50 protein-coding genes (2 of these 50 running past the window's edge) are annotated in these 57671 nt (G+C 38.0%); 33 read left to right on the top strand and 17 right to left on the bottom strand.

Annotation, left to right across the window (positions count from 1 at the left end):
* The 10 genes from nadD to lipA form a co-directional block, all read left to right on the top strand.
* Window positions 1-699 carry the 3' portion of a nicotinate (nicotinamide) nucleotide adenylyltransferase gene (nadD, locus tag ACSLUO_RS07070; protein WP_448247442.1) on the top strand. It extends 18 nt beyond the left edge of the window, so only the last 699 of its 717 coding nucleotides appear in the window; its start codon lies beyond the left edge, outside the window; the stop codon is at window positions 697-699.
* Between the two features lie 78 nt (window positions 700-777).
* A complete protein-coding gene (rsfS, locus tag ACSLUO_RS07065) occupies window positions 778-1098 on the top strand; it encodes a ribosome silencing factor (RefSeq protein WP_448247440.1) in 321 nt (106 codons plus the stop codon).
* Between the two features lie 7 nt (window positions 1099-1105).
* The gene (gene rlmH / locus ACSLUO_RS07060) at window positions 1106-1576 is read left to right on the top strand and encodes a 23S rRNA (pseudouridine(1915)-N(3))-methyltransferase RlmH (RefSeq protein WP_448247438.1); all 471 of its coding nucleotides are present in this window, start codon (window positions 1106-1108) and stop codon (window positions 1574-1576) included.
* A gap of 1 nt (window position 1577) precedes the next feature.
* Complete coding sequence (gene mrdA, locus ACSLUO_RS07055; RefSeq protein ID WP_448247436.1) at window positions 1578-3686, top strand: penicillin-binding protein 2; 2109 nt, start codon at window positions 1578-1580, stop codon at window positions 3684-3686.
* Entirely contained in the window at window positions 3686-4801 is a 1116-nt protein-coding gene (gene rodA, locus ACSLUO_RS07050) for a rod shape-determining protein RodA (protein WP_448247434.1), read from the top strand. The genes mrdA and rodA overlap by 1 nt, the downstream gene beginning before the upstream one ends.
* A gap of 82 nt (window positions 4802-4883) precedes the next feature.
* Complete coding sequence (locus ACSLUO_RS07045; RefSeq protein WP_448247432.1) at window positions 4884-5780, top strand: septal ring lytic transglycosylase RlpA family protein; 897 nt, start codon at window positions 4884-4886, stop codon at window positions 5778-5780.
* 76 nt (window positions 5781-5856) lie between these two features.
* Window positions 5857-7038 carry a serine hydrolase gene (locus ACSLUO_RS07040; protein WP_448247430.1) on the top strand — a complete coding sequence of 394 codons (1182 nt, stop codon included), beginning with the start codon at window positions 5857-5859 and terminating at the stop codon, window positions 7036-7038.
* Window positions 7039-7261: 223 nt separating this feature from the next.
* Entirely contained in the window at window positions 7262-7525 is a 264-nt protein-coding gene (gene ybeD / locus ACSLUO_RS07035; RefSeq protein WP_448247428.1) for a DUF493 family protein YbeD, read from the top strand.
* A gap of 100 nt (window positions 7526-7625) precedes the next feature.
* Window positions 7626-8285, top strand: coding sequence for a lipoyl(octanoyl) transferase LipB (gene lipB, locus ACSLUO_RS07030; RefSeq protein ID WP_448247426.1), 660 nt, complete (start codon window positions 7626-7628; stop codon window positions 8283-8285).
* On the top strand, window positions 8275-9243 hold the full coding sequence (lipA, locus tag ACSLUO_RS07025; RefSeq protein WP_448247424.1) for a lipoyl synthase: 969 nt from the start codon (window positions 8275-8277) through the stop codon (window positions 9241-9243). Before lipB ends, lipA begins: the two co-directional genes overlap by 11 nt.
* Window positions 9244-9378: 135 nt before the next feature.
* Here the strand turns inward: lipA and ACSLUO_RS07020 are convergent, their stop codons facing one another.
* From ACSLUO_RS07020 to prmB, 4 genes are all read right to left on the bottom strand, one after another.
* Complete coding sequence (locus ACSLUO_RS07020) at window positions 9379-10116, bottom strand: sulfotransferase family protein (protein WP_448247422.1); 738 nt, start codon at window positions 10114-10116, stop codon at window positions 9379-9381.
* A gap of 86 nt (window positions 10117-10202) precedes the next feature.
* The gene (locus ACSLUO_RS07015) at window positions 10203-11345 is read right to left on the bottom strand and encodes an MFS transporter (protein WP_448247420.1); all 1143 of its coding nucleotides are present in this window, start codon (window positions 11343-11345) and stop codon (window positions 10203-10205) included.
* A 150-nt stretch (window positions 11346-11495) separates the two neighbouring features.
* Window positions 11496-12581, bottom strand: coding sequence for a chorismate synthase (gene aroC / locus ACSLUO_RS07010; protein ID WP_448247418.1), 1086 nt, complete (start codon window positions 12579-12581; stop codon window positions 11496-11498).
* A 12-nt stretch (window positions 12582-12593) separates the two neighbouring features.
* Window positions 12594-13535, bottom strand: a complete 942-nt coding sequence (gene prmB / locus ACSLUO_RS07005) for a 50S ribosomal protein L3 N(5)-glutamine methyltransferase (RefSeq protein ID WP_448247416.1) — start codon at window positions 13533-13535, stop codon at window positions 12594-12596.
* A 182-nt stretch (window positions 13536-13717) separates the two neighbouring features.
* Between prmB and smrB the strand changes: the two genes are divergently transcribed.
* Window positions 13718-14257, top strand: a complete 540-nt coding sequence (smrB, locus tag ACSLUO_RS07000) for an endonuclease SmrB (protein ID WP_448247414.1) — start codon at window positions 13718-13720, stop codon at window positions 14255-14257.
* A gap of 108 nt (window positions 14258-14365) precedes the next feature.
* Here smrB and sixA read toward each other — a convergent pair whose 3' ends face one another.
* Window positions 14366-14842, bottom strand: coding sequence for a phosphohistidine phosphatase SixA (gene sixA / locus ACSLUO_RS06995; protein ID WP_448247412.1), 477 nt, complete (start codon window positions 14840-14842; stop codon window positions 14366-14368).
* Window positions 14843-15100: 258 nt separating this feature from the next.
* Here sixA and ACSLUO_RS06990 point away from each other — a divergent pair, with 258 nt between their 5' ends.
* From ACSLUO_RS06990 to ACSLUO_RS06975, 4 genes are all read left to right on the top strand, one after another.
* On the top strand, window positions 15101-15244 hold the full coding sequence (locus ACSLUO_RS06990; protein WP_448247410.1) for a hypothetical protein: 144 nt from the start codon (window positions 15101-15103) through the stop codon (window positions 15242-15244).
* Between the two features lie 143 nt (window positions 15245-15387).
* Window positions 15388-18156 (top strand): insulinase family protein, encoded by a 2769-nt coding sequence (locus tag ACSLUO_RS06985; protein ID WP_448247408.1) that lies wholly within the window; start codon window positions 15388-15390, stop codon window positions 18154-18156.
* Window positions 18157-18371: 215 nt separating this feature from the next.
* Window positions 18372-22808: an EAL domain-containing protein gene (locus ACSLUO_RS06980; protein ID WP_448247407.1), complete on the top strand. Its 4437-nt coding sequence runs from the start codon at window positions 18372-18374 to the stop codon at window positions 22806-22808.
* Between the two features lie 272 nt (window positions 22809-23080).
* Entirely contained in the window at window positions 23081-23356 is a 276-nt protein-coding gene (locus ACSLUO_RS06975) for a hypothetical protein (RefSeq protein WP_448247406.1), read from the top strand.
* A gap of 733 nt (window positions 23357-24089) precedes the next feature.
* On the opposite strand, the gene fadJ is transcribed toward ACSLUO_RS06975, so the two are convergent.
* Complete coding sequence (fadJ, locus tag ACSLUO_RS06970; RefSeq protein ID WP_448247404.1) at window positions 24090-26249, bottom strand: fatty acid oxidation complex subunit alpha FadJ; 2160 nt, start codon at window positions 26247-26249, stop codon at window positions 24090-24092.
* Window positions 26249-27556: an acetyl-CoA C-acyltransferase FadI gene (fadI, locus tag ACSLUO_RS06965; protein ID WP_448247402.1), complete on the bottom strand. Its 1308-nt coding sequence runs from the start codon at window positions 27554-27556 to the stop codon at window positions 26249-26251. The genes fadJ and fadI overlap by 1 nt, the downstream gene beginning before the upstream one ends.
* Window positions 27557-27762: 206 nt before the next feature.
* Here fadI and ACSLUO_RS06960 point away from each other — a divergent pair, with 206 nt between their 5' ends.
* From ACSLUO_RS06960 to ACSLUO_RS06920, 9 genes are all read left to right on the top strand, one after another.
* A complete protein-coding gene (locus ACSLUO_RS06960; RefSeq protein WP_448247400.1) occupies window positions 27763-28719 on the top strand; it encodes an AAA family ATPase in 957 nt (318 codons plus the stop codon).
* Between the two features lie 11 nt (window positions 28720-28730).
* Window positions 28731-29729: a DUF58 domain-containing protein gene (locus ACSLUO_RS06955; RefSeq protein WP_448247398.1), complete on the top strand. Its 999-nt coding sequence runs from the start codon at window positions 28731-28733 to the stop codon at window positions 29727-29729.
* A complete protein-coding gene (locus ACSLUO_RS06950) occupies window positions 29717-30208 on the top strand; it encodes a DUF4381 domain-containing protein (protein ID WP_448247396.1) in 492 nt (163 codons plus the stop codon). Before ACSLUO_RS06955 ends, ACSLUO_RS06950 begins: the two co-directional genes overlap by 13 nt.
* Complete coding sequence (locus tag ACSLUO_RS06945; protein WP_448247395.1) at window positions 30205-31206, top strand: vWA domain-containing protein; 1002 nt, start codon at window positions 30205-30207, stop codon at window positions 31204-31206. Before ACSLUO_RS06950 ends, ACSLUO_RS06945 begins: the two co-directional genes overlap by 4 nt.
* A complete protein-coding gene (locus ACSLUO_RS06940; RefSeq protein WP_448247393.1) occupies window positions 31199-33139 on the top strand; it encodes a vWA domain-containing protein in 1941 nt (646 codons plus the stop codon). The genes ACSLUO_RS06945 and ACSLUO_RS06940 overlap by 8 nt, the downstream gene beginning before the upstream one ends.
* Entirely contained in the window at window positions 33133-34803 is a 1671-nt protein-coding gene (locus ACSLUO_RS06935) for a BatD family protein (protein WP_448247391.1), read from the top strand. Before ACSLUO_RS06940 ends, ACSLUO_RS06935 begins: the two co-directional genes overlap by 7 nt.
* Window positions 34804-34917: 114 nt before the next feature.
* Complete coding sequence (locus ACSLUO_RS06930; protein ID WP_448247390.1) at window positions 34918-35487, top strand: sigma-70 family RNA polymerase sigma factor; 570 nt, start codon at window positions 34918-34920, stop codon at window positions 35485-35487.
* Window positions 35480-36193 carry a DUF3379 family protein gene (locus ACSLUO_RS06925; protein WP_448247388.1) on the top strand — a complete coding sequence of 238 codons (714 nt, stop codon included), beginning with the start codon at window positions 35480-35482 and terminating at the stop codon, window positions 36191-36193. The genes ACSLUO_RS06930 and ACSLUO_RS06925 overlap by 8 nt, the downstream gene beginning before the upstream one ends.
* A gap of 273 nt (window positions 36194-36466) precedes the next feature.
* Window positions 36467-37684 (top strand): EAL and HDOD domain-containing protein, encoded by a 1218-nt coding sequence (locus tag ACSLUO_RS06920; protein WP_448247386.1) that lies wholly within the window; start codon window positions 36467-36469, stop codon window positions 37682-37684.
* Window positions 37685-37777: 93 nt separating this feature from the next.
* Here the strand turns inward: ACSLUO_RS06920 and ACSLUO_RS06915 are convergent, their stop codons facing one another.
* From ACSLUO_RS06915 to ACSLUO_RS06890, 6 genes are all read right to left on the bottom strand, one after another.
* Complete coding sequence (locus ACSLUO_RS06915) at window positions 37778-39043, bottom strand: inorganic phosphate transporter (protein WP_448247385.1); 1266 nt, start codon at window positions 39041-39043, stop codon at window positions 37778-37780.
* Window positions 39044-39055: 12 nt separating this feature from the next.
* Complete coding sequence (locus tag ACSLUO_RS06910; protein ID WP_448247383.1) at window positions 39056-39733, bottom strand: TIGR00153 family protein; 678 nt, start codon at window positions 39731-39733, stop codon at window positions 39056-39058.
* A 191-nt stretch (window positions 39734-39924) separates the two neighbouring features.
* Complete coding sequence (phoU, locus tag ACSLUO_RS06905; RefSeq protein WP_448247381.1) at window positions 39925-40623, bottom strand: phosphate signaling complex protein PhoU; 699 nt, start codon at window positions 40621-40623, stop codon at window positions 39925-39927.
* Between the two features lie 29 nt (window positions 40624-40652).
* Window positions 40653-41477, bottom strand: a complete 825-nt coding sequence (gene pstB, locus ACSLUO_RS06900; protein WP_448247379.1) for a phosphate ABC transporter ATP-binding protein PstB — start codon at window positions 41475-41477, stop codon at window positions 40653-40655.
* A gap of 148 nt (window positions 41478-41625) precedes the next feature.
* A complete protein-coding gene (gene pstA, locus ACSLUO_RS06895; protein ID WP_448247530.1) occupies window positions 41626-43266 on the bottom strand; it encodes a phosphate ABC transporter permease PstA in 1641 nt (546 codons plus the stop codon).
* A 9-nt stretch (window positions 43267-43275) separates the two neighbouring features.
* Window positions 43276-45498, bottom strand: coding sequence for an ABC transporter permease subunit (locus tag ACSLUO_RS06890; RefSeq protein WP_448247378.1), 2223 nt, complete (start codon window positions 45496-45498; stop codon window positions 43276-43278).
* A gap of 204 nt (window positions 45499-45702) precedes the next feature.
* On the opposite strand from ACSLUO_RS06890, the gene ACSLUO_RS06885 reads away from it, so the two are divergent.
* The gene (locus ACSLUO_RS06885) at window positions 45703-46224 is read left to right on the top strand and encodes a DUF6942 family protein (protein WP_448247376.1); all 522 of its coding nucleotides are present in this window, start codon (window positions 45703-45705) and stop codon (window positions 46222-46224) included.
* A gap of 67 nt (window positions 46225-46291) precedes the next feature.
* Here the strand turns inward: ACSLUO_RS06885 and ACSLUO_RS06880 are convergent, their stop codons facing one another.
* Both ACSLUO_RS06880 and ACSLUO_RS06875 read right to left on the bottom strand, forming a co-directional pair.
* Window positions 46292-47095 (bottom strand): EAL domain-containing protein, encoded by an 804-nt coding sequence (locus tag ACSLUO_RS06880; protein WP_448247374.1) that lies wholly within the window; start codon window positions 47093-47095, stop codon window positions 46292-46294.
* Between the two features lie 86 nt (window positions 47096-47181).
* On the bottom strand, window positions 47182-49374 hold the full coding sequence (locus tag ACSLUO_RS06875; protein ID WP_448247372.1) for a GNAT family N-acetyltransferase: 2193 nt from the start codon (window positions 49372-49374) through the stop codon (window positions 47182-47184).
* 181 nt (window positions 49375-49555) lie between these two features.
* Here ACSLUO_RS06875 and napE point away from each other — a divergent pair, with 181 nt between their 5' ends.
* From napE to pdxH, 8 genes are all read left to right on the top strand, one after another.
* Complete coding sequence (gene napE / locus ACSLUO_RS06870; protein ID WP_448247370.1) at window positions 49556-49723, top strand: periplasmic nitrate reductase, NapE protein; 168 nt, start codon at window positions 49556-49558, stop codon at window positions 49721-49723.
* Window positions 49724-49725: 2 nt separating this feature from the next.
* Window positions 49726-50238 (top strand): ferredoxin-type protein NapF, encoded by a 513-nt coding sequence (gene napF / locus ACSLUO_RS06865; RefSeq protein ID WP_448247368.1) that lies wholly within the window; start codon window positions 49726-49728, stop codon window positions 50236-50238.
* Window positions 50225-50500, top strand: coding sequence for a chaperone NapD (locus ACSLUO_RS06860; RefSeq protein ID WP_448247366.1), 276 nt, complete (start codon window positions 50225-50227; stop codon window positions 50498-50500). Before napF ends, ACSLUO_RS06860 begins: the two co-directional genes overlap by 14 nt.
* Window positions 50497-52995, top strand: a complete 2499-nt coding sequence (napA, locus tag ACSLUO_RS06855; RefSeq protein WP_448247364.1) for a nitrate reductase catalytic subunit NapA — start codon at window positions 50497-50499, stop codon at window positions 52993-52995. The genes ACSLUO_RS06860 and napA overlap by 4 nt, the downstream gene beginning before the upstream one ends.
* A gap of 21 nt (window positions 52996-53016) precedes the next feature.
* Entirely contained in the window at window positions 53017-53475 is a 459-nt protein-coding gene (locus ACSLUO_RS06850) for a nitrate reductase cytochrome c-type subunit (RefSeq protein WP_448247528.1), read from the top strand.
* 9 nt (window positions 53476-53484) lie between these two features.
* A complete protein-coding gene (locus ACSLUO_RS06845) occupies window positions 53485-54075 on the top strand; it encodes a cytochrome c3 family protein (protein WP_448247362.1) in 591 nt (196 codons plus the stop codon).
* 152 nt (window positions 54076-54227) lie between these two features.
* Window positions 54228-54410, top strand: a complete 183-nt coding sequence (locus ACSLUO_RS06840) for a PA3496 family putative envelope integrity protein (RefSeq protein ID WP_448247360.1) — start codon at window positions 54228-54230, stop codon at window positions 54408-54410.
* A 174-nt stretch (window positions 54411-54584) separates the two neighbouring features.
* Window positions 54585-55238 carry a pyridoxamine 5'-phosphate oxidase gene (pdxH, locus tag ACSLUO_RS06835; RefSeq protein WP_448247359.1) on the top strand — a complete coding sequence of 218 codons (654 nt, stop codon included), beginning with the start codon at window positions 54585-54587 and terminating at the stop codon, window positions 55236-55238.
* A gap of 611 nt (window positions 55239-55849) precedes the next feature.
* Here pdxH and ACSLUO_RS06830 read toward each other — a convergent pair.
* Window positions 55850-56989: a sodium ion-translocating decarboxylase subunit beta gene (locus tag ACSLUO_RS06830; protein ID WP_448247357.1), complete on the bottom strand. Its 1140-nt coding sequence runs from the start codon at window positions 56987-56989 to the stop codon at window positions 55850-55852.
* A gap of 8 nt (window positions 56990-56997) precedes the next feature.
* Window positions 56998-57671, bottom strand: the 3' portion of a protein-coding gene (gene oadA / locus ACSLUO_RS06825; RefSeq protein ID WP_448247355.1) for a sodium-extruding oxaloacetate decarboxylase subunit alpha. 1105 nt of this gene lie beyond the right edge of the window; 674 of the gene's 1779 nt are visible here — the last part of the coding sequence; the start codon falls outside the window, past its right edge; the stop codon is at window positions 56998-57000.

The following is a 57671-nucleotide window of genomic DNA, read 5'->3' as shown; positions in this document are numbered from 1 at the left end:
CAAATAAATAACAACGCCGGTAAACAAACAAAAAAAATCGGTTTGTTTGGTGGTAGTTTTGACCCCATTCACCTTGGCCATATTTTCCCTATCCAACATGCGGCTGAGTTACTCGGTTTGAACCAAGTTCATATTATTCCAGCGAATGTATCACCGCTAAAAAGCAGTCCTTATTCAAACAATGAGCATCGTGCAGCTATGGTGAAGTTAGTTTGCCAAGACTACCCAATATTTACCTTTGACGGCAGAGAGCTAACTCGGGGTAATGCCTCTTATACCTTTGATACCTTGATAGAAATTCATCATGAATATCAAGCGCAAAACACGCCAGTAGCCTTATATTTTTTTATCGGCATGGACTCACTAATAGACTTAACCTTATGGCATCGTTGGCAAGATATCCTCAGTTTAGCTAACATCGTAGTATCACCACGCCCAGGTTACCAATTAACGTCAATACCTGAAGAGCTCAAATCCTATTTAATATTCGTTGGCGACCAGCCAAAAGCAAAAGTAGATCTTGCCTCGTTATCCTCGCCGGATCACCTCAGTAATGCCGGTAATATCTTGATCATGCCTGAAAAGTTAAGTGATATATCGTCTACCGAAATACGGACTTTATTGACAGAGCCTGGGGCGATAAAAAATAAATTACCCGAAAAAGTCTATCAGTATATTTTACAGCACCAACTTTATTAATTTTACTCGCGCAAGAATGTTACCTGTATCAAATAAAAATGCTAATATGTCGAAAAATCTCTTGTTAGGACAAATAAATTGCAAACTGAAGCGTTAACCGCATTTGTAACTGAAAAAATTGAAGACATGAAAGGCCGTGATATTACGGTTTTAGACATCACTAAAAAAGCAAGTTTTGCTTCAAAGATGATCGTTTGCTCAGGTAACTCAAACCGTCATGTAAAATCTATCGCACAAAATGTTGCTATGGAATGCCGAGCTGAAGGCGTTAACCCTTTAGGTATTGAAGGTAATGATGTTGGTGAATGGTCATTAGTTGATCTTGGCGACGTTATTGTTCATATCATGACAGATAGCACTCGCGATACTTACCAATTAGAGCAACTTTGGGAAGAATAAGCCCGTAATGCACCTTACTTTATATGCTGTTGGCAATAAAATGCCAGCTTGGGTTAGCCAAGGTTTTAATGAATACAGTCGCCGTTTTCCACGTGACATGTCATTTAATCTTGTGGAAATACCGCCAGGAAAACGCGGCAAAAATGCAGATATTGCCCGTATTTTAGATAAAGAAGGTGAATTAACTTTAGCTGCTATTCCTAAAGGTAATCGCATCGTTACCCTAGAAGTAGAAGGTAAACCTTGGACAACACCACAACTCGCTAATAACTTGTCTAAATGGCAGTTAGATGGTCGTGATGTTGCTCTGTTAGTTGGCGGACCAGAAGGTTTAGCGCCTGCTTGTATTGCCGCTTCTGAACAAAAATGGTCATTATCTCCCTTAACTTTACCACACCCTATGGTGCGTATTATTGTCGCTGAAAGCTTATACCGCGCTTGGAGCATCAATAATAATCACCCATACCATCGTGAGTAACATGGTTAAAAACAAACGCGTCACCATTAGAAATCATTCGGCGGAAGCTAATTTATTTATTCGTCGTTCTGTGATCGCGTTTGCTGGTATTGTAATAATGGTGTTAGTACTGTTTAATAACATTTACGATTTACAAGTAGATGCATATGAAAAGTATCAAACCCGCTCAAACGATAATCGTATAAAACTGTTACCCGTAGCGCCAAACCGCGGTCTAATTTATGATCGCAATGGTGTACTATTAGCCGATAACAAACCAGTCTATTCTTTAGAAATTATTCCTGAGCAAGTTGACAATATTGACGACACTATTGTGACATTAAGCGCCTTGCTTGATATTAGTGAAGAAAAACAAAAAAAATTCTTTAAAGCCCTGCGTAGCCATCGTCGTTTTAAGCCGATTGAACTCCTTTCCCGATTAAGTGAACAACAAGTTGCTTTATTTTCGGTAAATCAGCATAAATTTCAAGGCGTTTTTGTTGAAGCAAGATTAAAACGCTATTACCCTTTTGCTGAATTAACTACGCATTCTTTAGGTTATGTTGGCCGTATTAATCAACGTGACGAAATCCGATTAGAAGAACAAAATAAATCCGATAACTACAAAGCAACAAGGGATATAGGCAAACTCGGACTGGAAAAATACTATGAGAGCATTTTGCATGGCGACATTGGCCATCAAGAAGTAGAAATAAATAACCAAGGTCGTATCATTCGTACCTTAAGCTTTACTCCGCCAACCCCCGGTAAAGATCTCAAACTAAGCCTAGACATTGAGTTACAAATGGTAGCTAAACGCGCTTTAATTGGCCAGCGTGGCGCTATTGTGGCACTAGACCCCCGTGATGGTGGCGTTATTGCCATGTATTCCAACCCCAGTTACGACGGCAACCTATTTGTGCATGGTATAAGCACTAAAAACTATCGTAAATTAACTGGCTCAAAAGATTTACCTTTAATTAATCGCGCGGTACAAGGCTATCCGCCAGCTTCAACTATCAAACCTTTTATTGCTTTAACAGGCCTAGAAGCAAATATCATTACTCCTGATAGTAAAATTTGGGATCCTGGTTGGTATCAAATTGATAATGTAGAAAAAAAATATCGAGATTGGAAAAGATGGGGACATGGCTGGGTCGATTTAAGCCGTTCTTTAGAGCAATCTTGTAATATTTATTATTATGATCTTGCTTACAAATTAGGCATTGATCGTATTTCCAATATGATGGAAAAGTTTGGCTTTGGTGATTACACCGGTATTGATATTCATGAAGAAAGTGACGGTATTTTACCTAGCGCCGCATGGAAACGCGCCAATAAAAATAAGCCTTGGTATGCCGGTGAAACAATTTCTGTTGGTATTGGACAAAGTTTTTGGTTAGTAACGCCATTACAGTTAGCACAAGCCACGTCGATATTAGTCAATAGAGGCAAAATTAAAGCGCCGCATTTCGTAGCAAGTATTAATGAAAGCCAAGCCGTAAAAACACCACAACCCAATGAGCAATTATTATTAGCGGCAGATAATGCCACCGACGAAGCTAGCGCGAACATAAATGAAGAAAGCGCAGACGACATCACCGATGACAGCAATCATGAAACGCAACCGCCAATCGTTTTAAATAATCCTAAAAACTGGCAACATGTTCTTGATGGCTTACATAATACGGTGCAAAGATTTGGCGCTACAGCACATAATGCTTTTAAAGGTAGCCATTATGATGCGGCTGGTAAAACCGGCTCTGCACAAGTAGCGAGTCTAGGCGAAAATGAAAAATATGACGCGGCAACAACACAAGAAAACCAACGTGATAATGCCATGTTTATTGCTTTTGCTCCGTTTGACAACCCTGAAATTGTGGTTGCCGTTGCCATGGAGAACGTTGCTAAAGGTGGTGGCGCTACCAACGCGGCTCCTGTTGCTCGTCAAATAATGGATCAATATTTTGGTCAACGATTTGCTGAACATGAAATTACCAGCTTTATGCTTGCCTCACATTCGGCACTAGAGCACGCTGAGCATGATCATAACTTGCACCACCTTTCTACATTAGAGCATGAAAGTATTTCTCCACGGGTCAATACCTTATCTAGCCAAGGCACAAACTAATGTTTTCACAAGATCACGACAGCCCCAAAAAACAAACCTTGCTACAAAAACTTCATATCGATTTACCATTATTGTTAGGACTGATCACTTTAATGATTTTAGGCTTATTTGTTGTTTATAGTGCTGGAGGCCAAGAAACTGCCTTAGTGATCCGACAAATTACCCGTTTAGGCATTGCCCTTTTAGTGATGTTTGCCGTTGCCCAAGTTCCCCCTAGCGTTTATGAAAAATGGGCGGTACCGGTATTTATTGTCGGCATTTTATTATTGGTTGCGGTTTTACTTTTTGGCCATATTGGCAAAGGCGCACAACGTTGGTTAGATTTAGGCTTTATGAAGTTTCAACCATCAGAAATAATGAAATTGATCGTTCCTATAATGATCGCTTGGTATATTAGCCAAAACAATTTACCGGCTAAAATTAAAGATATTGTTGTTGCCTTTATTTTAGTATTAATTCCTACCTTATTAATTGCCAAACAACCTGATTTAGGGACGTCATTGTTAATCGCTAGTTCAGGGTTATTTGTAATTTTTCTTGCCGGTGCTAGCTGGAAGTTAATTACCGTTTGTGGTGGTTTAGCTGGCTTATTTGCGCCTATCCATTGGTATTTTTTTATGCAAGATTACCAAAAACAACGCGTCTTAACTTTTTTAAATCCAGAAGCAGATCCTTTAGGTAGCGGCTACCATATTATTCAATCAAAAATCGCGATTGGTTCAGGCGGCATTACAGGCAAAGGCTGGTTACAAGGCACTCAATCACAGCTAGAATTTTTACCGGAACGCCATACCGACTTTATTTTTTCTGTGTTTAGTGAAGAATTTGGTTTGATCGGCGTGTTGTTATTACTACTGGTTTATTTAGCAATAGTCATGCGCGGCTTATGGATAGCAGTTAATGCTCAGCAAGCCTTTACTAAGTTATTAGCCGGTAGCTTAACCCTAACTTTTTTTGTTTATGTTTTTGTGAATATTGGTATGGTTTCCGGTATCTTACCTGTTGTTGGTGTACCACTGCCCCTCGTCAGTTATGGTGGCACATCAATGGTGACATTAATGGCGGGGTTTGGCATATTAATGGCGATCAGTACCCGAAAACGTTTCATTGCTTAATTTATCAATTAACCTGAAGGTTAGCTGGCTCAACAATGCGCATTATCAAAATAAGTACATCAAATAGGTAAATTATCCTCTTATGTCTGTTATCAAATTTTCTTTCAAAAATATTCTCTGTTGTTTTAGTTTATTAGTGCTATTAGGGGCTTGTGCGCCAACAGGTCGATACCAGCAGCATAAAGATTCCGTGCCAAGCAGAACACCAAGTGAGGCAGAATTAAAAGACGCTATCCCTCGAGCCGAAGCGTTAAGCCGAGGTGGTAATAAACATTATACTGTCCGCGGTAAAAACTATTTGGTATTGCCAAACGCAATAAAATTCAAAGAAAAAGGTATTGCCTCATTTTACGGCGAAAAATTTCATGGTCATTTAACCTCCAATGGTGAAATTTATAATATGTACGCCATGACCGCCGCCCATAAAAATTTGCCCTTACCTACTTATGTAAAAGTTAAAAATTTAGAAAATAATCGTACTGCAATTGTTCGCGTTAATGACCGAGGCCCTTTCCACCCTGGTAGGATCATCGACTTATCTTATAGCGCCGCTTATAAATTAGGCATAACAGGCACTGCCCAAGTTGAAATAGAAGCGATCACCGATTTTACACCGCCCGTTGAAGACCCTACCCCTGCGGTGGTTATTACTACACCAATAACACCGGTAACGCCTTTGAGTACCACACATCAACCAGCAGAATTTACCGAACCAACACCAGTACAAGCACAAGTAAACAAAGCGATTAAACAACCTTATATTCAAGTATTTGCAACACAAAACCCAACCATGGCAAAAAGTTTAATTGCCTCATTAACTCACAAATACAAAACCCCTGTCATATCGCAACCTAGCAATGGCTTGTACCGAATTATTATGGGGCCATTTAAAAACCCAAGTGAGCGTTTTTTAATGTTGCAGCAATTAAAAGGCGCTGGCTACGAAAATGCATTTGGTAAAGAAATGTTTCAGCCATAGCCAAGTAATTTAAAAATGATATACTGTCGATGAACATTTTTCTCATCCACTAATAATCAGAATTTAAAGGAACGTTATGCCTTTTAAAACGGCTAAACATCGTAGCAAACTCATTTCAATTATTGGCGCAGTCACCTTTGGTGTATCTTCTATTACGCATGCTTTTATTATGCCCGCGCCACCTAGTATCAATGCTAAAGGTCATATATTAATTGACTATCATACCGGTAAAGTGATTTCGGAAGAAAATGCCGACATGCAATTGGCACCGGCTAGTTTAACCAAAATGATGACAAGTTATATTATCGGCACTGAAATCGCCTCAGGTAATATTAGTACAACGGATAAAGTTGCCATCAGCAAAAATGCTTGGGCGACGGGTAATCCAGTTTTTAAAGGCTCATCATTAATGTTTTTAGAAGTGGGAACAGAAGTTTCTGTTTCTGATCTCAACCAAGGCATTATTGTAGCATCAGGTAATGATGCTTGTGTGGCGATGGCAGAACACATTGCCGGCAGTGAGAGTGCTTTTGCTGATATGATGAATGCGCATGCTCAACAGTTAGGTATGAGCAGTAGCTATTTTGAAAATAGCCATGGTTTAGACAGTACTGAACACGTTACAACTCCACGTGACATGGCCACTTTAGGTGTAGCGCTCATTCGTGATGTGCCTGAAGAATATGTACTTTATAAGAAAAAGTCTTTCACCTTCAACAACATTAAACAACATAACCGCAATAGCTTATTGTGGGATAAAAGCATGAATGTTGATGGCATAAAAACCGGCCATACTTCACAAGCCGGTTATAGCTTAGTTACCTCCGCCACTAAAGACGGTATGCGCTTAGTCAGTGTAGTTATGGGCACTGAAAGTGAACGAGCACGTAAAGTAGAAAGTAAAAAATTACTTAACTATGGCTTCCGCTTTTTTGAAACGTTCACCCCGTATAAAGCTGGTGAAAAGTTTGCCACCAACCGCGTTTGGATGGGTGATGTGAAAGAAGTGGATTTAGGGATTTTAACCGATACACCGATCACCATTCCTCGTGGCCAACGTAAAAATTTAAAAGCGAACTTTGAGTTAGATCGTCAGCTAGAAGCACCACTTGCGAAAGGTACAGTGGTTGGTAAAGTATTTTTACAGCTTGATGGCGAAGATATTGCCCAATATCCGTTAGTCACGTTAGCAGAAGTTAATGAAGGTGGTATGTTTAGTCGTTTAGTTGATTATGTCAAACTGCAATTTGCTAACTAATTAATACCTTTCTATTTCTTAAAAAAACCTCCACTAGGAGGTTTTTTTAACTCTGATGTTCATCCTACCTACTAGTTATCACAATGATTTCTAACATAGATGATCTTAATTATCCCCTCGATTAAATTTAATGTTAAAATGTCAGTCATTAGCTGTATTGCCGCTGATATTTTTAGCAAAGGCAATTCACACAAAAGTAACAACGATGTTGAGTGAGATAAAAATGCAAACTAAGTTTGATGAGTTATTAGACTTTCCTACAGTACTAAACTTTAAAGTAATGGGTGTTGCTTGTGATGAGTTACCCGATCTCATTATTGCTGAATTGCAAAAGCATACGCCAGCAGATTACACATTCAAAATAAAGCCAAGCTCAAAAGGCAACTATCATTCTGTTTCTATTCCTGTTCGAGTGACCAGTAAAGAACATATAGAGATGATATACAAAACGGTAAACGCTATCGAGCAAGTTCGCTACGTTTTATAACTGAGGATAGATAACCGGATAGGTTGTCTGAAAAAGCGTGTCAGTAGCTACCTATAACGTCACGCGCATTAACTTTAGATAAAAGTAAACGAGTACCACTTTGCAGCAACCACTCATTATAAGACAACTTGCTAACCAAGAATACACGGCCATTTGGCAAGCCATGAAAGACTTTACCGATGCACGTGATGATTCGGTAACTGATGAATTATGGCTAGTTGAGCATTTTCCCGTATTCACGCAAGGACAAGCAGGTAAAGCTGAGCATTTATTAATGCCTGGCGATATACCGGTGGTAAAATCTGATCGTGGTGGCCAAATTACGTATCATGGCCCAGGGCAACAAGTGATCTATTTTTTGATCAACCTACGTCGTCGAAAAATGGGTATTCGTCAATTAGTCAGTTTAATTGAAAATGGTATTATTGCCTCACTTGCCGATTATGGTATTGATGCACAAGCAAAACCCGAAGCACCGGGTGTTTATGTTGACGGAAAAAAAATTGCGTCATTAGGTTTACGCGTTCGTAAAGGCTGTTCTTTTCATGGCCTAGCACTGAATGTAAATATGAATTTAGCCCCCTTTTTACGTATTAACCCATGTGGTTATGCCGGTTTAGAAATGGCTCAGACTGCTGATATTAACGGTCCACAAACGGTTAATGAAGCAGGTCAATCTTTAATAAAACACTTAAGCCAATTGCTAAACGCAAGTGAGCTAAGCTTTAAAACAGGTTTGGAAACAGAATATGACAGTTAAAACAACACGTGTTGAACCCGGTACAAAATTACGCGACGCCGATAAAATGGCCCATATTCCGATCAAAGTTGTCCCGTCTGAGCGCGAAACCATGTTACGTAAACCGGATTGGTTACGTATTAAATTACCACGCACGACTGACAAAATAGATCATATCAAGGCCTCTTTAAGAAAACATGGTTTGCATTCAGTATGTGAAGAAGCATCATGCCCTAACCTTTCAGAGTGTTTTAACCACGGTACCGCTACCTTTATGATTTTAGGTGATATTTGTACTCGTCGTTGCCCATTTTGTGATGTTGGCCATGGTCGTCCATTAGCTGCAGATAAAGAAGAACCAAAAAAACTCGCCTTAACATTAAAAGACATGGCACTAAAATATGTGGTTATTACTTCGGTAGATCGTGATGATTTACGTGATGGTGGCGCTAGTCAATTTGCAGAATGTATTAAAGAAATTGAAATACACTCACCACATACCAAAATCGAAATATTAGTGCCTGACTTCCGTGGTCGTATGGATAAAGCGCTTGAGATCTTAAACGCACACCCGCCACATGTGTTTAACCACAACATGGAAACCGCGCCACGCTTATATACCAAAGCGCGTCCAGGTGCTAACTATCAGTGGTCATTAGATTTATTGAAAAAATTTGGTGAAGCCAATCCAACAGTGCCAACTAAATCAGGTTTAATGGTAGGTTTAGGTGAAACCAACGAAGAAATTTTACAAGTAATGCAAGACTTACGTGATCATGGCGTTACCATGTTAACCATTGGTCAATACTTACAGCCAAGTAAGCACCATTTACCTGTAGAGCGTTATGTTCACCCTGATGATTTCGATATGTTCCAACGCGAAGCAATGAAAATGGGCTTTGATCACGCAGCTTGTGGGCCATTGGTTCGTTCAAGTTATCATGCTGATAAACAAGCAGCAGGTGAAGAAGTTAAATAACTTTTACGCTAGCATTAAAAGCCAAAGCTCCTTTATTAAGGCTTTGGCTTTTTTCGATGATAAAAAATCGCTAACTATTATCCGCCCTGCTATAACATCGACAAAGACAAAAAAGGTAAGATCTTACCTCTAAAACTAATTGTTCATGGTTGCTAAACTGAGTTGGCGTTTTTCTTGATGTTGACTGACGGTTTCAAATTCATAGCCAAATAAGGCTATATCTTTTGCGTATAGTTTAGCAACTATCTGTTTTAACTCTTCATCATAGTATTCACTATAATGCTTATTCACACGTTTATTTATCCGAAATAAGTGTCGAAAGCGACGTGTCCATAAACGCCGAAAACTATAAGATGAATTTTTATGAGGCAAACTCGAATCGTCAATAGCTAACTGTTGGCAAACATATGAAAAATCTTTTTGTAAATGTTCAAAACGACCAATAAAGTCAACTAACTGGTGACCATTATCATCAAATAAATAATCTGCTTGCGGCATAACATGGCGATATTTGTCACAAAACAGTTTGGTTTCAGGCCAAGCTGAAAGCACAAATTCTTTCAACGACATTTTTTTGTCGATTTTTTTATGCAAATACTCCGAAACTAGCCTTTCCCAAGGGTTACGAACAAAAGCAAAGCTAAAATAGTTTTGATATTGAGCGTTAGCTAAGTGCCCACATTCAACATATTCTGCCGCCATCATATGATCTAAGCGCTCAGGACCTCGTTGAGGATCTGAATTTTTCATTAAATATAATTGCGCTTTTTCTTGCTTGCTCAATTGATGAAGATTTAAAAAAAATTGCTCAATACTTTGTCCTGCTGTTTTAGGAACATGGACAAAAACACACTTAAATTGATGAGAAATCATGAACATTACATAATTAAATTAACGTAATATCACCCTAACCTAGCCTTATGAAGGTTAATTGACAGTTTTATCTCAAGTTCATGACATTATTTTTTTGACGGCAACATTAAAGCAAATCCTGTCGCAAATAGAGCAGCAAATGCGGCTATATTATAAGCCAGTTGAGCCCCAAGCCCTTCAGCCCAAAAAACACCCGCAACATAAGCTCCTAATGCACCGCCAATACCATAAACGCCAGCAATATATATGGCCTGACCACGATTTTGTTGATTACGATTAAAGTGACTTTGTAAATATTGCAGAGATGCACTGTGATACATGCCAAAGCTAAAAGCATGAAAACACTGAGTAAAAGCTAATAACCAAACACTATCAGCAAAATGACCGGTTAAATACCAACGTATTGCTGATAATAGCAAGCTTGCCACCAATAACGTTTTTACTGAAAAATGTTTAAATAAGGTACCAAGAATTAAAAAGATAGCGATCTCGGCAAAAATACCTATACCCATCAATAAGCCAACAGCATAACTTGGGTAATTTAAATCACGTAAATAAAGTGCAAAAAACGAATAATAAGGGCCAAAACTAATTTGTAATAATAAACCCGCTAAAAAAAACCAAATGAAGGTTTTAGTCAATAATTTATCAAAAATTGAGCCGGTATTTTGCAACGCCTGTTTGGTCATTCTTGGTTGCTTTAACAATAAGCTAGAACCCCACAGACATCCTAGAATGATGAAACCTAACCAAGTAAACGCTTCAGGTGAATAAGCATCAATAACTTCACCAGCAACCACTGATGTAAAGAAAAAGCCTAAGCTGCCCCATAAGCGAATACGCGCATAAATTTTAGGGCTACGTTTAATTGCAAGATTCGTCATTACTTCAAGCTGCGGTAATATCGCCGTCCAAAATAAACTAAACATGGCTAACGCAAATGCTATTGGCCAATAACCTTGTGCCCAAAATAACAAACAAAAACAAGCAAAGGCTAAAAAAGCCCCTAAGCGAATAACAAATAATTGTTTACCGGTTTTATCGGCAAACATTGCCCAACAGGTTGGTCCCAGAATACGGGTGGCAGTATAAATCGCGAGTAATTCACCAATCGCTAATGAACTAAATCCACGGTAATTTAAAAATAAAGCAAGAAATGGTATCGCTAAACCATGTACACCAAAATACCAAAAATAAGTAGTTGCAGATTTAACGAATAATGGTGACATTGGTTTTTTAACCTAATAACTTGACTTAACAATACAAATACGAAAAAACGAGTGCATAATGATAAAGCTGACTTTATCGCTATTAACACTCGCTTCTTTAAATAGACTAATGCTCTAGCCTCTAGCCTCTAGCCTCTAGCCTCTAGAACATTATATTTTAGGGGTTTCACAGAACACATCAGCATTTTGCGCACGATTACGCATGAAGTGATCCATTAAGGTTAATGCCAGCATAGCTTCTGCAATTGGCACGGCACGAATACCAACACAAGGATCATGGCGCCCTTTAGTAATAAGGTCGGTTGACTCACCTTGCTTGTTAATAGTTTTACCACTAACACCAATACTTGAAGTAGGTTTTAACGCAATATGGGCAACAATATCTTGCCCTGATGAAATACCGCCTAAAACACCACCGGCACTATTTTTTGCAAAACCATTAGGCGTTAATTCATCACGATGCTCTGAGCCTTTTTGGTTAACTACAGCAAAACCATCACCAATTTCTACACCTTTAACGGCATTAATCCCCATTAAGGCATGAGCAATGTCCGCATCTAAGCGATCAAAAATTGGCTCACCTAAACCAACCGGTACATTTTCAGCAACCACGGTTAATTTAGCGCCAATAGAGTCTTTTTCACGAATAATGCCACGTAAAGTTTCATCTAAGGCATCAAGCATACTCGCATCAGGGAAAAAGAAAGGATTAGTTTCAACAACATCCCAATCATAAGTTTGGGCTTTAACATCAGCAATTTGTGTTACACAACCACGTACCACAATACCTAATTTTTCTTTTAAAAACTTTTTCGCAATAGCACCAGCAGCAACTCGCATAGCGGTTTCACGTGCTGATGAACGACCACCGCCACGATAGTCACGCACGCCGTACTTTTGCCAATAAGTGTAATCAGCATGGCCTGGACGAAAACTTTCCGAAATATTGCCGTAATCTTTTGAACGCTGATCTTTATTTTTGATCACTAAGCCGATCGGTGTGCCTGTGGTTTTTCCTTCGAAAACGCCTGACATTATGGTCACTTCATCATCTTCACGACGCGCCGTGGTATAACGATTTTGCCCTGGTTTACGGCGATCTAAATCAATTTGAAGATCTTCTTCTGTAAGCGATAAACCTGGAGGACAGCCATCAATAATAGCACCTAGGCCTAAACCGTGACTTTCACCATATGTGGTTACTGTAAATAATTTTCCAAAGGTATTTCCTGACATTGTTCTTACAACCTATGCTACAACTCGCTGATTAAATATGGTTTGATATTCTTCTAATTGTGCCTTTGTTAATACAAACACACCATGACCACCACGTTCAAATGTCAGCCATGTAAATGGAATTTCGGGGTAAACTGCTTCGACATGTACCTGAGAGTTGCCCACTTCGCAAACAAGTATACCATTATCATTAAGATGGGTGGCACTTTGCGCTAAAATTTTTCGCGTTATATCCAAACCATCACTGCCGCTACCTAAGCCCATTTCAGGCTCATGTAAATATTCTTGCGGTAAACTATCAACATCTTCTTGGTCAACATACGGTGGATTGGTCACGATCAGATCATATTGTTGCCCTTCTACCCCAGAAAAAATATCGGACTGGATCGGGAAAACCCGCTCTAACATACCGTGGTTTTCAATATTTATTTGGGCAACATTAAGCGCATCTAACGACAGATCAATCGCGTCAATTTCCGCTTCAGGAAAATAGTGGGCACAAGCTAAAGCAATACAACCACTGCCCGTACATAAATCTAAAATACGGTTAACTGATCGCTGTTCATCAAACATAGGGGAAAAACGTTGTTCAATATATTCACCAATTGGTGAGCGTGGCACTAATACCCGTTCATCAACATAAAAAGGTAAACCGGCAAACTTGGCAAAATTAGTGATATAGGCCGCAGGTACCCCTTGTTCAATACGCGCAGTAAAAATAGCTAAAACATCATCTTTTTCTTCATCAGTTAAACGACACTGCTTGGCATCGTCATACATTTCATCAGGCAAAGCCAACGCGAACATCACTAATACTATGGCCTCATGCCACGCATTGTTAGTGCCATGACCAAAAAACAATTCGGCTTGGTTAAATTGGCTGGCACCATAACGGACAAAATCAGCAACGGTAAATAACTGTTGTTTGATTAACGTATTATCTGGCTTAGACACACAATTCCCCTGCAATAAAAAATGAACAAATGTATAACGCTAGCTAAATGATACTGAATTACAGATACGGACAAGCGATAATAAAGGGGTATTTTACGTGACTATCAGCTTCAATTGTACTTTTATCTTTCATCTCTACTTTTTATATTCCCTTGGTCTTTCCAGATTGATAAACTCTGCAAATGAAATTTAAAAACCAGCTTACTGAGCAAGAAAAACTGCTATTTCAAGATGCTATAGGCAAAGTAAAACCTATGGTACAAGATAAAATATCGCCAAGTAAAAAAACCAGTCCGCAGAAAAAGTTTCAGCTCAAAGACAAAGTACACAAGCAATTAGCCGAATTTCATTTTTCGGATGAATTTGAGCCTCACTTAAATCAACAAGGGCCAGTAAAGTATGTTCGAGAAGATGTTGATAGTTTTGAAGCTAAAAATTTACGCCGTGGCCAATATACCCCTGATTTGATTTTAGATTTGCATGGTTTAGATCAACATCAAGCCAAAAAAGAAATTGCCGCTTTATTATATGCCTGCCAAAAAGAACATGCCCAATGTTTATGTATTGTGCATGGTATAGGTTCGCGGATATTAAAAAATAAAGTGCCACATTGGCTGGTACAACATCCTGATGTGATGGCATTTCATCAAGCACCACTAGAGTGGGGAGGCGATGGCGCCTTGTTAGTGTTAATGGAATTAAAGGATAAATTTATTCGCTAATTGGATTAGAAAATAACACGCTCAAAATCGGCTTTAGTTCGGTTTAAGTTAGGTTTTAGTTCGGTTTAAATTAGGTTTTAGTTAAGCGAAAGTTAGACAAGTAATAAACTAAATATCACAAACATTAAACGGACATAACATTTCAATAAAATCGCCTTTCATTGCACCGCTATGATAATCAACTTTCGCAATAGCACCCGTTTGAAATATCGGCATATAACCACCCACTGTTAATTCTGCTAACAAATAACTGATTAACGGCATATGTGAAACAATTAAAATATTCTGGTAGGCTTTTTCGGCTAACAAGCCATCTAAATAATCATGTACTTGTTCAGCGGAACCGGTTGGAGTCACTAAGTCGCAAGCTTGTGATGTTAGTGTTAAATTTAATGTTTGAATAATAAGATCGGCTGTTTGCTGAGCGCGCACATAAGGACTCACGATGATTAAATCGAAAGCGACATCGTTAATTAACTGCGAAATATCTAAAACTTCAGATACACCATATTCAGTTAGCTCACGTTCAGCATCAGATAATCCCTGATGTTGAGCTTCACCATGACGCATAATAAAGAACTGCATAACTAACCCCCGCACATCTTTTTGCGGATACTTCTATAATAAAAGCTATAGTAATAGAAACGATTCACAATGAATACCAATACTGACCGAAAAAACAAAGAAAATTATTCTCGTAATATGACTTACTCTCAATTAGCATAGTAGAGATAACTAAATTTTTTAACTAAACTGCTAACTTAATTAAAAATAATCACTCGGGTCTGTTGATCTTTGTTTATATTTTCAGCAATAGGCTATTTTTAGTGATAGCAAAGCAGAATGAAGGTTGTTTGCTTATTCCAAATGCGTGAATTCCAAATGAGTGAAATTCTAATGCTGCTAGCGCAAAAAATAGCCATTGCACTGAGGGCTGAGGCTAAAATCGCTTTACTCGGCGTTAAAATTATTGGTTTAGATGACTAAACGACATAATTTCAGCCTTGATTAAAACGATTTTATCTCTCAGCTGAATTATTAAACAAAGATGAACAGACCCTAATAAACAGGTAATACCTTGTCTCAATATTGTCTTTTAATATCAAGATAACGATTACTAGGAGCTCCTTTTGATCCAAAGTTCTAATGACAGTAAATGTTATCGTTCAATCACACTTAATAATGGCTTAAAAGTATTATTGATTGAAAATACTAACAGTACTAAATCAGCAGCGGCATTAGCTGTGAATGCTGGCCATTTTAGTGATCCAAAAGAGCGACAAGGCTTAGCTCACTTTTTAGAGCATATGTTATTTTTGGGCACCGAAAAATACCCTGATGGCAGTGAATATCAAAAGTTTATCAGCCAGTATGGCGGTAACCATAATGCCTGGACAGCCACCGAACACACCTGTTTTTTCTTCGATATTCATCATCAATATTTTCCGGAAGCATTAGCCAGATTCAGTGATTTTTTTATTTCGCCACTCTTATCAGAAGAATTTGTCTACAAAGAGCGTCAAAATATTGATGCCGAATTTAAATTAAAACTCAAGGACGATATTCGCCGTCTTTATGATGTTCACAAAGAAACTATTAACCCAAACCACCCTTTTTCTCAATTTTCGGTTGGTAATTTAGAAACGCTTGCAGATCGCGGCAATGTCAGTATCCGCCAAGAACTAGCAGATTTTTTTGAACATTATTATTGTGCAGAGTATATGACCTTGGCCATTGAAGGGCCACAAACCTTAGATGAACTTGCCCAATTAGCAGAACAATATTTTTCTCCGATAAAACAAGCAAAACAAAGCCTTGATGTTTTTCAGCAACCTCTCTATTTACCTGAACATCAAAAAATACTGATTCAAGTGTGTCCGGTAAAAAATGACCGTCAGCTAATTGTTAGCTTTGCCATGCCAAGTATTGATCATTTATATCGTGATAAACCGGAATCTATCTTGGCTTATTTATTAGGACATGAAGGCCCTGGCAGTATTTTGTCCTATTTAAAAAGTCACCAGTGGGCTTTTCGATTAACGGCAGGTTCTGGTATTAATGGCTCAAACTTTAAAGATTTTAACATCAGCATTGCGCTGACAGAGCAAGGTGAGCAACATATCGATGATATCGTTTCAGCTATTTTCAGCTATCTTGCCTTGTTAAAAAGTGCACCTATTGCTGAGCATTATTTTACTGAAAAAAAATCCATTGCCATGATTTCATTTGATTACCAAGAAAAAATGAAACCATTAGATTCGGTCAGCCAATACGTTATCAACATGCAGCATTACCCTCAAGAGCATTATATTTTTGGGGATTATATGATGGAGTCATTTAATCAAGACGACATTAGCCAGTTGTTAAGCTATTTTTCTACTGACAATATGCGTTTAATACATATCAGTCAAAACAATACTTTTGACCAAGTTAGTCAATGGTATCAGGTGCCTTACCAAGTAAAATCCTTACCTGAGCAAACATTACAACACTGGCAAACCGCAAAGCCAAACCCCGCACTATTTCTGCCTCCTAAAAATGATTATATTGTGACAGAGCCTAAAATAGTGCCTCAAGAGCAAGAACAAAGCTTACCTGAAATTATTCACCAAACATCAGGGTTTACTTGCTGGTTTAAACAAGATCAAAGTTTTAAAGTACCCAAAGGATATATTTACCTTGGTATTGATTGCCCTAACGCAATTTTAAATCCTAGCACAATTGCCATGACTCGTTTATTTATTGAGTTATATAGTGATAACGTTATTGAAGAAAATTATGATGCTGAATTAGCCGGCATTCATTATCATTTATATGCTCATCAAGGTGGCATGACTTTACAGCTATCTGGTCTTAGTGAAAACCAACCGAAATTATTAAGTAAGTTATTAACATCATTAAAACAGCAAAACTTTTCAAAAGAAAAATTTCATTTAATTAAACAGCAGCTGATCAGCCACTGGCATAACAGCGACCAAAGCAAGTCAATTTCACAATTATTTAGTACTTTGAGTAGTACTATGCAGCCGAAAAAGCCCAACAGTGAGCGCTTATCTAATGCCTTACAGGGTATTGATATTGAAGACTTTAAGCAGTTTTGTCGGTCACTGTTTGAACAGGTTTATTTAGAATTATTGATCCATGGTAATTGGCAAAAATCAGACGCACAAAAGATAGTTGATAATATCAAAAACGCTTTTACTCCGTCATACCATCAAACTAACCAAGTTAACATTGGTGTTTTAGATAACAGCTCAAAAGGTGAAAAAATTCTGCCATTAATCTTACCAGAGCATGACCACGCAACAGTAATTTATTACCCAATGGCCAAAAAAGATATTAAAACCATAGCCATTACTATGGTACTTAGCCAATTGTTATCACCGCATTTCTTTCACGAAATGCGAACTGAAAAACAATACGGTTATTTGGTTGGTGTTGGTTATGTGCCGGTCGGCCATTACCCTGGTATTGCCTTATATATTCAATCTCCACATACCACAGCACAAGCTCTTACTGAGGCCATTGATAGTTTTACCAAAAACACTGCCAATTTAATGGCTGAAATGTCAACGCAAGAATGGCAACAATTACAACAAGGATTAGCCGGCCAATTACAAGAAAATGATGCAAGTTTACGAATAAAAAGCCAACGTTTTTGGGGCGCAATTTGTAATAAAGATATACAATTCAATCGTAAGTCGCAATTAATTGAGCAAATCAAAACCTTACAATTATCAGATATCATAAACTTCATTAATCAGGCGTTAATTAACACCCAAAATCACGACAGAATAGTATTAATGTCGATAAAAAATGACCAAGAACAACAGTTATTACCACAAGCGCATATTACCACATCAGAACAAATGAATAGCAGCTGCCCATTAAAACTGTAACTAATACCAACTCGTATAAGCTAAAAAGCTGATATATCTTCTAAATAGTTGACATACACGCTAGCTTGATTTGTAATGGTTGTTCGTATTTAATTTCTCTGTCTAATTGGCGATGAGTAAACGTTGTAACTCAAGGTTGTAGTGTGCTTAAACACTTTTTTATTTTTTTTCATAAATTAAGGCACCTTTCAATAATATTGTTAGGGCTAACCTATTTGGTTAGCGTTAATGTTTCAGCGTCAACCGATACAACTCAACCACAAATAAAATTTGACCGTTTAACCGTCGCTGATGGCTTTTCACAAAACTCCACTCATAGCATCACTCAAGACCAGCAAGGCTTTATCTGGATCGCGACACAAGATGGTTTAAACCGCTACGACGGTGAACATTTTGTGCAATACCGAAAGAATAATTCTGATCCAAACTCAATTGCCGATAATTTTATTAGAAAAGTTTTTATTGATAATACCAATACCCTATGGGTTGGCACTGAAAATGGTTTGAGTAAATACAACAGAAAAACCGACAACTTTGAAAATTTTTATACCTCAACCGATGATTCAAATACCTTAAGTGACAATTTAATTTGGGATATTTATCAAGATAATAACGGCATGTTATTAGTATCAACCGAAGCGGGTTTGCATAAATATAATAACAAAGAAAATCATTTTGTTCGTATTCGCTTTCGAGGCTTTGAGAATAAACTCACCGCAATAAAAACCATATTTCAAGACCATAATAATAATTACTGGTTAGGTACTTTCGAAAACGGTATTTATATCAGTAACAATAAATTTCAAAATACCTTTAGTTTGCAAGAAAATAATGTGTGGGGTCTTAATCTACCTGTTAATACTCTCTTAGATATAAAACAGGTAGAAAATGAATATTGGTTAGGGACAGACAATGGGGTTTATATTGTTGGGCAAAACTACCAAATAAAGCATCATATTTTAGAAAATTTATCTTCTTCATTTATCCGAAGCATTGAACTTTTTAATAAAAATGAAACCTTGCTTGGTTCAGAAGATGGGCTGATTTTAATAAATAATAACACGTATGAAATTAATACCTTTAAAAAAGAAAACCATCCAAATGCTCTTAGTAATAACTTTATTATGGACACCTTTACCGATAACAGTCAAAACATTTGGCTTGCGACTTATGAAGGTATTAACTTAATTAAAAAACAACAGTTTTTATTTACTCATTACTTCTTTAATTATCAAAATAGTAATAACCAAATTGAATCAATAACCGAAACTAATAATGGCGAAATATGGTTTAGTTCAAACTCATCAAAACTTTTTTATATTAACAAAGATCACCAGATTAATAACTTTGAATTACCAATTATTGGCCCTTATTATGATTTAATGGCAGAGAATAACTATTTATGGTTTATCGCTGAAAATAACCAGCTATATCGATTTAATACCATTAACCAACAAATTTTACACATCAGCGATTGGCACAAATTAAGCGACTTTAATTCTACAAGTAAATTACTGCTTGCTAATAAACATATTTGGTATATTAACAGCCAAGGTCAACTTGCTAAATTTTCAACAAATAATCACACCTTCGACTCATTCGCGGCACCAAATCAATCAGCAATAACCAGCTTTTCAATTCATAATGAATTAATCTGGTTATTAACCGCAAATAATGAATTATTAACCTTTAATATAAAAAACCATATTTTCGAGAATATTCGACTTCCGCCAACACCAAATTTTATTATTTCCTCAGCAAATCAGCTACAAGTCGATAATGAATGGCTATGGATTGGTTCTCGCTCCCAAGGGCTTGCTTTAATCAATTTAAAAACCAATAAAGTTCAAACTTTTAATGAAAACACCACTCTTAATAATAATTATATTAATGCCATTTTAGTTAATGAAAAAGGTCAAGCTTGGTGCTCAACCAATAAGGGCTTAAGTTTTATTGATCCAATTAATAACCAAGTAAAAAATTATTATCAAGACTTCACCTTAGACAGTAATGGCTTTTTAGAAAATGTTGCTTTAACAGCTAAAAATGGACATTATTATTTTGGAGGAAGTAATGGTATTCATCAGTTTTCACCTGAAAAACTATTAGAAATAACAACAGATATTAACCCTCCTTTATTTACAAATTTATTAATCGCTAATAAACAAATTACAATATTACCAGGAAATACGACCAATAATTTTTCATTAACTGAATCACTTAATGAAAATAAATCAATAACTCTTAAATATGATCTCTCTCCATTTAGCATTGAATTTATTTCACCAAATAATAAGTTACCCGAACGTGTTCAATACCGCTATCGCTTAGTTGGTTTAGAAAATAATTGGATTGATTCAGGTGAGCACAATCGTCGGGCTACTTATACTAACTTAAGTGCCGGCAATTATACTTTTGTTGTGCAAGCTTACGATAGGTACGACCCCAGCAATGTACAAACATCGAATTTAGCGATCAAAATATTACCACCTTGGTGGATGTCAAATGGCGCATTATTTTTCTACTGCATTATCTTCTTAATGATAATTGCTTATTTTGTCCAACAGCTACGCTATAAGCACCAATACAACTTACAAATAAAAGAAAGTGAAGAACGTTTAAAGCTATCGCTATGGGGCAGTGGCGATGAAATGTGGGATTGGAACATTACCGCCGGAAAAATTTACCGTTCGAATATTTGGGGGATATTAGAATTCCCACAAGACGGTGAGCGCAATATTGGCGCTGAGCAAACGAATATCCATCCAAGTGATTTAATGCGAGTAAAAAATGCCTTAAAAGATCATTTTGATGATAAAACCGACCACTTTGAAGTAACTTATCGGGTGAAAGATAAAAATGATAGCTGGGTTTGGGTACTTGACCGCGGCAAAATTGTTGAACGTAGCAACAATCAAAAAGCATCTCGAATGACAGGAACGCTCAAAGACATTAGTGTTATCAAAAAAGCAGAAGAAAAATTAAAGTTATTTGCCAAATGTATTGAAAGTATTTCGGATGCAATTGTTATCTATGATCGCCAATTTGTTATTGTTGATGTCAATAAAGCCTACTTAGCGTTAACCAATAAATCAAAAGAGCAACTTATTGGTAGTTCAATGCGCTTTAATCAATATTCTAAAGAATACAACCAAGACATTAAAAAACACTTATTAACTAAAAATAATTGGCACGGTGAAATTGAACATAAAAATGGTAATGACGATAAATACATTACCGAATTAAATATTGATATTATTCGCGATGAACACGGTAAAGTTTCACATTTTGTTGGTGTATTTTCGGATATTACCGAAAGAACAAAAAATGAAGCTGAACTGAGAAAATTGGCAAGTACAGATACGTTAACAGGCTTACCTAATCGTTCTTTCTTTCAAGCCAACCAAGTCAAGCTGGTTAAACATAAAGTTCCACATGCGCTATTGGTGTTTGATCTTGATAACTTCAAAAAAATTAATGATTCAATGGGCCATGAATTAGGTGACATTTTATTATGTAAAGTGGCTAAACGGATTCTCACCTTAGGGCGACCACAAGACAGTGTGTATCGCTTAGGTGGCGATGAATTTAGTATGATCATCGAAAACACCAACGACATTCATATCATCACCTCAATTGCCAAAGATATTCTCAGAACTATTGCCATTCCGTTAAAACTACGTAGTCAAGAAGTCGTGCTTTATAGCAGTATTGGTATAGTGCTTTACCCAGAAGATGGTGCGAATTCAGAAGAATTATTAAAAAATGCTGATACCGCTATGTATCATGCCAAAGGCTTAGGCGGCAATAAATATCAATTTTTTAATGAATCAATGAACAAGCAAGCAGTAAAACGCTTACAAATAGAAAACTTAATACGTCATGGCTTAAAAGAAGACAATTTTTCAGTTTTTTATCAACCCAAAATTGAAATTAAAACCGGAAAAATATCTGGCATGGAAGCATTAGTACGTTTTGAAACACCAAGTAAAGGAATTATTAGCCCTGGCGTTTTCATTCCTGTTTCCGAAGAAACCGGGCAAATAGTTGAGATAGGCGAAGTTGTTCTTCGTAAAGCATGTTTTGCGACTAAAAAGTGGCTTGATACAGGTTTATTTGACGGCCGTGTTGCCGTTAACTTATCCGCGGTACAATTTAGTCAACCGAACCTAGTAAGTTTAATCGCTCAAATATTATTGCAAAGTGGCCTACCGGCTAAACACTTAGAACTTGAGATCACTGAAGGCACTGTAATGGATTCTCCGCAAAAGGCGATTGAAACCATGCTACAAATTCGCTCTATGGGTATTCATTTATCACTTGATGACTTTGGTACCGGTTACTCTTCGTTAGCTTATTTGAAAAAATTCCCGCTTAACACACTAAAAATTGATAAAGCCTTTGTTGATGATATTGAAGAGTCTGATCAAGGCCGTAATATGGTCGCCACTATTGTGACGATCGCCCATAACTTAGGGTTAGATGTGGTTGCAGAAGGAGTAGAAACCGAAAACCAACTGAGTTTTCTTTCTGGCTTACGCTGCGAGCAAATGCAAGGTTTCTTGTATAGTAAACCACTAGCGGAAAAACACTTTACTAACTACCTACTTTCACACCAGATCACAGACAAATCAACCTCGTTTAACCTATAAACAATCTTATCCATTAGGATTTAATTTAAGCTTAAGCTTATGGCTTATGGCTTATGGCTTATGGCTTATCAAGTATTCTATTCTCTAACTTTAAACACCAGCATCCAAAAAAATTATCGACATATTTTTGACTCATACAAGCTTAATTTGATAAAAAGTCAAAAAAACAGCAAATAACCACTTAAATATCTGAATTATATGGATTTAATCTATATGGCATAAATATCGCTTATTACTTGTGCAATTTAATAATAACAACACAAGGAAACAATATGCTTAGTTCATTAATTTTAGCTTTAGGTTTATCTACTTCTCCTGCTGAGGCTTCTCCGGTAGAAGTTGCAGTTTCACCATTAAATTCTATTGAACAAACAGGTCGCTCACTAGGAAAAACTCGTATCGCTTTAGAATCAGAGTTAGCTGGTCGCTCGCTTGGCAAAACTCGTATCGCTCTAGAGTCAGAGTTGACTGGTCGCTCACTTGGCAAAACTCGTATCGCTCTAGAGTCAGAGTTGACTGGTCGCTCACTTGGCAAAACTCGTATCTAACCCCTAATTATCATTAATATTTTTTATTTTCAGATTGAACAGGAATGTATTATGTTTAAATTGATCAAGAACTTATGGTTACCAGAGATTAAAGAAAATGCCATTGCAGCGAGTATTAAAATACAAGAGATGCCAGCCGGCACTTGGTGGAAGTAGCTCTAATACCTTGAGTATTAAAGAATGACACGGATGTCTATATTAAGCTTCACTAAAGCCTTAACGAAACCTTTATTAAACTTTTCTAACAAAACTAGAAAAACCTAAACCTATCACTTACTAGAATATCTAATATCTAGCCTAATAAAAAACTTAGCAATAACTAACTTAGGCTCGTAATATCAAGCCCTGCACGCCAAATTTACGATACACCTTAACTCGTTTCTTCATGTTAAACATTGGCCAAATTAACGGTCCAAAACACATTCCGGCAAAGGCCCAACGTTTACGTCCTAAGCCGCTCATCATCGCCTGACAATAAAAAAAACAACTACTTAATACACTGATGAGAACAACTAGTAACAACATAAATACTTTACTCGGAAATTTAAGGCGGCGTATTGTAACAAAGCCCTAAATTGTTTGAAAGTTGTACAGTTAAAAAAACAGCAAATAACGCTATTTTATTCGGCAATAATTTTCCATCCATTGAACAGTTATTGCCGAAACTGAGGCAAAAATAAGCCGCTAAAATCACCCTGATTTTATAAATTAACTTCGGCTATTAAATCTATCTTTAATAATAAGTTTCACCTTTTTCAGCCATATCAATTAATGGTTGGCAAGGTTTAAAACGGTCATCAATCTCTTGTGAGTAATAATTTAATTGCTGGACAATGTGGTGAATACCAATACTGTCCATATACCTAAATGGCCCGCCTAAAAATGGCGGAAAGCCAATACCAAAAATAGCGCCTATATCGCCATCTCTTGGCGAACGTATCACACCTTCAGCCAAACACCTAGCCGCCTCATTTAACATCATATAGAGGCAGCGCTTGGCGATATCCACCTGCCCTTTGCTAGTTATGTCAATATTCAATAAACGGTAAACACTTTCATCGACTGCTTTCGACTTTTGTTGTGTTTTTTTATTGCTATATAAATAAAAGCCTTTTTTTACTTTTTTACCTAAACGGCCATCCGCTATTAACAAATTAAAAGCTTCTGGCGGCGCAAAGCGATCGCCTAACTCCCGTTGGAGAATAGGGCCAATTTTAGCGCCAACGTCAATACCAACTTCATCAAGTAATTGCATTGGCCCAACCGGAAAACCAAAATCGGTTAAAGCTTTATCTAATACCTCAATGCGTTCGCCACTTAACAAAATATTGGCGGCTTCGTTCATATAAGGCGCTAAAATTCGGTTAACATAAAAGCCTGCCGTGTCTTTTACCACTATCGGGGTTTTTCCTTGTTTTTTCGCTAAAGCGACAGTGGTGGATATGGTTTGATCTGAAGTTTTTGCATGTGGAATAATTTCAGCCAGCGGCATTTTATCAACAGGTGAAAAGTAATGTAGCCCGATCACATTTTCTGGCCGTGCTGCTTGTTCAGCAATTTGGCCAATCGGTAAACTTGAGGTATTGCTGGCAAAAATCGTTGTTTCTGAACAATGTTCTTCAACCTCTAAAACCATTTGTTGTTTTAAGGCAAGATCTTCAAATACCGCTTCAATTACCACATCACACTGTTTAAAACCTGAATAAGTAATGCTACCCGTAATATTGGCCAGTTGTTTTTGCATCTCTTTATGGCTTAAAAATCGGCGTTTAACTTTTTGATTTAATAAGTCATAGCTATATTTTAACCCAGTATTAATGCCTTGGGCTGAAATGTCTTTAATTCGTACCGGTAACTTAGCCTTAGTTGCACTAACAAAAGCTATACCTCCACCCATTAAACCGCCACCTAAAACACCAACTTTATGAAGTGGCTGTGCGGTCACATTAGCAACCCCCTGCTCTTTTTTCATTTCTGTGGTCGCAAAAAACAAATGCCTTAGCTGTTCTGACTCTTTACTCATAACTAATTTAGCAAACAACTCAGCTTCAACTTGAAAGCCTTTAGCAGGCGCTGCTTCAACGCCAGTTTTAACGCATTCTATAATATGTAAAGGTGCAGGATAATTACCTTTTGTTTTGGCGAGCACAGACTTACGAGCTTGACTAAAAATAATGCTACGACCTAACGCATTACCTTCAAGCACTTTATCTAAAACTGAGGTTTTTCTTAACACGGTTGATTTTTTATTTGCTGCTAACTGTGTTTGAATTAATTTTTCTGCCACATCAAGTAAGATATCAACCGGTACAACATCATTTACTAACCCCGATTTTAATGCTTGTTTAGCTCGTAGTTGTTTCCCCGTTAACATCATATCAAGGGCTTTTTGAATACCGACTAATTTAGGTAAACGTTGAGTACCACCGCCGCCAGGTAATAAGCCAAGCTGTACTTCAGGTAAGCCTAAAACTGTTTTATCATCGCTAGAGCAAACCCGATAATGACAAGCCAACGCTAGCTCTAAACCACCACCTAAACAAGCACCATGAATTGCCGCAACAACCGGTATGGGTAACTTTTCCAGCTGATCAAAAATCATTTGCCCTTGGCGTGATAAGGTTTGTGCTTCTTGCTCAGTTTGACAAGCTGCTAGCATATTAATATCCGCACCCGCAATAAAGGAGTCTTTTTTACCACTTACGATGATCAAACCTTGAATGGTTTTATCCGCTTTGATGGCTTTAAGTAGCTCAGATATTTGCTCAACAAAACTCGCTTTTAGCGTGTTCATGGTTTCGTTTTTATCATCAATAATTAAATGAGCTATGCCTGAAGCTTGGTGCTCTAATGAAAAAACATCTTCATGGTTATTCTCTGTCTGTTTAGTCATTATGCTGTCTCCACTATCATAGCTGCACCTAATCCACCTGCCGCACAAGCAGTGGTTAAACCAACACCGCCTCCTCGACGATTTAATTCATTTAAGGTTTGAGTAATAAGCCTTGCGCCGGTGGCTGCAAAAGGATGACCATAAGCAAGTGAGCCACCCATAACATTAAATTTATCCATATCAATTTCACCAATGGCTTTATCTTGGCCTAACTTTTCTTTAGCGAAGCTTTTACTTGCAAACATTTTCACATTAGCTAACGTTTGTGCAGCAAAGGCTTCATGCATTTCAATTAAATCTAAATCTTGCAAGGTCATGCCTGCTCGTTTTAACGCTAATGGAGTGGCATAGCTTGGACCCATCAACATATCTTGCCAAACATCAATAGCGGTAAAAGCATAACTTTTAATATAACCCAGAGGCTGATAACCAAGTGCTTTCGCACGGTCTTCACGCATTAATAACAAGGCCGCAGCGCCATCGGTTAATGGTGTACTATTCGCAGCGGTCACACTACCATGTTTACGATCAAATACCGGTTTTAACCGAGCGTAACTGGCAAGTTCTGAATTTTCTCGAATACAATTATCTTTCTCAATAAAATGTAAGTGTGGCTCTGGGTAAGCTGTCATTACTTCACCAGCTAAATGCCCTTTGGCCCAATTATCCGTAGCTAAGGTATGTGAACGATGGGCTAATTCATCTTGAGCTGTTCGGCTAATTTGATGAGTTTTTGCCATTTGCTCAGCAGTTTGCCCCATTGACAGTCCTGTTGAATATTCAGCAACAGCGGGTGGGACTGGTAATAAGTCTTTTAAATTAAGTTTTTTAATTAAGGAAAATTTTTGTGAAAACGACCGTGCTTTGCTTAAATCAAGTAAAGTTCGGGCTAACTTTTTAGAAACGCCAATTGGCGCTACCGATGATGAGTCAGCTCCGCCAGCAATACCAATTTCAACATAGCCTGCCATAATCGCTTCAACCACATTCGCCGTTGACTGAAAGCTAGTAGCACAAGCCCTTGAAACACTATAAGCATCGGTATGCACATTCATACCCGTACCTAAAACTATTTCTCTAGCGATATTCGGAGCTTCAGGCATTTGTACCACTTGCCCAAAAACAAGTTGATCAATTAATTGCGGATCAACGTCGTGCTTTTGCATAAGTTCATTGACCACCATTTTGCCTAAGTCAACCGCAGGCACCCCGTGAAAGGCGGTCGCCTGTTTGGCAAATGGGGTTCTTAAGCCCGCCACAATGGCTATTCGGTGGCCTTGCGACGTTGTTAACGTGTGTTTTGTCATAATTGATCCTATTAAGTGGTACGACCTCTAGTTAAATGATTCTATCGGTAAATAAAAATATTGCAATATCATTCAATAAAACAAACGGCTTGCATGGATAAATTTACTTACATTTTTCATCTCTTAAGGTTGTTTTTTTCTTTCCTAACCTTATATATAGTCAAGGAATTTAAACTAAGCCCAACTAATTGGATAAAAGTGTACGTATGTCTTTAGCAGCCTTTGACTCATTAAAACAGCATCTCAACGAACAAATTATCGGCCAACCGGCATTAGTAGAAAATTTACTGATCGCTTTACTCGCAAATGGTCACTTAATTGTTGAAGGCCCTCCCGGCTTAGCAAAAACTCGTGCTGTAAATGCCTTAGCTAAAGGTGTTGAAGCGGATTTTCATCGTATTCAATTTACCCCTGACTTATTACCAGCCGATTTAACGGGTACCGATATTTACCGTCCGGAAGATGGCACCTTTGTTTTCCAAGAAGGTCCGTTATTTCGCAACTTAGTATTAGCAGATGAAATCAACCGAGCGCCCGCCAAAGTACAATCAGCATTGTTAGAAGCGATGGCTGAAGGCCAAGTTACTGTAGGTAAAAAAACTTACGACTTACCTGAGTTGTTTTTAGTAATGGCAACCCAAAACCCGATTGAGCAAGAAGGGACTTATCCGTTACCTGAGGCACAGCTTGATCGCTTTTTAATGCATTTAGAAATTGACTACCCTGATGCAGAAAGTGAATTAGAAATTTTAAAGCTTAATCGTGGTGAAGCCCTTAAACATGCCAGCAAAGCGATAGAAGCAATTTCACAACAATCCATTTTCAGTGCGCGTGATGATGTATTATCAATTCATATGGCACCTGCGGTTGAACGTTATATTGTAGATTTAATTATCGCGACCCGTACCCCTGAAAAATACGACGAAAACTTGGCTAAATGGCTAGGTTTTGGTGCTAGCCCTCGTGCAACTATTGCCCTTGATCGCTGCTCTCGTGCACGTGCATGGTTAAATAATCGCGACTTTGTTAGCCCTGAAGATGTGCAAGCGGTATTTCATAATGTCTTGCGTCATCGCATTTTATTAACCTATCAAGCTGAAGCTGAAGGGATTAACGCTAACCAAGTGCTTGATCATATTTTATCTCTTGTTGCTGTTGGATAAGTTTGTAAAAAATGGCTTGGTTTAATCAAAGCAAAAAACGCACAGCAGGTTATACCATTTCAGCACAATTAGCTGATTTATTAACTGACGGCGTTAATTTATCAATTGATGAATTGATCCCTTATCAAAATAAAACTTCACTTGTAAATTTAGCGCCAAAACAAGCCTTACATGGGCAAATGTCAGGAAATTATCTGGCTCGTAGTAAAGGCCGAGGCATGGAGTTTGATGAGGTAAGGCATTATCAAAGTGGTGATGATATTCGTACCATTGATTGGCGGGTAACGGCGCGTACCGGTATCACCCACACCAAACTTTTTCGTGAAGAAGTTGAACGGCCCGTTATTATTGCCACTGACTTAAATCACACCATGTTTTTTGGAAGCCAATTATTATTTAAATCAGTGCAAGCAGCACACCTTGCCGCGTTATTAGCTTGGCATAGTAAAAACCGAGGTGATCGCGTTGGCGGCATTGTTTTTAATGAAGAAAAACACCTTGAGATAAAACCACGTAGCCGGCAAGAAGGTGTACTACATTATTTACATGCGTTAACTCAAATCCACCAAACACCATGTCAACCGCTCGATAAAGCACAAGCGCTTTTAGCTTTTGAACAAAACTGCGCTCGCTTACGACAAGTCTCAAAACCTGGCTCTCTGGTGTATTTGATCACCGACGGCTATCAGCTAAATGATAGTTGTATTCGCCATTTATCATTGATCAGCCAGCATTGTGAATTAGTGGTTTGTTTAGTAAGCGATCCGCTTGAGCATCAATTACCAACACAAATCAAACCAACCACTGTGGCAGTAACTGATGGTTATGCACAGCAAACCATCACCTTAGGTGATAAAAAATCGGCACTTAAATATCAACAATTAAGTGCCAATAACAGCGCACAAAAGAGCCTTTTATTATCAAAAGCTGGCGCTCGTATCTTAACCTTATCAGCCGCTAGCTCGTTAGAACAACAAATTAAAGATGGAGCCACTCAATGGATCCGTTAGCCCAATTACAAGATATTACGACACCAGAGCCGATCAGCCAGTTCCCTATGGCCATTGGTTGGTGGATATTATTAACCTTAATTTGCCTGAGTATTGTCGTATTAATTAGACAGTTTAAAAAATACCAAGCACTTAGAAAAACACAAAAAGTAGCGATAAAACAAATTAGTAAGAATTCGCCTAATTTAGCTGAAACTATCCGTATTTTAAAAACGGCGGCAATGGCTTATTTACCACGTAATGAAATAGCCGCCCTTTCTGGCCAGCAGTTAGCGGATTATTTAACAAGCAAACTTCCTGAAAAAAATCAGCAAGCTTTTATTGATAACAGCGCTAACGTTTGGCAGCAGCTATATCAAAAAGATGCCAGCGAGCAAATCGATAACAACTTTAATCAAGCGGCTCTTCATTGGCTTAAAAATGCCTTGCCGCCAAAAAAATTAAGTACTGCAACCAATAAAACTGGGGGGCAATCATGATAAATTTTGAATGGCCATGGTTATTACTTGCCTTACCTCTGCCTTTATTAGTGTATTTATTACCGTCAAAACAACGAAGCCAAACCAGTGCTTTGCGTGTACCTGTTGTTTTTAATGCTCAAAACGAACAACAGCAGCACAGCAGTAACAGTAAATTACCGCTGATATTATTAACCTGTGTTTGGCTGTTACTAGTGTTAGCGGCAAGCCGACCTCAATGGTTAGGAGACGCGGTTAATATTCCAACCCAAGGTCGTGAAATGATGATTGCAGTTGACCTGTCGGGCAGTATGCAAGTAGAAGACATGGTAATTAATAACCGTGCAGTTGACCGTTTAACTATGGTAAAAAAAGTTTTAGGTGAGTTTATTGAGCGCCGAGTGGGTGATCGCTTAGGTCTGATCCTTTTTGGTGATGATGCTTATATGCAAACCCCGATGACCTTTGATCGCCAAACGGTATTGCAGATGTTAGATGAATCTGTACTTGGTTTAGTCGGCCAAAAAACCGCCATTGGTGATGCTATTGGCTTAGCCGTAAAACGTTTTGATGAAAAGAAAGAGTCAAACCGCGTATTACTCTTGTTAACTGACGGCCAAAATACCGCCGGTAAGTTACAACCTGAGCAAGCGTTAGAACTAGCTGTAGCTAAAGATGTAACTATTTATACTATCGGTATTGGCGCTGATGAAATGTTACAACAATCCTTTTTTGGCACCCGCAAAGTTAATCCTTCTGCCGATCTTGATGAACGCGGCTTAACTAACATTGCTAAACAAACCGGTGGCCGTTATTTTCGCGCTCGCGACACCCAAGCCATGGCTGATATTTACCAATTACTTGATCAGCTTGAACCGGTTGATCAAGAGCAACAACAAATGCGTCCCTTATCGGCATTATTTTATTGGCCATTAAGCCTCGCATTTATATTGGCGCTAACCTATTTATGTTATCAATCACGTCATTTATTACCAATTAAGGAGCGAAAAGTTGGCTGATTTTCATTTTATTCGCCCCGAGTGGTTATTTGCTATTCCGCTGGTCTTTATCATTATTTATTTATTAAAACGACTGCAAATTAGCAACTCTGGTTGGCAACAAGTCATACCGGCGCATTTAGCACAAAAGCTGATTGATGGTGACAATAATAACAAACAGGGGTTTTCATTAGTTATTCCTGCGATATTAACTCTCTTAGCGATCATCGCCCTAGCCGGCCCAGCATGGCAAAAATTGCCACAACCTGTGTATAACGTGCAAAAAGGTGCTGTGATCATTATGGATATGTCGAATTCGATGTATGCAACCGATCTATCACCCAACCGCCTAACCCGCGCTCGTTATAAAGCGATAGATTTATTAGAAAAACTCAATGAGGGTGACATTGGCTTAATTGCTTATGCTGGTGACAGTTTTATTATCAGCCCTTTAACCGAAGATATTAATAACATTAAATTATTGTTACCGGCATTATCGCCACAATTAATGCCTGTGCAAGGAAGTAACCCTTTGCTTGCTTTAACAATGGCAAACGACATGTTAATTAATGCTGGCCATATTAATGGTGATATTTATTGGCTTACCGATGATGTTGATCAATACGATATTAAAGAAGTAACAAACTTTGTTTCATCCATTAATCACAGTATTAATATACTAGGTATTGGCAGTAAAACCGGTGCGCCCATCAAAATGCCAGACGGCCAATTATTAAAGGATGACAGTGGTGCCATTGTTTTACCACACTTAACCGAAGGCGCATTATCCACCATTGCTCAACGTGGCAGAGGCGCTTATCAAACTATCCGTAATAATTCAGATGACATTAACGCGTTAGTCAACAATGCTAAAGCACAAGCCGAGTTGAAAGATGAAGGTTCTCAGTTATCAGAAGGTGATCAATATAAAGAAGCCGGGCCCTATTTATTGCTATTAATGTTACCACTGATGCTAGGCTATTTCAGACGTGGTAATTTACTGGCAATTTTACCCTGTTTATGTTTTTTTTCTAACGTGCCAGAGAGTTATGCCCAACAAGCAAGCCCAGCAATAACTGGCACACAGCAAGGCACAACACTAAATGAAAGCGTGCCAGAAACAGCTCCAAGTAGTTTTTGGCAGGATCTTTGGCAAACTCAAGATCAGCAAGCACAAGAAAAATATCAGCAAGAGCAATATGACGCGGCCGCGAAACAATTTACCGACCCCATGTGGCAAGGCAGCGCTCATTACAAAAACGGTAACTATGAACAAGCATTACAAGCTTTTCAACAAAGTGATAGTGCCGACGCCTTATATAATCAAGGTAATAGCTTAGCGAAATTACAAAAATTAGATGAAGCCATTAAAGCCTACGAGCAAGCCTTAGCCAAAAATCCTGATTTAGCTGCCGCAAAAGCGAACAAGGCCTTGCTAGAAGAACTTAAAAAACAACAAGAGCAGCAACAGCAAAACCAAGATCAAGATCAAAACAGCGATAATAGTGATGAAAATCAGCAAGATCAGCAAAACAATAAGGATCAGGAACAAAATCAACAAGACCAACAATCGAATGACCAGCAAAATGACAATCAACAGCAGCAAAATGACAGTCAATCGAACGGTGAACAAAACCAGCAAGAGCAATCTTCTGAGCAAGAACAGCAAGATGAGCAACAAAATTCAGAACAACAAGCTGAGCAAGAGCCCGAACAAGAATCAGAGCAAGAATCGCCTGCTGAACAAAATGAAGAAGGTGAAAATGGTGAAGAACAAGAGCCACAAGCCGCTCAACTAACTGAAGCAGAACAAGCTGCCAAAGAAGAAGAACAAAAGCATCAACAACTATTAAAAAAAGTGACCGACGACCCGTATTTATTATTACGTAATAAAATGCAATTGGAATATCAAAAGCGTCGCAACCAAACCTCAGGAGTTAATAAAAAGTGGTAAGAATAGTTTTATTTTTATTAAGCTTAAGTTTTAGTTTTTCGGCCTTATCGTTAGAGCGCGTTACCGCCTCTATTGATAAAAATCCTGTTGTGCAAGGCGAATCGTTAATTCTTGATGTTATTGCTGACGATAGCATTGATGCTAACGCGTTAGATACCTCAGCCCTACTCAAAGATTTTGTCGTTGGCAGAACATCCACGAGTTCAGAAACCCGTATGATCAATGGCAGCACTAGTCGCCAAACAAAATGGTCAACGGTATTAATCCCAAAAAAGTCGGGTAAATTTATTATTCCAAGCTTTAATGTGCAGGGTAAAAAAACCTCTCCTATTGCGCTAGTCGTGGTTGAACAATCAAACGAACAAGCCAAGCAACGTGATATTTTTATTACGTCAGAAGTTTCCAATGAAGAGGTTTATGTTCAGCAGCAATTTACACTCACCGTAAAATTGCATGTTGGGGTTGCGCTTGAAGGCGGTAGTTTATCTGATCCTATCATGACTGATGCTAATATCGTTAAACTTGGTCAGGACGAACAAAAAGAACAAATAATTAATGGCAGAAGGTTTCAAGTAATTGAACGTAAATACGCGGTTAGCCCACAAAAAAGTGGTGAATTTTCATTAGAAATGCCGTTATTTTCAGGCCAGGTTTCTATGCCGTCACAACGTCGTTCGGGACTGTTTGGCTTTAATCAAAGTAAACCCGTAAGTGTTATTAGTGATCCTATCACCATCAAAGTAAAACCACAGCCGGCAAACTTTCAAGGGCAATGGTTACCTAGTGAATTATTTACTATTCATGAAGAATGGCAGCCTGAGCAAAGTGAGTTTATGGTAGGTGAACCCATTACTCGTACCATTACAATTACCGCTGCTGGCATTGCTAAAGAGCAGTTACCACAAGTAACTATGCCAGCCAATAAAGGCTTAAAAATTTATCCCGATCAACCGGTATTACATAGCGGCATTAATGGTGATCGTTTAGTTAGCCAATCGGTCAATAATTTCGCTGTGGTTGCGACTGTTGCCGGTAAATTTACGCTACCAGAAATTCGCATTCCATGGTGGAATACAGTCAATAATCGAGCCGAGTTTGCTACCTTACCGGCGAGAACTATCACTGTTAAAGCCAACCCTGAATTAAACATGCAAGCACAAACAGCTAAACCTATTCAGCCGGAGTTGCCAAACACAGCCGCTAGTCAAAGCAATTTAGACAATAGACAAACTATTATTGTTGAACAAGCTAGTTGGTTACAATGGTTATTTCTCGCCTTATGGTTAATTACTTCACTGTTATGGGCATTAGTTGAATGGCGAAGAAAACAAAATAACAAACAAGAGCCACAAGCTACTGACATTAATCAGCCTTATTTAGCGTTATTAGCTGCCTGTAAAAAAAATGATGGCCAACAAGTGTTAGCCTTATTAACACCTTGCTTAAAAACACTATACCCTAATGCTAATATCACCAATATTAGCCAAGCATTAAACACCGTAAATAATAGTGAGTTAACTGAAGCAGTGAACGAATTACAATCCAGCTATTACGGCAAGTCAACGTCAACCTGGCAAGGGAAAAAGCTGTTATCGGTAATTCAACACATTAATAAAAATCGTTTAACTGCAACGCACGATAATACGTTTGCATTAAATCCTTAAAAATTTGTCAAAACAATTACGGCCTACACATTGTTATGTTTGTTATAAATCAAGCGTATTAATGAGTAGGCTTTATTATTAGGCATAATGTTTACCGACTAAGGGCTATTGTTCATGCTTTTTAAAAAAGTAGGAAATAAAAATCAGCATGGTCAGGTCTCCTCTTCCATGACGACAAAACAAATACGCTACGAAGCGCTGGTCAAAGCATTACATACTGATTTATATCGATTTGCTTTTTGGCTATGCCACGACAAACAAGTTGCCGAAGACTTAGTGCAAGAAACCTTTTTAAGAGCTTGGCGCGCCCTCGACTCGTTAAAAGATGAAAAAGCAGCTAAGGCTTGGCTAATTACAATTTTACGCCGAGAAAACGCTAGGCGCTTTGAGCGCAAGCGTTTTGAAATGAGTGAATACGAAGAAGCAACAATTCAAGATAACCAAGCAACCAGTAATGAACAATCAATTGAAAATGACTGGTTAAGAGAAAAAATAGCTTTATTACCAGAAGAATATCGCGAACCGTTAGTGTTACAAGTGATTGGAGGCTTTAGCGGTGAAGAAATTGCTGACTTATTATCACTTAATAAAAATACCGTGATGACACGGTTATTTAGAGCACGTAATCAATTAAAAGAAGCGGTTGATCAAGAACCGAAAGTAAGAGGGTTTGGTAATGGATGATTTGCAATTTAGAAGAAGTTTGTATGCAGATCCAAAACATATTGATGCCGACATGCAACAAGCCATAAATAATGACGCGCAAAAACAAAAATTTGCTAATGAACTGAATAAGCTCGAACAAGATATCACATCAGCACTTTCCGTTGATGTGCCAGAAGGTTTGGCAGACAAACTTATTTTACGCCAAACCATGGCCAGCCATCGTCAGCAAAAACGTAAATCTCGGATACAACTCGCGCTGGCCGCATCGGTTGTTTTTGCTATTGGCTTAACTATGAATTTCTTTCAGTTTTCCAGCGCTTATAATAGCTTATCTGATCATGCCCTTGCCCATGTTTATCATGAAGAAGGACGTTTTCAAAATATCGCTAATAGCCAATTAACCTTAGCATCATTAAATCAAAAAATGTCGACTTTTGGCGGCCAATTTAATCAATTAATAGGTGACATTATTGCTGCTGATTATTGCCGCTTTGATGGTATCAAGAGTTTACATTTGGTTTTTAAAGGTGAACATTCACCAATCACGGTTTTTGTGATCCCACATGATGAAAATTTATCAGTAGCCCATGATTTTTTTGATGAAAAGTTTCAAGGAAAAACGATTCAATATTTACATAGCAATATTGTTGTTGTTACGGAAAAAGATGAGCAGATTGCCCAATGGCAAAATAAGATCAGCCAAAACATTCAATGGACAATATAAAACAAGGTAACGCTTTCGAATAAGAAACATCGATATCATGATGTTTCTTATTTTTTATTCGCTTTCAAGCCATTCACGACTACAATTACCTATAGTCAAAAGACACTTTAATAACGGTTATTATATTTACCTTAAATGTTACAAAATTGTCGGATTAACAAACGGATAAAATGAAATATTCACTTTATCTCGACATCGCTTAAATCTTCGTAGACATTTAAACTGCAATATAATAAGTTTATTAACTAAGTTAAATCAGAGGTAATTCTATAGATGTATTTTTACGCAGCCCGCCAACCTATTTTAGATAAAAATAAGCAGTTATTTGCGTACGAATTACTCTTTCGTGATAGTTTGGATAACATCTTTCCCGATATTGATGGCGATGAAGCTACGTCCAAAATGATCGAAGCAAGTCGCTTTAATATGGGTATTACTGAATTTACCGGTGGCAAACCCGCTTTTATTAATTTCACTCTTGAAACCCTAAATAGCAATTACCCAGAGATGTTAACCTCTGACGAGCTAGTAGTAGAAATTTTAGAAACCATAAAACCCGGTAAACGCTTATTAGCACATTGCAAAGATTTGCATGCTAAGGGCTACACCTTAGCGTTAGATGATTATATTCATCAAAGTGTCTGGCAGCATTTTTACCCTTATATTCATATTATCAAGCTTGATTGGCAAGATATTGATATAAGTACAATTCAAGAAATCAAAACGGCTATTGCTAAATTCCCACATATCAAGCTATTAGCTGAAAAAGTGGAAACCTATGAAGAATACGAACAAGCTTTAGAGTTAGGTTGTGAGCTCTTTCAAGGTTATTTTTTCTCGCAGCCTGAAATGGTTAAAACGAAAAATTTATCGCCATCACAAATCTCAATGGCTGAGCTTTTATATGAAACATCAAAGCCCGAATTAGACTTAACAAGTATTACTTCAGTATTTGAACGTGATGTAACCTTATCATACAAACTATTACGCTACGCGAACTCACCAATATTTAGACGTCGCAATGAAATATCAACAATAAAACAGGCGCTAGTGATTTTAGGCTCAGCCGAATTACAACGATTTATCGCCTTAATGTTTGCTGTCAATGCCAATCCTGATAAACCTTCAGAATTGATCAAGCTATCAATGGCTCGGGCAAAATTTTGTGAAATGCTAGCGAAAGAACTTAAACTTGATTCATCAATTGCCTTCTTAGCCGGTTTATTATCATTAATTGATGCAATACTTGACGAAAAGATTGAGAGCGTACTAGAAACGTTACCTTTATCACAAGAAATCAAACAACCATTATTAACTAAAAAAGGGCCTTTGGCTGAGCTTATCAAGTTAGTCAGTGAAATTGAACGCGCTGATTGGGATGATCTTGATCTTGTCGTTGAAACTTTACAGCTTAATAAAGACAACGTCATGACAGCTTATAACGATGCTTTACTTTGGGCGGATGAACAAACAACAATGATTCACGACTAATACTTTTATCACAATTTCTATGTAATCATAAAAAAAGAGAGCCGAGGCTCTCTTTTGGTTTGTGTTCAGTTCTAAGCTAACCGAATAAGTTGGTTAACTAAAAATAGCTGTTAGTATCCAGAAGAATAATATAGAAAGACCCGCACCAACTGGTAGCGTAATTACCCATGAGATAACGATATTTCTAACTACTCCTAAGTTAATTGCCGCAATACCACGCGCCATACCAACACCTAAAACAGCCCCTACTAAGGTTTGTGTTGTTGAAATAGGTAAACCAGCACCTGATGAAATAACAACGGTAGACGCTGCCGCTAATTCAGCAGCAAAACCTCGGCTTGGTGTTAAATGAGTAATACCGTTACCAATGGTTGCAATAACGCGATGACCAAACAAAGCAAGGCCTGCAACAATACCAAAGCCACCTAAAGGTAAAATCCACCATTCTAAAGCCGCTTTTTTAACAATTTCACCTTCGTTAGAAACAATACTTGCGACAGCCGCTAATGGCCCAATAGCATTAGCAACATCGTTAGAACCGTGAGCAAAAGCCATACAACAAGCAGTTACGATCATCAAAATAGCAAACACTTTTTCAACATTAACATATTGCGATTTAGTGTCAGCTTTTTCATCAAACTTTAAACGTGCGATGAATATTTTACCGATCACGGCAACTAACACCGCAATTAAAACCGCATAAACATAACCTTCGGTTGCACCAATATCTAATCCGACATGCTTAAGACCTTTTTTAATGGTCACTAGCGATAATACAAAGCCAGCTAAAAACATATAGATAGGTACATATTTACGCGCTTGTTGTAGCGGTTTAGCTGTATCAAAAATTAACTTTTGTGCACTATTAAAAATAATAAAAGCAATAGTACCTGCAATTAATGGCGTTACAATCCAACTACCAACAATACCTAATACTTTACCCCAAGAAACCGTATCAACACTCACCCCTATAGCAGCAAAACCAATGATGGCACCAACAATAGAGTGTGTAGTAGATACTGGCCAACCTAGCGCTGACGCTATTAATAGCCAAGTCGCCGCAGCAAATAGGGCTGAGATCATACCAAAAACAAGTAATTCAGGTGTATCAACAAAATAACTAGCATCAATAATGCCTTTACGTATTGTTGAGGTAACTTCACCACCAGCTAAATAAGCACCAGCAAACTCAAAAACCATTGCAATAATAATAGCTTGCTTAATGGTTAATGCTTTAGAGCCAACTGAGGTACCCATGGCATTAGCAACATCATTTGCACCAATACCCCAAGCCATAAAAAAGCCAACAACAGCGGCTAAAATAACTAAAGTTGAACCGTAATTTAATATAATATCCATTGATATTTCCTATTATCTCGCGAGCATGATTTCTAAACGAGCGCCAACACGCTCAGATAGATCGGCTAAATCGCCAACCCATTCGATAATTTGATATAGGAACATCACATCGACCGGATTTAAATCATTTTCAATTTTTAACAAATCACTACGTAAGGCAATCTGCATCGTATCTGTATCATCTTCGATAGCATCTAATTGGTTGATCATTTTTTCAACCAATTCAACTTCTCTACCGCGAAATCCGGTTTCTAATAAATCATCCAATTCATTAATCGCATCTGCCGCTTTTTCAGCAGCATCAACACAACGACGTAAATATTTCGAAAAATTTGCTTGTAAAGCTTCAGGAAACTTTAATTTACGACCTAAGACACGACCGGCAATATCTTTAGAACGATTAGCGATCTTATCTTGTTGTGTTACTAATTCTAAAATGTCAGCGCGAGCCACTGGCATAAAAAGTCCACCTGGAAGCTCTAAACGCAATTGACGTTTAAGCAAATCGGCATCTTTTTCAGTTTGAGAGATTAGTTTACGGACTTCGGCAGCTTCAACCCAATCATCTTGGGAGCAGGATTCGAAAAAAGGGATTAATTGGTTGGCACACTTGGTAACAATTCTCATGTGCTTTTCTAAGGGCTTTATTGGTGATTTTGCAAATACACCAAGTATTGAATTTCCAGGCATAATGTTTTCCTGTAGACATGGTAGTCTTTGTTATTATTCGAGGCGGATATTACCGTATTTAACTACTTATGCAACCCCAAACAGTCATAATTTTGTAATATTAGAAACAACAAAAGTATAAGCAAAGCTTAACTCAATAAACTATCGAGTTAATGCTTTGATTATACTTATAAAATCAATATTATTTAGGTTTATAAATTCATATCTTCAGGATTAGTATGGCGAACAACTTTTCCTTTGACAAAATAAATAATGTATTCACAAATGTTCTTACAGCGATCACCAATGCGTTCTAACGCACGAGCTGACCAAATTACCGTCATAATTTGTGGAATTGAACGAGGATCTTCCATCATGTAAGTCATTAATTGACGCATTAATGCTTCATAGTTGCGATCAATATTGTCATCTTTTTGATGTGTCGCCAATGCCGCTTCTACATCCATACGGGTAAAAGCATCTAGCGTTTCTTGTAATAAAGATAAAACATGACGTCCTAAGTTATCTAAATTCATCAAGAAATCTTTTTGTTTCGATGAAAAGTTTTCATCGGCAACCCGTGCAATTTTTTCCGCTTCGTCACCAATGCGCTCTAAATCAGCAATGGTTTTCACAATTGCCATGATCAGGCGTAAATCACCAGCCGCAGGTTGGCGCTTAGCAATAATACGCGTGCATTCATCATCAATGCTGACTTCTAAATTATTAATTTTATAGTCGCTACCTAGTACCTTTTGCGCTAATTCAGAATCATTTTCATAAACGGCTTTTAAGGCGTCACCTAATTGTTTTTCAACCAAACCGCCCATGTGCATTACATGGTTGATCACATTTTCTAAATCTTCATTAAATTGACCAGAAATATGACGGCCAATATTTAAATTATCCATAAAAGTTCCTTAAACTTGTATTAACCGACTTAACCGTAACGACCTGTTATGTAGTCTTCTGTTTGTTTTTTCATTGGCGTAGTAAATAAAGTATTGGTATCGCTATACTCAATTAAATCACCCATATACATAAAAGCGGTTTGATCCGATACCCGAGCTGCTTGTTGCATGTTGTGAGTAACAATTACCACAGTAAATTGTTTTTTAAGATCATTGATCAATTCTTCAATTGTTAACGTTGAAATAGGATCAAGTGCTGATGTTGGTTCATCTAATAATAGCACTTCTGGCTGAATAGCAATTGCGCGAGCAATAACTAAACGCTGCTGCTGACCGCCTGATAAACCTAATGCACTGTCGTGTAGTCTGTCTTTCACTTCATTCCACAATGCTGCAGCTTTTAATGAAGTTTCCACCACTTCATCAAGTACGCGGCGATTATTTTCACCGGTAATGCGTAAACCATAAATGACATTTTCATAAATGGTTTTTGGAAATGGATTCGGTCGTTGAAATACCATACCTACACGGCGGCGAAGCGCAGCAACATCAACATGTTTTTCATAAATGTTTTCACCGTGCAGTTCAATAGCACCTTCCACGCGGCAGATATCAACCAAATCATTCATGCGATTAATACAACGTAGCAAAGTAGATTTACCACAACCAGATGGCCCAATAAAGGCGGTAACTTGCCCTTTAGGGATCGCCATTGAAATATTTTGCAATGCTTGCTTTTCACCGTAAAACAAGTTGAGATTTTTTATTTCTAATGCTTTTTCAGCATCGCTTAAATTGTTCAAATCAAGCTTATTATCAACGCCTGAAAGTGCTCTTGGGGTTACAGAAATCATACTGTGCTCTTTCTCTTTTTAAGTCTTTGGCTTGTTGAATTGCTACTTTATTCACTGTTCAACAAGCCTGTTATCCTATGGCTAACCGAGTTAATTGCTCAGGTTAGTACTTAACGGCTTAACCGTTTAAAACAATTAATGCTCTGTTTTAATGCTCAAGCGCTTTATATTTTTCACGTAGCTTGTTACGAATCGAAACCGCAGACATGTTAAGCGCAACAATAATTGTTACTAACAATAATGCTGTTGCATAAACCAAAGGTCTTGCAGCTTCAACATTTGGACTTTGGAAGCCAACATCATAAATATGGAAACCTAAATGCATAAACTTACGATCTAAATGTAAGAATGGGAAGTTGCCATCAAGTGGTAAGGTTGGCGCCATTTTCACCACCCCTACTAACATTAACGGTGCCACTTCACCAGCAGCACGAGCAATGGCAAGAATAATCCCGGTCATAATTGCTGGACTAGCAATCGGTAAAATAATCCGCCATAACGTTTCTGCTTTGGTAGCGCCTAAAGCTAAGCTACCGTGACGCATTGATGCTGGTATACGTGATAAACCTTCTTCTGTAGAAACAATCACAACTGGTAAGGTTAAAATTGCAAGTGTAATCGCTGACCAAAGTACCCCTGGCGTACCAAACGTTGGGCTAGGTAAAGTTTCAGGATAAAAAATTTGGTCAAGGCTGCCACCTACCATATAAACAAAAAAGCCTAAGCCAAAAACACCATAAACAATTGACGGTACACCGGCTAAGTTAATTACGGCAATCCGTAATAATTTTGTAAGGGCATTTTTACCCGCATATTCATGTAAATAAATAGCTGCAACAACACCAAATGGTGACACAATAACGGTCATCAATAACACCATCAATACGGTTCCGAAGATAGCAGGAAAAACCCCACCTTCGGTATTTGCTTCTCGTGGGTCATCAACAATAAAGCTTGCTAACTGTTCAAAAAACACACCTAACTTACTGAAAAAACCTAATTGATTATTAAAAGTAACTTTTAAAATATGCTCAAAATTAACGGTTACGATTTGACCGTCCATAGCACGCATCACCAATTGATCACGAGCTACTTCTTTTCTAAGTGCTAACAAGTTTTTCTCAAGTTCAGCATATTGTTGCTTATATTTTGTTGTTTCCTGATCAATTTCAGCTTTGCGCTCAGCCGTTAATTTATCTTCCAATTCATACTTACGCTCTTTCAAACGTAAACGTTCTAATTGGTAGTTAATGGCACCAATATCAACTTTTTGTAATTCTTCAATATCTTCTTGAAAATCAGTAACGCGTTCAATCAACTCAGGTAAACGACTCACGTCAACCGATTTGCCATCAAGAATTAATCCATCAATAAAGCCATAAAAATTACCATGGGTACGACGCTCAACAACCACAACATCTTCAGGTAAAGAGGTAGAGGTTATTTCAGTACCTAGTAACCATCTAAAGTCTAAGCTCACTAATTCGCGGTTACCGGTTTTTACTAAAAAGCGTTCAACCGTTTCTTGCCCCGGCTTCAGTGATAAATTCATGTGTGAAAGCTGTTCCGCAGGAATACGCTCACGTTCGTATATTTCACCAATCACAACACTATTTTTACCAAATTCATCCACCATATTAAATTGATGAATTTGCGCTGGCCAAAAGTATGACAAACCACGTGAGGCAATTAACCACAATAAACCCACTACAGATATTAAGCTAACAGTTACACCACCGGCTGATAACCACACCCAAGGGGAACCTGTTTTAAACCAATTTTTCATAATCAACAAACCTTACAACGAACTATACTTATCACGGAGTCGTTGGCGCACGAACTCAGCAAGCGTATTAAAAACAAAGGTGAAAACAAACAACACAAAGGCTGCAAGGAATAAAATACGATAATGCGAACTGCCTACTTCAGACTCAGGCATTTCAACAGCAATATTAGCGGCTAACGTGCGCATACCTTGGAAAATACTCCAATCAACAATTGGTGTATTACCGGTTGCCATTAATACAATCATGGTTTCACCAACCGCACGGCCTAAGCCCATCATTACGGCAGAGAAAATACCCGGACTTGCCGTTAACAACACTACTTTAATAAGCGTTTGCCAAGGTGTTGCTCCTAAAGCTAATGAACCACTGGTTAAATGTTTAGGTACACTAAAGATGGCATCTTCCGCCATTGAAAAAATGGTAGGAATAACCGCAAAGCCCATCGCAATACCCACCACTAAAGCATTTCGTTGATCAAAGTTAATCCCCATTTCATTGGTAATATACTGGCGAATATCACCACCAAAAAAAGCGGTTTCAATAACGGGTGATAAGGCAAATGCAGCGTAACCGGCAAATAAGATAAACGGTATTAAAATAACTGGTGCCCAGCTTTCAGGTAACGACGATTTAAGCTTTTTAGGTAAGTTGTGCCAAGCAAAAGCAATAACAAAGGTCATTAGTGGTAAAAACACTAACAACATAAACACACCAGGCAAATAATTTTCAATAATAGGAGCTAGCCATAAACCGGCTAAAAACCCTAAAATTACCGTTGGCAAAGCTTCCATCAATTCAATGGTGGGTTTTACTTTTTTACGCAGCGATGACGGCATAAAGTACGCGGTATAAATAGCAGCACTTAACGCAATAGGAACAGCAAATAACATGGCATATAGTGCAGCTTTAATGGTACCAAAAGAAATAGGCACTAAAGAGAATTTAGCTTCAAAATCATCAGAGCCAGAAGTAGATTGCCAAATATAATCAGGCTCAGGATAACCTTCATACCAAACTTCTTGCCATAATGCGCCCCAAGTAACTTCTGGGTGTTCATTTTCAACCGAGAACAACTTTAGCTGACTACCATCGTTAATTAATAAACCATCAGCACGAGGCGCAATTGCAAAAGTTTTTGGTACACTTTCACTAATTTCACCGCGCCATAAGTCAGCTTCACTGGTGGTATAAAATACCCCCATTTCACCTGACTTTGTCATGGTGTAAAAACTTTTACGAAATTGCTCAGTATAAATATGGCTAACCGCTTCAAATTCACTAACCTCAAAGGTGCGCACTTCTTTAAATTGACGACCTTGTGGCGTTGCTACTTCAAACCATTGACTCACCTGACCATTGCTATCACCAATTAAGATTGAGCTACCACCAGATAATAACGCCATGCTGGTATAATTTTGTGATGGTGTTTGTGGTGTAATGGTTGTTTTTAAATCAACACTATATTCGTCGGTCATATCAAATATGGCTATTTGATTGTTCGAACGAACGAAGGCAATTGATAAATCGGGTGAGATAAGCACTTCATCAACTTTCTTAGCGCTAAAATCAACTTCTTGATAAATGGCTTCGTAAGCTGGATCGTAACTAAAATCATCTTCAGCGATTAAGGTTGTTTTAATTAATCGTTTATCTTCAGTAAAACCAATAAAAACCGCTTTTTCATCATCCATGGCGAAAGCAAGCTTTTGTAAAGCTACACCCTGCTCATCAACTATGATGGCCTCTTCACCTAATGGAAAGGTAATTTTAGGGCTAATATCACGGCCTTTATCTAAATAACTAGCAACAAATTTCGGAGAAAAAGCTTTCACTTGCCCTTCAACATCAGCGACTACTTTTATACCTCTGTTACCATCAACCGCTAAAGTAAGCTTATTCTCGGCAATCTTTTGGTTTAATAAAACACTACCGGTATCACGAAAAACAGAATCTGATAATTGATAAAAAACAATTTCGCCTTTTTCTGTTAACTGATAAGCAACTTCTTTCAACTCATCTAAACCACTCGTTAATACTTTGTCGCTCGTACTAACTTCAATGGCTTGAATTTGCTCAATATGAGCTGATTCAAAGATAGGCTTTATTACGTATAGTAGATAAAGAAAAATTAAGACCAGGGTGAATAACACACTAATACCACCAAGGGTGATCAAATACTGTGCTAATTTATTTTTCAGCTGACGGGGGTCGACTGCTTTAGACGCTATAGTCACTCAAATAACCTATTTTATTCATTTAAAAGAACAGCGAAATTATAAGACAGTTATATTACAGTTATGTTACAGGTAAGAATAAAGGGCAAAAGAATCAGTTGACGGACCAAGCTTGCAAGAGTTCACCAAACAAATAAGATTAAGCATTGCATAACACTTTAATTAACAGTAAGTTATCAACATTCACTTGACTATAAAACTATTATGATCGGCCTAGGTAATAAAAACGCAAGCTTACACGTTTATATAGAGAACATTCCGCCACTAGCAATGTATCAAGAGCTTACGCAGGTTAAAGCAATGAAAAAAGGTGACATAAAAATGATTGTCGATTTAACCGGCAATCATTGGCGTAAAATTTTTAATGTTTTTGCCAAATTGTTATTTGAACTACAGCCACAACAATACCCTACTTGGCAAGCATTACGAGATGAGCATTTATTGCAAGCGAACAGTGATCAATTATTACTTTTTTCACCGCCCGTGAAAAATAACAAGCCTGCTAACAATCAAGCAAAAACTAAGCAGAGCAACATCATCAACATCATTATGGGAAAAACCTATGCCAATAAACTCGGTTTAGCCGAACAAGCGCTCTGGTTGAATGAGTTTTTTGCTATTAACAAGACAACAAATACTATTGTTTGCCCTTACTTTGACTATCGCCAATTATCCAATATAAAAATTAGCCAATTAGCTAACTTAATAAAAAAATTAACGTGTTAATTTCAATTCAGGGATAAATATGCGTTGCTGTTGGTAAGTTAAATTAATCGTATTGATTAGCTTTGTGTTATTGCATCCCTACCGCTTGACAAACAGGTGCTATTTCACTACCACCAACCAATCGCATAAACTGATCATTAAATGGATAATGTCTTACTGGATTACTTTCAGGGCGAGCTAAATAAAAACCTTGAGCATAAACCATCCCGAGTTGTTCTAATAACGCCATCTCTTCTTCACATTCAATACCTTCGGCAATTACTTCGGTATTAGCTGACTGCGCTAGGTCAAATATGGCTTTTAAAAACTTACGTTTAAAGCTGTTATTATGACAATTATCAATAAAATAGCGATCTATCTTAACAATATCAGGTCGTAATTCACTCCATTGTTTTAAGCCAGAATAGCCAGCGCCTAAATCATCAATCGCCACTTTAAAACCATACTCACGGTATTTATTTAATGCATCCGCTAATAATTTATCTGAGCGAGCAGGAAACTTTTCACTGATCTCAATCACCACTTGCTGACACGTTAATCCCGCCTGTTCAACCAGTTTTTGAGTTTCACCTTGTGGATGTTTGCTTTCTAAAATCACCATAGGGCTAACATTTAAAAAAAGTTTCCCTTGTAATTTTAACTCAGCAAACCGTTTAATGGCGATTTCGCGGCACAACAATTCTAATTGTGATAACAAACCATATTTTGCCGCTACTTCAAATAAATCGTCAGGGCGCGCTAATGAACTAGTCACAGGGCCACGCGACAATGCTTCATAACCTAATATTTGATTTTGCTGAACATTAAAAATAGGCTGAAAAACGCAAGTGATATTACGCGACAATAAAATAGTATGAAGTTCAGAGAGCAAGGTAATATCCTATCAAAATAACATGACAGTAATATTATAAAGTTAACATGACGTTTTTATGACAAAACCGGCTATAAGCCTTATTTTTATTGGAATAAAGCTTTTACTGTTTGTATAAAATAATGATTAAGCTGTTTTTTACCCGAAAAACCATAGTCATTGCACAATTGCTTAACACTATGTTTTTGTAATAATCGAGCAATAAAGGGATACAGCAACGCTTCATTATCACTATCTTTATCTGATTGATATATTTGATAGTTTTTAAAATAATTCAAAAGAGCTAAATGTAAACTAAAAGCACAAGGGTCAAATTGTCGATAACCATTAGCAAAATCTTCAATATTTTTTTCATCAACACGAGTCAGTTTATCGTAGCCGTTCTTAGGTACCTTTTGTAAAACATCAAACAACAAGCTTGCTGGTAAATGCTGATATTGTGCGCTTAATAAAAAAGGCAAGGTACGATAAAACTCACTTACTAACGGCAGAATAAACGCTTCGGCTCTAGCTGTTAGCGCTTTTATTAACAAACCAGAATGCTCGCCACTGGCATGATCTTTCGTAAAGCCAATGCGCACCATTTGCCAATTTCGCTTTTGCCAAAAATTCAGTAAAGTTTTATTTAACGCAAAGCTAGTGCCTAAAACATCAATTTTGTTTGCTCTTGCTTCTTGCTCAAGGCAAGTTAACAAATATTGACCAAGCCCTTGATTTTGTTGTTGAGGATGCACTGCAATGCGCATAATACGCCAATAACTATAATCAAAAGCTTGCTCTGCGCCACAATGAGCAATTAACGATTGCGGTAAAAATTGATCTTTTAAACGCCGTTGACCTTGTCGAATTTTTTCTTCAATGTTGTCGCCATGCTCTTGCCCTAATATGCCTTCAGCCATAATTAACGCAACCGCAAGCACTTCCTTTTTATCTCTTACTTGATGGCTAACTACCCGTAATTTTAACTGAGGGTGATTTAACAATAACAACAAATCATTCGGTGAGGTTTGATAATGTGCCGTTACTAACACCGCAAAAAGTTGTCTTAATAACTTTTCATCCGCTAATAGATCCGCAGGTAAATATTCGTGATATTTTAGCTGATCATTCATCGCAGGCTTAGTCTGATAATTTAACGAAGTTAAAGGTGTTAAATTAGCATTTAACAAACAAGCATCAAAAACAAACTGCTCCAATGGATCATTTTTCGCCCAGCGGATAGGCTCAACAAGCGTTAGCTGTTTGGCTAGCAAATTTTTATCTGCCAATATGGTATTAAATTTTAACGCAAAACCTCGCCCTGCACCTTCATAGCCATGTAAAGTTGAAGAAAAAACTAAACGATGATAGTAGCTAAATAAAGCATTCAACAAATACAAAGGAATAGCAGCGGCTTCATCAACTAACAACAAATCAGCGGCTGGCTTATCCGCTAAAATCACGTCGATAGGCAAAAAACGAATACTAGACTGCTGATATTGTAACGTTTGTTTATTAACCCGTTTAACAGCGAGAAGTTTCGTGATCGTCAGAAAAAAGCCATCTACGGCACCAATATTTGACGCTGTAATCAAAATAGTTAACGGCCGTTTAACTGAATTTAATAACTCAACACACGCTAAAGCAAGCGCCGTCGTTTTACCCCGGCCACGATCTGCAGTCAAAATTAACGGGCGATTACGATGACCTGTAACCACGTTAATAATCGCATCAACTGCCTGCACTTGCTGATTGGTTAAACAACCATAAGGAAAGTTTTCGGTTACGGTAGGTAAATTTACTGAGGCTATTGTTGATAATAACCTTGTTGCTTGTTGTTCAAGTGAAAACTCATTTTCATGTTGTTGGTAAGTTAATAACACCTGCGTTTGTTGTAACTGACGATAAAAGCGCTGCAAATACACATGACTTTGTTCATCCGGTAAAGTGTGCCAACAAATAAACAACAAACCACCAGCAACGACAGTACCGGCTAACGCTGAAAAAACATCGGGCTGAATATCATCACTAGCATAAATAAAACTGCTTGCTTCAGTACCTAAATATTGCCGAAAGTTTTTATTATCCACATGTGTTGTCAATAATTGTTTAAAAATGTCTGTTGTTGGCTCGGCATAACAGTAAATTGTTTTTTTCGAGTTAACCAACTCAGTATGCTGAGCAATAAACCACTGCTTAATAACGTCTGCATACCAGCATTCATCGCCAACTAATAACACCACCCCACGATGTTGCTTTGCTAATAACGCTTGTTGATATTGCAGAATTATTTTGTTCACAGAGTCAACCACTTGCCAAATATTTGCTAAGTCTACCAAGCTGTACTAAAAATAAAAACCAAGCTGAAATAAACATTTTCTGAAATAGATGAAATCAACCTTTCAATAACTTGATCTTAATCAACAAGATAAAGCTAAAAACAAGGTACAAATACAACAAAGTGAATAATCGTGAGGATTTATGGACACTCCGACAACACAAAAAGAGCAAAACAGTAAACAATCAGAACGAAATACTTTTATTTTCTTAACAGTATTTCTAGCCCCTATTCTCTCCGTCATTCTTGTTGGCGGTTTTGGTTTTATTGTTTGGATAAGCCAAATTTTATTAGGACCGCCAGGAAGCTAATCATGAGTAACGTGGTGAACTTAACAAGGCGCAGTTTTATGCGTGGTGCCATCAAACAACAGCATTTACCTAGGCTACCTTGGGCTATTGAAGAATCAGCTTTTTTGGCTGGCTGTACACAATGCAATGCTTGTATTAATGCTTGTGAACAACAAATTATTAAACGTGATAGTCAAGGTTATCCCTTTGTTGATTTTGATCAAGACGAATGCACCTTCTGTCGTAAATGTGTAGACGCTTGCAGCAAGCCAATTTTTAAAACTGAGCAGACAGATCTTCCTTGGCCTGGTGATTTTGAAATAGACAATAAATGTTTAGCTAAAAATCAAATTTATTGCCAAAGCTGCAAAGACGTTTGCGACACTAAGGCAATCACCTTTAGTTATCAAACCAGCTCAATTCCTGAGCCAAAATTAAACTTAAGTGATTGTAATCAATGTGGCGCATGTGTCTCTATTTGCCCACAAGATGCCATTAGCTTTCAACTAGAGATCATATCCAATGAACACAACTGAGTACCATGTTGCGAGTTTTATTGCCCACGCCCTGCCGGAAAAAACGGCAGCATTAAGTGACTTTATTACTCAACAAGCAGGTTTAGAAGTACATGCGGTGAGTCCTGAAGGCAAAGTTGTATTTACCGCAGAGGGTGATTCACAAAAAGCTATCGCCAATCAAACCGACATCATTAAACAACACGGTGACGTTTTAACACTGTCTCCTATTTACCATCAATTTTTAGATGAACAGCAAACATCTTATAAGGATGCGCTATGACCATTAATCGTAGAGAATTTATCAAGGCCAATGCCGTTGCCGCTGCTGCTGCCGTTGCCGGAGTTTCAGTACCCGTAAATGCCACTAATTTGATCACTAGTAGTGATTTAACCAAATTAAAATGGGATAAAGCACCATGCCGCTTTTGTGGTACGGGTTGTAGTGTCAATGTCGGTGTGATGGACGGTAAAGTCGTTGCTACCCATGGCGATATTAATTCACCAGTTAACAAAGGCTTAAACTGCGTTAAAGGCTATTTTCTATCAAAAATCATGTACGGAAAAGACCGTTTAACTACTCCTCTACTTAGAATGAAAAATGGCAAGTTTGACAAGAACGGGGAATTTTCTCCAATATCTTGGGATCAAGCCTTTGATATTATGGCTGAAAAAGCCAAAGCAACGTTAAAAGAAAAAGGCCCAACCGCTGTTGGCATGTTTGGCTCAGGCCAATGGACAGTGCAAGAAGGCTACGCTGCAGTCAAACTAATGAAAGCAGGCTTTAGAAGTAACAATATCGACCCAAATGCTCGTCACTGTATGGCTTCGGCTGTTGGTGGTTTTATGCGTACTTTTGGTATCGACGAACCAATGGGCTGTTACGATGATATTGAAGCCACTGATGCCATGGTACTTTGGGGCTCAAACATGGCAGAAATGCACCCAATTTTATGGACTCGTATTACCGACCGTCGTTTAAGCTCGCCTCATGTGAAGGTGGCGGTATTATCAACCTATGAACATCGTAGTTTTGATTTAGCTGACAATGGCATGATTTTCACGCCACAAACAGATTTAGCAATATTAAACTTTATTGCTAACTATATAATTCAAACCGATCGGGTTAATAAAGATTTTGTTAATAAACATACCAACTTCCGATTAGGCCAAACTGATATTGGCTATGGCTTACGTCCTGAGCATCCTTTAGAACAAAAAGCCAAAAATAATAATGCCAGTGCAGGTAGTTCAAAACCGATCAACTTTAAAGAATACGCTAAATTTGTTAGTACCTATACTGCCGAATATGCCGCCAATATTTCAGGGGTCTCTGAAAAGAAATTAATCGAACTCGCTGAACTGTACGCAGATCCTAATAGAAAAGTATGTTCATTCTGGACTATGGGTTTTAATCAGCATACCCGTGGTGTGTGGGCAAACAATCTTATTTATAACATTCACTTATTAACAGGAAAAATATCAACACCTGGCAACAGCCCATTTTCATTAACCGGTCAGCCTTCTGCCTGTGGTACAGCTCGTGAAGTAGGTACATTTTCACATCGCTTACCGGCAGACATGGTAGTAACCAACCCCAAACATCGTGAAATGGCTGAAAAAACTTGGAAATTACCCGCGGGTACGATTCCAGATAAACCAGGTTATCATGCCGTACTGCAAAACCGTAAATTAAAAGATGGTGAGCTCAACTTCTACTGGGTGCAATGTAATAACAACATGCAAGCAGCCGCAAACATGATGCAAGAAGGTTTACCGGGTTACCGTAATCCTAAAAACTTTGTTGTTGTATCAGACCCATACCCAACAGTAACCGCACAAGCTGCCGATCTAATTTTACCTACCGCCATGTGGGTAGAAAAAGAAGGCGTTTATGGTAATGCTGAACGTCGAACCCAATCTTGGTACCAAATGGTTGAAGCTCCTCAAGGCGCTAAATCAGATTTGTGGCAACTGGTTGAGTTTTCAAAGCGTTTTAAAGTGGAAGAAGCATGGGATGAAGCCTTTGTCGACGCTAACCCTGCTTACCGCGGTAAAACCTTATATGACATTCTTTATCAAAATGGCAATGTTAATAAATATTCATTAAATGAAATCCCGCAAGATCGCTTAAATCATGATGCTCGTGATTTTGGCTTTTACATTCAAAAAGGATTATTTGAAGAGTACGCCAGTTTTGGTCGTGGCCATGGTCATGATTTAGCACCTTATGACAGATATCATCAAGAGCGAGGTTTACGTTGGCCTGTAGTTGATGGCAAAGAAACACTGTGGCGTTATAAAGAAGGCTCAGATCCTTATGTTGGTAAAGGTAAAGATTTTGAGTTTTATGGTAAACCTGATGGCCGTGCGGTGATCTATGCCCTGCCATATGAACCCGCAGCAGAGTTTCCTGATAATGAATATGACTTATGGTTATCAACCGGTCGAGTATTAGAACATTGGCATTCAGGTTCCATGACCCAACGTGTACCTGAGCTTTATAAAGCCATTCCTGATGCGCTTGTTTATATGCATCCTGACGATGCCAGATCACGTGGTATGCGTAGAGGTGATTTAGTAAAAATTGTTTCACGTCGTGGTGAAGTAGAAACACGCATTGAAACTCGTGGCCGAAATAAGCCGCCAATTGGTTTAGTGTTTATGCCTTGGTTTGACGCGAGTCGTTTGGTTAATAAAGTGACCTTAGATGCAACCGACCCCTTATCAAAACAAACTGACTTCAAAAAATGTGCAGTCAAAATAGTTAAAGTTTAATAAAAGGACATGATCATGAAAATATACGCTAAACAGCTTATCTCAATTTTATTGCTAGCTTTCATGTCTACTATTTCGATAGCTGATGAAGTGGCCACGCTAAGAGATAATGTAAAAATTGAACAGCAAAAAACACCAAACACTATTCCTAAAGTAGTTAATAGTGATGTAAAACAAGCACGAAATTACCCAATGCAACCACCAATAATTCCTCATCAAACGAGAAATTATGAAGTGAACTTAAATAATAATAAGTGCATGTCATGTCATAGTCGAAATCGTACAGAAGAGTCACAAGCGCCAATGGTAAGTGTTACTCACTTTATGAATAGAGATGGTAATTTTTTAGCTGAAATATCACCTCGCCGTTATTTTTGTAATCAATGTCATGTCACTCAAAAAGATGCTAAGCCGCTGGTTGAAAACACTTTTATTGATATGAATACCTTGATGAAAACAAAAACAACAGATAAAAAATAAGAGGCCATTATGATCAAACTGTTAAAAAAAGGCTGGCAAATACTCAGAAAACCGAGTGTACACTTCAGCTTAGGCTTTTTAGTTATCGGGGGCTTTGTTGCTGGTATTATCTTCTGGGGGGGCTTTAACACCGCCTTAGAAGCCACCAATACCGAAGAGTTTTGTATTTCATGTCATGAAATGGAAAACAATGTTTACGAAGAGTTAAAAACGACCATACATTTTACCAACCGTTCTGGCGTTAGAGCTACTTGTCCTGATTGCCATGTACCACATAAATGGACAGATAAGATCGCACGTAAAATGCAAGCGTCAAAAGAAGTATGGGGTAAAATATTTGGCACTATTAACACCCGTGAAAAGTTTTTAGCTGAACGTAAACGCTTAGCTGAAAACGAATGGCATCGTTTAAAAGCCAATGATTCTTTGGAATGTCGTAACTGTCACAACTTTGATTACATGGACTTTACCTCACAAAGTAAACGGGCAGCAGAGCAACATTCAACGTCATTAGCTAGTGGCGAAAAAACCTGTATTGACTGTCATAAAGGTATCGCTCATCAGCTACCTGACATGCATGGTGTTGAAGGTTGGCAATAGCTTGTTAGCTAATTATTAAACATTGTTTAATGAATTGTTACTAAAAGCGAAAACTGAGAAGTTTTCGCTTTTTTTATTTGTAAAATTTCTTTTTCTTGCCTATTTTCAAAATAACCACTGACTTATTTTCTTGCAGGTATGGGAATATGATCATGAATTATGAAACTAAAATGGCTAACGTCAGTTCAGAGCAAGACAAGATTGATAATGATGATGAATTTAGCTCAGATGAACAAGCTAAACGTAATTGTCTTGCCCGTAAGCGCATTGATGACTTATTAGAAAAAAAGCGTTTAAAAGAGCTGTTAGATGATGAAGATGATTGGGAAGTGTAGCTATATACACTATCTTATTGTCAAAACAATGAAAGTCCAAATTGCAGCAAAACCAATGGTCATTAATTAAATTGCGTAACTTAATAGAAAAACCTCATTATCTAGTAAAGCTAATATCAATTTAGTGTTATTATTCGGTCACTTTCTCAATACGTTACGCGACTTAATCACAACATGACTTTGCTTGAAAAACTCCGCTGTTTATTCTCATTCGGCCAAGGTGTTGCTTTACCTTTACCCAAGATAGATGCCAATACCATACCAATACAATTATTCGAACAATGGTTCAATGACGCTAATAAATCAGGCATTTTATTACCAGAAGCCGTTTCTGTTAGCACTTGTGGTATTGACGGCCAACCTAAATCAAGAATGGTTTTACTAAAAGACTTTGATCCAGCCGGCTTTGTTTTTTATACCAATTACGGCAGTGATAAATCTCAGCAACTAAGAGAAAACCAGAAAATTGCGTTATTATTTCATTGGTCAGTACTACAAAGACAAATTCGTATAGAAGGTGAAGTGGAGTTAGTTGATCAAGCCACCTCCGCCGCATATTTTCATAGTCGAGACCGTGGTAGCCAAATAGGTGCTTGGGCGTCAAAACAAAGTCAACATTTAAACCACGGACAAGAACTTCCTGAGCGGGTAAAATATTATCAAGATAAGTTTAAAGACCAAGATGTGCCCCTACCTGAATTTTGGGGTGGATGGCGAGTAAAGCCTCATTATTTCGAATTTTGGCAAGGTCGTGCAAGCCGATTACATGACCGATTATGTTTTGAATATAATGATGGCCAATGGCAGCACTTTAAACGTCATCCATAACGCTCGCTAACTTTAGATTTTTGGCTGTAAGCTGGATGCTGGATGCTGGAAGCAAAACACCACACCTATAAGCTCAGTGTCTTACTTACCGCTTGTAGCTTCTAGCCAAAATAGCCTTTAGGCTCGATGCTGGAAGCAAGAGACTTTCCTACAAGCTCAGTGTCTTACTTACCGCTTGTAGCTTCTAGCCAAAATAGGCTTTAGGCTTGATTCTTGAAGCAAGTCACCATTCCTGCAAGCTCAGTATCTTACTTACCGCTTGTAGCTTCTAGCCAAAATAGGCTTTAGGCTTGATGCTGGAAGCAAGTCACCATTCCTGAAAGCTAGTATCTTATTTACCGCTTGTAGCTTCTAGCCAAAAAGGCTTTAGGCTTGATGCTGGAAGCAAGACACCATTCCTGCAAGCTCAGTGTCTTACTCTTACCGCTTGTAGCTTCTAGCCAAAATAGGCTTTAGGCTTGATGCTGGAAGCAAGACACCATTCCTACAAGCTCAGTATCTTACTTACCGCTTGTAGCTTGTAACTTCAAACTTCTAGCTTCCAGACAGACATTAAAAAGGCCGTTAAGTAAACTTAACGGCCTTTAATCATTAACTTAGCATTTTTCGTTCTACGCAGGCACACCTACTAACGCAAGTAGAATACCAGCAGCAACTGCTGAACCTAATACACCGGCTACGTTAGGACCCATAGCATGCATTAATAAGAAGTTATGAGGATTAGCCTCTAAACCAACCTTATTTGCTACACGTGCAGCCATTGGTACCGCTGACACACCGGCAGCTCCAATTAATGGATTAATTGGATCTTTAGATAGCTTATTCATAACTTTAGCCATTAAAACACCTGAAGCAGTACCAATAGCAAATGCTACAGCACCTAAAGCTAAAATACCTAATGTTTCAACATTTAAAAAAGCATCTGCACTTAATTTAGAGCCAACGCCTAAACCTAAGAAAATAGTCACTATGTTAATTAATTCGTTTTGAGCAGTTGAACTTAAACGATCAACAACACCACTTTCACGCATTAAATTACCTAAACAGAACATCCCCACTAATGGTGTAGCCGAAGGTAAAAAGAATATAGCCATGATCACAACACCTAGCGGGAAGATAATCTTCTCAACTTTAGTAACATGACGTAACTGAGCCATTTCGATCTTTCTTTCTTCAACATTCGTTAGCGCTTTCATAATTGGCGGCTGAATAATTGGTACTAACGCCATATAAGAATAAGCCGCTACAGCAATAGCGCCTAATAACTCTGGTGCTAATTTTGATGCTAAGAAAATAGCTGTTGGGCCATCAGCACCACCAATAATAGCAATAGCCGAAGCATCCGCTAAGGTAAATTCAAAGCCTGGAATAGCATTTAACGCAACCGCGCCAAATAAAGTCGCAAAAATACCAAACTGAGCGGCAGCGCCTAAAAATAACATCTTCGGGTTAGCAATTAAGGCCCCGAAATCTGTCATAGCCCCTACACCCATAAAGATAAGTAGCGGAAAAATCCCCGTATCAATACCAGCATAATAAACATAATGTAATAAGCCGCCAACTTCCGACATTCCGGCAACAGGAATATTCGTTAGTATCGCTCCAAACCCCATAGGAAGTAGCAATAATGGCTCAAACTTTTTAGCTATGGCTAAAAAAAGCAAACCACAGCCGACTAACATCATGACAACTTGACCTAGCTCAAAGTTTGCTAAGCCAGTAGAAAGCCATAAAGTATTTAATTGTTCCATTATTTCACCTACGCCAAGCTAAGTAATGCATCACCTACCGAAACAGCATCACCTTCTTTAACATGAATACCCACGATAGAACCGGTAGAAGCCGCACGAATTTCAGTTTCCATTTTCATCGCTTCCATGATGATAACAACATCACCTGCGTTAACAGCATCGCCTTCATTCACTAATACTTTAAAAATGTTACCCGCTAACGGTGCATTTAATGTTTCTTCAGCTTGTACAGATGCTGATTGTTTTAGAGCTGCATCGCCAGCAGCAACACTTGGTTTAATGTCAGTAATACTACCGCCAGGGGCAACAACTACTTCATAAACTTTGCCATCAACACTAACAGAGAAACTTTCTGGACCGCCAGTAGCACCAGTATTAGCTGCAGGTTTTGCTTGTTCAACCGTTGGTACTGGTTCAAAAGCATCCGGGTTATTACGATTTTCTAAGAATTTCAAGCCAATTTGCGGGAATAACGCGTACGTTAATACGTCATCAATCACATCTTCAGCTAACTCAATTGATTTTTCTTTCGCAAGTTCTGCTAATTCTAATGATAAGGCATCAATTTCAGGCTTAATTAAATCCGCAGGACGACAAGTAATCGGCTCTGCACCATCTAATACTTTCGCTTGTAATCCGCTATCAACAGGTGATGCTGTTGCGCCATATTCACCTTTTAAGA

Source organism: Thalassotalea agariperforans (genome assembly GCF_053470345.1).
The sequence above is the reverse complement of the archived record's forward strand: the minus strand, read 5'-3'. Positions and strand labels throughout refer to the sequence as shown.

What these genes read in the sequence shown, in the direction of transcription:
- ACSLUO_RS06845 (WP_448247362.1), top strand. Translation starts at nt 53,485, where the DNA reads ATGATCAAACTGTTAAAAAAAGGCTGGCAAATACTCAGAAAACCGAGT.
- ACSLUO_RS06860 (WP_448247366.1), top strand. Translation starts at nt 50,225, where the DNA reads ATGAACACAACTGAGTACCATGTTGCGAGTTTTATTGCCCACGCCCTG.
- lipA (WP_448247424.1), top strand. Translation starts at nt 8,275, where the DNA reads ATGACAGTTAAAACAACACGTGTTGAACCCGGTACAAAATTACGCGAC.
- ACSLUO_RS06920 (WP_448247386.1), top strand. Translation starts at nt 36,467, where the DNA reads ATGTATTTTTACGCAGCCCGCCAACCTATTTTAGATAAAAATAAGCAG.
- ybeD (WP_448247428.1), top strand. Translation starts at nt 7,262, where the DNA reads ATGCAAACTAAGTTTGATGAGTTATTAGACTTTCCTACAGTACTAAAC.
- ACSLUO_RS07045 (WP_448247432.1), top strand. Translation starts at nt 4,884, where the DNA reads ATGTCTGTTATCAAATTTTCTTTCAAAAATATTCTCTGTTGTTTTAGT.
- ACSLUO_RS06960 (WP_448247400.1), top strand. Translation starts at nt 27,763, where the DNA reads ATGTCTTTAGCAGCCTTTGACTCATTAAAACAGCATCTCAACGAACAA.
- pstB (WP_448247379.1), bottom strand. Translation starts at nt 41,477, where the DNA reads ATGATTTCTGTAACCCCAAGAGCACTTTCAGGCGTTGATAATAAGCTT.
- ACSLUO_RS06955 (WP_448247398.1), top strand. Translation starts at nt 28,731, where the DNA reads ATGGCTTGGTTTAATCAAAGCAAAAAACGCACAGCAGGTTATACCATT.
- ACSLUO_RS06830 (WP_448247357.1), bottom strand. Translation starts at nt 56,989, where the DNA reads ATGGAACAATTAAATACTTTATGGCTTTCTACTGGCTTAGCAAACTTT.
- sixA (WP_448247412.1), bottom strand. Translation starts at nt 14,842, where the DNA reads ATGCAGTTCTTTATTATGCGTCATGGTGAAGCTCAACATCAGGGATTA.
- ACSLUO_RS06950 (WP_448247396.1), top strand. Translation starts at nt 29,717, where the DNA reads ATGGATCCGTTAGCCCAATTACAAGATATTACGACACCAGAGCCGATC.
- rodA (WP_448247434.1), top strand. Translation starts at nt 3,686, where the DNA reads ATGTTTTCACAAGATCACGACAGCCCCAAAAAACAAACCTTGCTACAA.
- ACSLUO_RS06975 (WP_448247406.1), top strand. Translation starts at nt 23,081, where the DNA reads ATGCTTAGTTCATTAATTTTAGCTTTAGGTTTATCTACTTCTCCTGCT.
- ACSLUO_RS06945 (WP_448247395.1), top strand. Translation starts at nt 30,205, where the DNA reads ATGATAAATTTTGAATGGCCATGGTTATTACTTGCCTTACCTCTGCCT.
- phoU (WP_448247381.1), bottom strand. Translation starts at nt 40,623, where the DNA reads ATGGATAATTTAAATATTGGCCGTCATATTTCTGGTCAATTTAATGAA.
- fadI (WP_448247402.1), bottom strand. Translation starts at nt 27,556, where the DNA reads ATGACAAAACACACGTTAACAACGTCGCAAGGCCACCGAATAGCCATT.
- rlmH (WP_448247438.1), top strand. Translation starts at nt 1,106, where the DNA reads ATGCACCTTACTTTATATGCTGTTGGCAATAAAATGCCAGCTTGGGTT.
- napA (WP_448247364.1), top strand. Translation starts at nt 50,497, where the DNA reads ATGACCATTAATCGTAGAGAATTTATCAAGGCCAATGCCGTTGCCGCT.
- aroC (WP_448247418.1), bottom strand. Translation starts at nt 12,581, where the DNA reads ATGTCAGGAAATACCTTTGGAAAATTATTTACAGTAACCACATATGGT.
- ACSLUO_RS06840 (WP_448247360.1), top strand. Translation starts at nt 54,228, where the DNA reads ATGAATTATGAAACTAAAATGGCTAACGTCAGTTCAGAGCAAGACAAG.
- smrB (WP_448247414.1), top strand. Translation starts at nt 13,718, where the DNA reads ATGAAATTTAAAAACCAGCTTACTGAGCAAGAAAAACTGCTATTTCAA.
- ACSLUO_RS06990 (WP_448247410.1), top strand. Translation starts at nt 15,101, where the DNA reads ATGAAGGTTGTTTGCTTATTCCAAATGCGTGAATTCCAAATGAGTGAA.
- ACSLUO_RS06885 (WP_448247376.1), top strand. Translation starts at nt 45,703, where the DNA reads ATGATCGGCCTAGGTAATAAAAACGCAAGCTTACACGTTTATATAGAG.
- ACSLUO_RS06925 (WP_448247388.1), top strand. Translation starts at nt 35,480, where the DNA reads ATGGATGATTTGCAATTTAGAAGAAGTTTGTATGCAGATCCAAAACAT.
- pdxH (WP_448247359.1), top strand. Translation starts at nt 54,585, where the DNA reads ATGACTTTGCTTGAAAAACTCCGCTGTTTATTCTCATTCGGCCAAGGT.
- ACSLUO_RS06915 (WP_448247385.1), bottom strand. Translation starts at nt 39,043, where the DNA reads ATGGATATTATATTAAATTACGGTTCAACTTTAGTTATTTTAGCCGCT.
- ACSLUO_RS07015 (WP_448247420.1), bottom strand. Translation starts at nt 11,345, where the DNA reads ATGTCACCATTATTCGTTAAATCTGCAACTACTTATTTTTGGTATTTT.
- fadJ (WP_448247404.1), bottom strand. Translation starts at nt 26,249, where the DNA reads ATGACTAAACAGACAGAGAATAACCATGAAGATGTTTTTTCATTAGAG.
- ACSLUO_RS06910 (WP_448247383.1), bottom strand. Translation starts at nt 39,733, where the DNA reads ATGCCTGGAAATTCAATACTTGGTGTATTTGCAAAATCACCAATAAAG.
- napF (WP_448247368.1), top strand. Translation starts at nt 49,726, where the DNA reads ATGAGTAACGTGGTGAACTTAACAAGGCGCAGTTTTATGCGTGGTGCC.
- mrdA (WP_448247436.1), top strand. Translation starts at nt 1,578, where the DNA reads ATGGTTAAAAACAAACGCGTCACCATTAGAAATCATTCGGCGGAAGCT.
- ACSLUO_RS07040 (WP_448247430.1), top strand. Translation starts at nt 5,857, where the DNA reads ATGCCTTTTAAAACGGCTAAACATCGTAGCAAACTCATTTCAATTATT.
- ACSLUO_RS06930 (WP_448247390.1), top strand. Translation starts at nt 34,918, where the DNA reads ATGCTTTTTAAAAAAGTAGGAAATAAAAATCAGCATGGTCAGGTCTCC.
- ACSLUO_RS07020 (WP_448247422.1), bottom strand. Translation starts at nt 10,116, where the DNA reads ATGATTTCTCATCAATTTAAGTGTGTTTTTGTCCATGTTCCTAAAACA.
- napE (WP_448247370.1), top strand. Translation starts at nt 49,556, where the DNA reads ATGGACACTCCGACAACACAAAAAGAGCAAAACAGTAAACAATCAGAA.